Origin of the sequence: Marinobacterium sedimentorum (assembly GCF_024267675.1) — a bacterium.
Taxonomy (GTDB): Bacteria; Pseudomonadota; Gammaproteobacteria; order Pseudomonadales; family Balneatricaceae; genus Marinobacterium_A; species Marinobacterium_A sedimentorum.
In genome coordinates this window covers 1-54825 of sequence record NZ_JALDYX010000008.1, presented here as the reverse complement: position 1 = coordinate 54825, position 54825 = coordinate 1, and the positions used below count along the sequence as shown (strand labels likewise).

68 protein-coding genes, 1 tRNA gene and 2 pseudogenes (1 of these 71 only partly in view) are annotated in these 54825 nt (G+C 60.6%); 60 read left to right on the top strand and 11 right to left on the bottom strand.

What is annotated here, in order from left to right; genetic code table 11:
• The 3 genes from MRS74_RS09395 to MRS74_RS09385 form a co-directional block, all read left to right on the top strand.
• On the top strand, positions 1-669 hold the 3' portion of the coding sequence (locus tag MRS74_RS09395) for a trypsin-like peptidase domain-containing protein (RefSeq protein WP_254580025.1). It extends 198 nt beyond the left edge of the window; 669 of the gene's 867 nt are visible here — the last part of the coding sequence; the start codon falls outside the window, past its left edge; its stop codon occupies positions 667-669.
• Between the two features lie 108 nt (positions 670-777).
• Complete coding sequence (locus MRS74_RS09390) at positions 778-1359, top strand: hypothetical protein (protein ID WP_254580024.1); 582 nt, start codon at positions 778-780, stop codon at positions 1357-1359.
• Positions 1360-2205: 846 nt separating this feature from the next.
• A complete protein-coding gene (locus MRS74_RS09385; protein WP_254580023.1) occupies positions 2206-2745 on the top strand; it encodes a DUF6988 family protein in 540 nt (179 codons plus the stop codon).
• Positions 2746-2863: 118 nt separating this feature from the next.
• Here the strand turns inward: MRS74_RS09385 and MRS74_RS09380 are convergent, their stop codons facing one another.
• Complete coding sequence (locus MRS74_RS09380; RefSeq protein ID WP_254580022.1) at positions 2864-3898, bottom strand: phage portal protein; 1035 nt, start codon at positions 3896-3898, stop codon at positions 2864-2866.
• The gene (locus MRS74_RS09375) at positions 3898-5679 is read right to left on the bottom strand and encodes a terminase ATPase subunit family protein (RefSeq protein WP_254580021.1); all 1782 of its coding nucleotides are present in this window, start codon (positions 5677-5679) and stop codon (positions 3898-3900) included. Before MRS74_RS09375 ends, MRS74_RS09380 begins: the two co-directional genes overlap by 1 nt.
• A gap of 172 nt (positions 5680-5851) precedes the next feature.
• On the opposite strand from MRS74_RS09375, the gene MRS74_RS09370 reads away from it, so the two are divergent.
• The 12 genes and pseudogenes from MRS74_RS09370 to MRS74_RS09320 all read left to right on the top strand — a co-directional run bounded on the left by MRS74_RS09370 (position 5852) and on the right by MRS74_RS09320 (position 12072).
• A complete protein-coding gene (locus tag MRS74_RS09370; RefSeq protein WP_254580020.1) occupies positions 5852-6679 on the top strand; it encodes a GPO family capsid scaffolding protein in 828 nt (275 codons plus the stop codon).
• Positions 6680-6728: 49 nt separating this feature from the next.
• Positions 6729-7745: a phage major capsid protein, P2 family gene (locus tag MRS74_RS09365; protein WP_254580019.1), complete on the top strand. Its 1017-nt coding sequence runs from the start codon at positions 6729-6731 to the stop codon at positions 7743-7745.
• 54 nt (positions 7746-7799) lie between these two features.
• The gene (gene gpM / locus MRS74_RS09360) at positions 7800-8468 is read left to right on the top strand and encodes a phage terminase small subunit (RefSeq protein WP_254580018.1); all 669 of its coding nucleotides are present in this window, start codon (positions 7800-7802) and stop codon (positions 8466-8468) included.
• Between the two features lie 97 nt (positions 8469-8565).
• Entirely contained in the window at positions 8566-9030 is a 465-nt protein-coding gene (locus MRS74_RS09355) for a head completion/stabilization protein (protein WP_254580017.1), read from the top strand.
• The gene (locus MRS74_RS09350) at positions 9030-9245 is read left to right on the top strand and encodes a tail protein X (protein ID WP_254580016.1); all 216 of its coding nucleotides are present in this window, start codon (positions 9030-9032) and stop codon (positions 9243-9245) included. The genes MRS74_RS09355 and MRS74_RS09350 overlap by 1 nt, the downstream gene beginning before the upstream one ends.
• Before the next feature lie 10 nt (positions 9246-9255).
• Positions 9256-9606 carry a putative holin gene (locus MRS74_RS09345; RefSeq protein WP_254580015.1) on the top strand — a complete coding sequence of 117 codons (351 nt, stop codon included), beginning with the start codon at positions 9256-9258 and terminating at the stop codon, positions 9604-9606.
• A complete protein-coding gene (locus tag MRS74_RS09340; RefSeq protein WP_254580014.1) occupies positions 9603-9890 on the top strand; it encodes a phage holin family protein in 288 nt (95 codons plus the stop codon). The genes MRS74_RS09345 and MRS74_RS09340 overlap by 4 nt, the downstream gene beginning before the upstream one ends.
• Positions 9881-10684 (top strand): N-acetylmuramidase domain-containing protein, encoded by an 804-nt coding sequence (locus tag MRS74_RS09335; RefSeq protein ID WP_254580013.1) that lies wholly within the window; start codon positions 9881-9883, stop codon positions 10682-10684. Before MRS74_RS09340 ends, MRS74_RS09335 begins: the two co-directional genes overlap by 10 nt.
• Positions 10681-11073: pseudogene (lysB, locus tag MRS74_RS09330) on the top strand (Rz-like lysis system protein LysB); the annotation flags it as partial. The gene MRS74_RS09335 and the pseudogene lysB, both read left to right, overlap by 4 nt.
• The gene (lysC, locus tag MRS74_RS24215; RefSeq protein ID WP_368671260.1) at positions 10991-11239 is read left to right on the top strand and encodes an Rz1-like lysis system protein LysC; all 249 of its coding nucleotides are present in this window, start codon (positions 10991-10993) and stop codon (positions 11237-11239) included. The pseudogene lysB and the gene lysC, both read left to right, overlap by 83 nt.
• Positions 11199-11639: a phage tail protein gene (locus tag MRS74_RS09325; RefSeq protein ID WP_254580011.1), complete on the top strand. Its 441-nt coding sequence runs from the start codon at positions 11199-11201 to the stop codon at positions 11637-11639. Before lysC ends, MRS74_RS09325 begins: the two co-directional genes overlap by 41 nt.
• On the top strand, positions 11632-12072 hold the full coding sequence (locus MRS74_RS09320; RefSeq protein WP_254580010.1) for a phage virion morphogenesis protein: 441 nt from the start codon (positions 11632-11634) through the stop codon (positions 12070-12072). The genes MRS74_RS09325 and MRS74_RS09320 overlap by 8 nt, the downstream gene beginning before the upstream one ends.
• Before the next feature lie 11 nt (positions 12073-12083).
• Here the strand turns inward: MRS74_RS09320 and MRS74_RS09315 are convergent, their stop codons facing one another.
• Positions 12084-13106 carry a DUF2971 domain-containing protein gene (locus MRS74_RS09315; RefSeq protein ID WP_254580009.1) on the bottom strand — a complete coding sequence of 341 codons (1023 nt, stop codon included), beginning with the start codon at positions 13104-13106 and terminating at the stop codon, positions 12084-12086.
• 344 nt (positions 13107-13450) lie between these two features.
• Here MRS74_RS09315 and MRS74_RS09310 point away from each other — a divergent pair, with 344 nt between their 5' ends.
• From MRS74_RS09310 to MRS74_RS09205, 22 genes are all read left to right on the top strand, one after another.
• A complete protein-coding gene (locus tag MRS74_RS09310) occupies positions 13451-13657 on the top strand; it encodes a Com family DNA-binding transcriptional regulator (RefSeq protein WP_254580008.1) in 207 nt (68 codons plus the stop codon).
• Complete coding sequence (locus tag MRS74_RS09305; protein ID WP_254580007.1) at positions 13584-14342, top strand: DNA adenine methylase; 759 nt, start codon at positions 13584-13586, stop codon at positions 14340-14342. The genes MRS74_RS09310 and MRS74_RS09305 overlap by 74 nt, the downstream gene beginning before the upstream one ends.
• A 70-nt stretch (positions 14343-14412) precedes the next feature.
• The gene (locus MRS74_RS09300; protein WP_254580006.1) at positions 14413-14922 is read left to right on the top strand and encodes a phage baseplate assembly protein V; all 510 of its coding nucleotides are present in this window, start codon (positions 14413-14415) and stop codon (positions 14920-14922) included.
• A gap of 46 nt (positions 14923-14968) precedes the next feature.
• On the top strand, positions 14969-15394 hold the full coding sequence (locus tag MRS74_RS09295) for a GPW/gp25 family protein (RefSeq protein ID WP_254580005.1): 426 nt from the start codon (positions 14969-14971) through the stop codon (positions 15392-15394).
• Positions 15394-16014, top strand: coding sequence for a hypothetical protein (locus MRS74_RS09290; RefSeq protein ID WP_254580004.1), 621 nt, complete (start codon positions 15394-15396; stop codon positions 16012-16014). Before MRS74_RS09295 ends, MRS74_RS09290 begins: the two co-directional genes overlap by 1 nt.
• Positions 16011-16493, top strand: a complete 483-nt coding sequence (locus tag MRS74_RS09285) for a galactose-binding domain-containing protein (RefSeq protein WP_254580003.1) — start codon at positions 16011-16013, stop codon at positions 16491-16493. Before MRS74_RS09290 ends, MRS74_RS09285 begins: the two co-directional genes overlap by 4 nt.
• On the top strand, positions 16490-17002 hold the full coding sequence (locus tag MRS74_RS09280) for a DUF4376 domain-containing protein (RefSeq protein ID WP_254580002.1): 513 nt from the start codon (positions 16490-16492) through the stop codon (positions 17000-17002). The genes MRS74_RS09285 and MRS74_RS09280 overlap by 4 nt, the downstream gene beginning before the upstream one ends.
• Before the next feature lie 18 nt (positions 17003-17020).
• Positions 17021-18022 (top strand): baseplate assembly protein, encoded by a 1002-nt coding sequence (locus MRS74_RS09275; protein ID WP_254580001.1) that lies wholly within the window; start codon positions 17021-17023, stop codon positions 18020-18022.
• Positions 18015-18548: a phage tail protein I gene (locus tag MRS74_RS09270; protein ID WP_256557871.1), complete on the top strand. Its 534-nt coding sequence runs from the start codon at positions 18015-18017 to the stop codon at positions 18546-18548. Before MRS74_RS09275 ends, MRS74_RS09270 begins: the two co-directional genes overlap by 8 nt.
• Positions 18549-18572: 24 nt before the next feature.
• Positions 18573-19469 (top strand): gp53-like domain-containing protein, encoded by an 897-nt coding sequence (locus tag MRS74_RS09265; RefSeq protein WP_254580000.1) that lies wholly within the window; start codon positions 18573-18575, stop codon positions 19467-19469.
• Positions 19470-19483: 14 nt separating this feature from the next.
• Positions 19484-19876, top strand: coding sequence for a phage tail assembly chaperone (locus MRS74_RS09260; RefSeq protein ID WP_254579999.1), 393 nt, complete (start codon positions 19484-19486; stop codon positions 19874-19876).
• Positions 19877-20065: 189 nt separating this feature from the next.
• A complete protein-coding gene (locus MRS74_RS09255; protein WP_254579998.1) occupies positions 20066-21238 on the top strand; it encodes a phage tail sheath protein in 1173 nt (390 codons plus the stop codon).
• A 12-nt stretch (positions 21239-21250) separates the two neighbouring features.
• Positions 21251-21760 carry a phage major tail tube protein gene (locus MRS74_RS09250; protein ID WP_254579997.1) on the top strand — a complete coding sequence of 170 codons (510 nt, stop codon included), beginning with the start codon at positions 21251-21253 and terminating at the stop codon, positions 21758-21760.
• A 70-nt stretch (positions 21761-21830) separates the two neighbouring features.
• Positions 21831-22181, top strand: a complete 351-nt coding sequence (locus MRS74_RS09245) for a phage tail assembly protein (RefSeq protein ID WP_254579996.1) — start codon at positions 21831-21833, stop codon at positions 22179-22181.
• Positions 22182-22189: 8 nt separating this feature from the next.
• Positions 22190-22309, top strand: coding sequence for a GpE family phage tail protein (locus MRS74_RS09240; RefSeq protein WP_256557870.1), 120 nt, complete (start codon positions 22190-22192; stop codon positions 22307-22309).
• Entirely contained in the window at positions 22306-24864 is a 2559-nt protein-coding gene (locus MRS74_RS09235) for a phage tail tape measure protein (protein WP_254579994.1), read from the top strand. Before MRS74_RS09240 ends, MRS74_RS09235 begins: the two co-directional genes overlap by 4 nt.
• Positions 24865-24866: 2 nt before the next feature.
• On the top strand, positions 24867-25295 hold the full coding sequence (locus tag MRS74_RS09230; RefSeq protein ID WP_254579993.1) for a phage tail protein: 429 nt from the start codon (positions 24867-24869) through the stop codon (positions 25293-25295).
• Positions 25292-26272 (top strand): phage late control D family protein, encoded by a 981-nt coding sequence (locus tag MRS74_RS09225; RefSeq protein ID WP_254579992.1) that lies wholly within the window; start codon positions 25292-25294, stop codon positions 26270-26272. Before MRS74_RS09230 ends, MRS74_RS09225 begins: the two co-directional genes overlap by 4 nt.
• A 140-nt stretch (positions 26273-26412) precedes the next feature.
• Positions 26413-26712, top strand: coding sequence for a type I toxin-antitoxin system antitoxin YafN (gene yafN / locus MRS74_RS09220; RefSeq protein ID WP_254579991.1), 300 nt, complete (start codon positions 26413-26415; stop codon positions 26710-26712).
• Entirely contained in the window at positions 26712-27107 is a 396-nt protein-coding gene (locus MRS74_RS09215; protein ID WP_254579990.1) for a type II toxin-antitoxin system YafO family toxin, read from the top strand. The genes yafN and MRS74_RS09215 overlap by 1 nt, the downstream gene beginning before the upstream one ends.
• Before the next feature lie 655 nt (positions 27108-27762).
• A complete protein-coding gene (locus MRS74_RS09210; RefSeq protein WP_254579989.1) occupies positions 27763-28128 on the top strand; it encodes a hypothetical protein in 366 nt (121 codons plus the stop codon).
• A 93-nt stretch (positions 28129-28221) separates the two neighbouring features.
• Positions 28222-28695, top strand: coding sequence for a hypothetical protein (locus MRS74_RS09205; protein WP_254579988.1), 474 nt, complete (start codon positions 28222-28224; stop codon positions 28693-28695).
• A gap of 71 nt (positions 28696-28766) precedes the next feature.
• Here the strand turns inward: MRS74_RS09205 and MRS74_RS09200 are convergent, their stop codons facing one another.
• The 3 genes from MRS74_RS09200 to MRS74_RS09190 form a co-directional block, all read right to left on the bottom strand.
• The gene (locus MRS74_RS09200; protein ID WP_254579987.1) at positions 28767-29270 is read right to left on the bottom strand and encodes a hypothetical protein; all 504 of its coding nucleotides are present in this window, start codon (positions 29268-29270) and stop codon (positions 28767-28769) included.
• A 22-nt stretch (positions 29271-29292) separates the two neighbouring features.
• The gene (locus MRS74_RS09195) at positions 29293-29652 is read right to left on the bottom strand and encodes a hypothetical protein (protein ID WP_254579986.1); all 360 of its coding nucleotides are present in this window, start codon (positions 29650-29652) and stop codon (positions 29293-29295) included.
• Positions 29653-29717: 65 nt separating this feature from the next.
• Positions 29718-30104: a helix-turn-helix domain-containing protein gene (locus MRS74_RS09190; RefSeq protein WP_254579985.1), complete on the bottom strand. Its 387-nt coding sequence runs from the start codon at positions 30102-30104 to the stop codon at positions 29718-29720.
• Positions 30105-30195: 91 nt separating this feature from the next.
• On the opposite strand from MRS74_RS09190, the gene MRS74_RS09185 reads away from it, so the two are divergent.
• From MRS74_RS09185 to MRS74_RS09125, 13 genes are all read left to right on the top strand, one after another.
• Positions 30196-30390, top strand: a complete 195-nt coding sequence (locus MRS74_RS09185; RefSeq protein WP_254579984.1) for a hypothetical protein — start codon at positions 30196-30198, stop codon at positions 30388-30390.
• A gap of 53 nt (positions 30391-30443) precedes the next feature.
• Positions 30444-30938, top strand: coding sequence for a phage regulatory CII family protein (locus MRS74_RS09180; RefSeq protein WP_254579983.1), 495 nt, complete (start codon positions 30444-30446; stop codon positions 30936-30938).
• On the top strand, positions 30935-31234 hold the full coding sequence (locus MRS74_RS09175; protein ID WP_254579982.1) for an Ogr/Delta-like zinc finger protein: 300 nt from the start codon (positions 30935-30937) through the stop codon (positions 31232-31234). Before MRS74_RS09180 ends, MRS74_RS09175 begins: the two co-directional genes overlap by 4 nt.
• A 13-nt stretch (positions 31235-31247) precedes the next feature.
• Entirely contained in the window at positions 31248-33896 is a 2649-nt protein-coding gene (locus MRS74_RS09170) for a toprim domain-containing protein (RefSeq protein WP_254579981.1), read from the top strand.
• A gap of 79 nt (positions 33897-33975) precedes the next feature.
• A complete protein-coding gene (locus MRS74_RS09165; protein WP_254579980.1) occupies positions 33976-34155 on the top strand; it encodes a hypothetical protein in 180 nt (59 codons plus the stop codon).
• Entirely contained in the window at positions 34152-34784 is a 633-nt protein-coding gene (locus tag MRS74_RS09160) for a hypothetical protein (RefSeq protein WP_254579979.1), read from the top strand. The genes MRS74_RS09165 and MRS74_RS09160 overlap by 4 nt, the downstream gene beginning before the upstream one ends.
• Positions 34777-35202, top strand: coding sequence for a hypothetical protein (locus MRS74_RS09155; protein ID WP_254579978.1), 426 nt, complete (start codon positions 34777-34779; stop codon positions 35200-35202). The genes MRS74_RS09160 and MRS74_RS09155 overlap by 8 nt, the downstream gene beginning before the upstream one ends.
• A complete protein-coding gene (csrA, locus tag MRS74_RS09150; protein WP_254579977.1) occupies positions 35196-35387 on the top strand; it encodes a carbon storage regulator CsrA in 192 nt (63 codons plus the stop codon). Before MRS74_RS09155 ends, csrA begins: the two co-directional genes overlap by 7 nt.
• Positions 35380-35577, top strand: a complete 198-nt coding sequence (locus MRS74_RS09145; protein WP_254579976.1) for a hypothetical protein — start codon at positions 35380-35382, stop codon at positions 35575-35577. The genes csrA and MRS74_RS09145 overlap by 8 nt, the downstream gene beginning before the upstream one ends.
• A 70-nt stretch (positions 35578-35647) precedes the next feature.
• Positions 35648-36073, top strand: coding sequence for a hypothetical protein (locus MRS74_RS09140; RefSeq protein ID WP_254579975.1), 426 nt, complete (start codon positions 35648-35650; stop codon positions 36071-36073).
• The gene (locus MRS74_RS09135) at positions 36066-36353 is read left to right on the top strand and encodes a hypothetical protein (RefSeq protein ID WP_254579974.1); all 288 of its coding nucleotides are present in this window, start codon (positions 36066-36068) and stop codon (positions 36351-36353) included. The genes MRS74_RS09140 and MRS74_RS09135 overlap by 8 nt, the downstream gene beginning before the upstream one ends.
• A 24-nt stretch (positions 36354-36377) precedes the next feature.
• Positions 36378-36611: an excisionase gene (locus MRS74_RS09130; protein ID WP_254579973.1), complete on the top strand. Its 234-nt coding sequence runs from the start codon at positions 36378-36380 to the stop codon at positions 36609-36611.
• 1 nt (position 36612) lies between these two features.
• Positions 36613-37710: a phage integrase Arm DNA-binding domain-containing protein gene (locus MRS74_RS09125; protein WP_254579972.1), complete on the top strand. Its 1098-nt coding sequence runs from the start codon at positions 36613-36615 to the stop codon at positions 37708-37710.
• Between the two features lie 98 nt (positions 37711-37808).
• On the opposite strand, the gene MRS74_RS09120 is transcribed toward MRS74_RS09125, so the two are convergent.
• From MRS74_RS09120 to MRS74_RS09100, 5 genes are all read right to left on the bottom strand, one after another.
• Positions 37809-37885 (bottom strand) — tRNA-Val (locus MRS74_RS09120).
• A 783-nt stretch (positions 37886-38668) separates the two neighbouring features.
• Positions 38669-39625, bottom strand: coding sequence for an XdhC family protein (locus MRS74_RS09115; protein ID WP_254579971.1), 957 nt, complete (start codon positions 39623-39625; stop codon positions 38669-38671).
• Positions 39622-40563 carry a LysR substrate-binding domain-containing protein gene (locus tag MRS74_RS09110; RefSeq protein ID WP_254579970.1) on the bottom strand — a complete coding sequence of 314 codons (942 nt, stop codon included), beginning with the start codon at positions 40561-40563 and terminating at the stop codon, positions 39622-39624. Before MRS74_RS09110 ends, MRS74_RS09115 begins: the two co-directional genes overlap by 4 nt.
• Before the next feature lie 10 nt (positions 40564-40573).
• On the bottom strand, positions 40574-42784 hold the full coding sequence (locus MRS74_RS09105; RefSeq protein WP_254579969.1) for a xanthine dehydrogenase family protein molybdopterin-binding subunit: 2211 nt from the start codon (positions 42782-42784) through the stop codon (positions 40574-40576).
• Positions 42784-43248 (bottom strand): (2Fe-2S)-binding protein, encoded by a 465-nt coding sequence (locus MRS74_RS09100; RefSeq protein ID WP_254579968.1) that lies wholly within the window; start codon positions 43246-43248, stop codon positions 42784-42786. The genes MRS74_RS09105 and MRS74_RS09100 overlap by 1 nt, the downstream gene beginning before the upstream one ends.
• A gap of 121 nt (positions 43249-43369) precedes the next feature.
• Between MRS74_RS09100 and MRS74_RS09095 the strand changes: the two genes are divergently transcribed.
• From MRS74_RS09095 to MRS74_RS09050, 10 genes and pseudogenes are all read left to right on the top strand, one after another.
• Positions 43370-44269, top strand: coding sequence for a LysR substrate-binding domain-containing protein (locus MRS74_RS09095; RefSeq protein ID WP_254579967.1), 900 nt, complete (start codon positions 43370-43372; stop codon positions 44267-44269).
• A 456-nt stretch (positions 44270-44725) separates the two neighbouring features.
• Positions 44726-45685: an amidohydrolase family protein gene (locus MRS74_RS09090; protein WP_254579966.1), complete on the top strand. Its 960-nt coding sequence runs from the start codon at positions 44726-44728 to the stop codon at positions 45683-45685.
• Positions 45686-45704: 19 nt separating this feature from the next.
• Positions 45705-46613: an amidohydrolase family protein gene (locus MRS74_RS09085; protein WP_254579965.1), complete on the top strand. Its 909-nt coding sequence runs from the start codon at positions 45705-45707 to the stop codon at positions 46611-46613.
• 56 nt (positions 46614-46669) lie between these two features.
• Positions 46670-48061 (top strand): UbiD family decarboxylase, encoded by a 1392-nt coding sequence (locus tag MRS74_RS09080; RefSeq protein WP_254579964.1) that lies wholly within the window; start codon positions 46670-46672, stop codon positions 48059-48061.
• On the top strand, positions 48058-48705 hold the full coding sequence (locus tag MRS74_RS09075; protein WP_254579963.1) for a UbiX family flavin prenyltransferase: 648 nt from the start codon (positions 48058-48060) through the stop codon (positions 48703-48705). Before MRS74_RS09080 ends, MRS74_RS09075 begins: the two co-directional genes overlap by 4 nt.
• Positions 48702-49748, top strand: coding sequence for a CobW family GTP-binding protein (locus MRS74_RS09070; protein WP_254579962.1), 1047 nt, complete (start codon positions 48702-48704; stop codon positions 49746-49748). Before MRS74_RS09075 ends, MRS74_RS09070 begins: the two co-directional genes overlap by 4 nt.
• Before the next feature lie 103 nt (positions 49749-49851).
• Complete coding sequence (locus tag MRS74_RS09065) at positions 49852-51192, top strand: nucleobase:cation symporter-2 family protein (RefSeq protein ID WP_254579961.1); 1341 nt, start codon at positions 49852-49854, stop codon at positions 51190-51192.
• 17 nt (positions 51193-51209) lie between these two features.
• Positions 51210-52595, top strand: a complete 1386-nt coding sequence (locus MRS74_RS09060) for an amidohydrolase family protein (protein ID WP_254579960.1) — start codon at positions 51210-51212, stop codon at positions 52593-52595.
• 199 nt (positions 52596-52794) lie between these two features.
• Positions 52795-53526 (top strand): maleate cis-trans isomerase family protein, encoded by a 732-nt coding sequence (locus tag MRS74_RS09055; protein ID WP_254579959.1) that lies wholly within the window; start codon positions 52795-52797, stop codon positions 53524-53526.
• Between the two features lie 731 nt (positions 53527-54257).
• Positions 54258-54488: pseudogene (locus MRS74_RS09050) on the top strand (transposase domain-containing protein); the annotation flags it as partial.
• Between the last annotated feature and the right edge of the window lie 337 nt (positions 54489-54825).

The following is a 54825-nucleotide window of genomic DNA, read 5'->3' as shown; positions in this document are numbered from 1 at the left end:
TTCGTACTCCCCTACGCCAAGTCTCTAAATGAAGAAGAATCATCTTGGCAGCCCAAAGGCCGAGTTGATTCACCAATAGTCTTGCCGCTGAGCGGCAACGTTATTAGCCACCCAAGTGAAGAAATCGACCTTTGCGCAATTGACATTACTAAGTTCGTGGGTGTGGTACTCAACTCTGGTCATCAACTTCGATGCATGATCATTGACTCAACGTGGCTTCCGAAAGAAGAGGACATTGAACTTGTTCGTGATATAGAACAGGTTCTCGTAATTGGATATCCAACGGGGCTTTGGGATGATCACAACAACATGCCAATAGCCCGTGTTGGAACATCCGCCACTCATCCATTGGCTTTGTATAAGAATCAAGCTAATTTTCTTATCGATGTCTCCGCATTTCCCGGCTCTAGTGGTTCGCCTGTGTTTACTTACGAAGCACCTTTATTCAGGACGTCCTCCGGTGGTTCAACTCCCGGAACAAAAATTCAATTTATTGGCGTAGTGTGGGGTGTCATCGAACATGATGTAAAGGGGGAAATGAAACAAATTGAAATTCCTTCATCGCTTTCCCCTGCCGTTCCTGTAATTAAAAGCTCACTGAACTTGGCTATTGCTTTGCACGGGAAAAAAATCAGGGATTTGGACAGTCTTATTTTTGATGGCCTCTAGATTTTGTTTAAGTGCAGCGACGCAAAAAAATCGTTGCAGCGGCATTTGAGGCATCGCCTCAAATGCCTCTGAGCTCAGGTATTATGCCGTCAAGGAGACCTACATTAAGTGATTGAGGATATTCTTACCCAGATTGGATCTACCACTATAGTCATTGCTATTGCAGCGTATGTCGCAAAGACTTGGGTAAAGCATCAAATGGAAAAAATTTCTACGCAGAACTCTCATGAACTAGCGCGCCAAATAGCAAAGCTAAACGTACACGAGCCTTATCTACATAAACGGCGTGTTGAGGTCATTGAAGCGATATATGCAAAAACTCTAGATGCAGAGTTTAGTTTACAGAATTTTCTTGTCACATGGTGGGGGCATTCGAATAGGGAAGAACTTACCGCGAGAGCCTTTCCTGAAGGCAAGGTATTCTCAAATAACAGGGGTTTAGAGTTCTGTGAGGCGTTTACTGAAATTAACGCAATGCTCCACAAAAACGCTTTGTATTTTGATGATCAGTTTATTGAAGGTGTACTGAACGTCTATAAACCGTTTTTTGATGAAATTTTAAATATGGATGAAACAAATCCACCCCCTTTTCCTAACGAGTACATCGACATAATTGAAATAGGTCAGAAGCCACGCCAATCGGTTATTTCGCTATTCCGACGAGCGCTAGGTGTCGAGGGTGAAGCATAACAAATCGAGCATGGACGGATATAAAATGGCGGACCTTTGGCGGTATTCGAGTGCGGTAAGCGAAACAAGGCAAGAAAGGCTTCTCTCTGTCCATTCGTTTTCATCCGTGATTGAGCAGATACATCAAGATATGTCAATTCTCTGCTATCACATCCAACAATGCGACGATGATTCGACATATGCTAGGCCGGTTTTCAGCGTTTGCGTTTCTAAAAACACATTTGATAATTTCTTTAATTCTCCAGCTGGATATCGAGGAAGTTACTTTGTATCTCCGTTCTACGGTTTGCAGTGCAATCGTCAACTCTTTGAAGAGTTGCTCCCCGCACTGTCATCGTGGGCTATAAAAAATGCACCTGGATACAAGACGGAATTTGCGCAGGAAGCTCTGCTAGCGGTGTCAGCAAAAGCGTGGCTAGCGGAATGCTCTATGGAGTTGTGTCACGCATGCTATGGCGAGTGGAGCTGTCCGAAAAACTGCCAAGAAGAAATAATAAATGGACGATGGGAGGTCTCTGCTGGACCAAATTCACGGTTTGGCAGTATTGCGCCGCGGCATTCGAAAATAAGATTTTTCGGAGCTTTCCTTAATGCTCGTGGTGATGAGTTCATCCCCGTAAGAAAGCGCCAGCGTGCCCAACAACTTCACGATGATGGATGGTCCTGATTAATGGCTAATAAGCCTATGATCTTGACCTCAATAAGCTGAGGTTTTTTTGGAAATTTATAACGGCATTATGAGTAGGGATACCAATGACAAATAACCTTCTGATGCGTTCCGCTGAACTCGAAAGCAAACTCTTGAAGTTTCTTGCACTCGCTCCGTTCAGTGACTCGGAGAGGATCATGGCTAGCAGAGTCATGTGTAGTATCGCTTTTGAGCATGCTGAGAGTGCGAAGATGCTGATTTCAGCCGGTAACTTAACCTCTGCCACTGGACTCGTACGTCTTCAATATGAAGCTCTAGTCAGGGCTATGTGGCTTCGCTACGCGGCTTCCGACATTGCGGTATCGAAGTTAACTAGTGAGCTGACTCGGGAAACGGCCACTAGAGCTAACAACCTTCCTATGCTCAGCGAAATGCTTGAAAAAATGCAGGGTAAAGCTCCCGAAGAAGCTGTAAATATGCTGTTGGAATTTAAAGAGTATTCTTGGAAGCCACTTAGCTCTTTCATCCATGGCGGCATCCATGCAATTCATCGACACAGCAAGGGGTATCCGATTCCACTACTGGAACAGATGCTGCGGATCTCAAATGGAGTTTCCGTGATGGTTGGGATGCTGTTAGTGATACTGCATGGTGGGGGGGCGCAACGAGGAAAAATTCCAAAGATTCAAGGAGAATTTTCGGATTGCTTGCCTGAAACCAAACCGAAAATTTCCTAACGAGCCGCGTTAGGCACTGATCGTACAACGTCCGCTCCGTGCCCAATGCGACCATCGGGGTCACGCAGAGTAAGCGCAGATCCTGGAGGACGCATACCGACACAAAGCTGCGAGGAAGTCAGGCGATCGTGCCGCCGGGCTGTTCGGCGATCTGTTCAATGATGTAGGGATCGAACTTCACTACCTTCTCGCCGAGCCAGTCGTTGAGTTCTTCGAAGCGGGATTGCAGCGGGACCAGCTCGTTGCGGGCGAAAACCTTGGTGGCTTTCTCCACGTCACCGAAGCCACCGGTGTTGCTGGGCATGATGCCCATCAGCACCGGTGGCACACGGTGGGCGGCGAGCATGTCGTCGCGGGTGACGTTCTTAATGTTGAAGATATCGTCCTTCGCGGCCACCTCGCTGACCGGGATCACCTGGATGCCTTCCTTCTTGCCGTTCGGCGCGTAGACAAACAAGTTACGGAAGTTGCCCGGGCCCTTGCTGTCTTTCAACGCCTGGCGCAGGTTGTCGATGTCGTCTTCGTTCTGGGCGGTGTCGGTCATGTACAGGATAAAACCGGCGTGGGATCCGTTCTGGTAGTACTTGCGCCGGAACAGGGTCGCGCTTTCATTGAGCCAGGCGCTGTTCAGAGCAGCCAAGTATTCTGGCAGGCCGTATATTTCCTGGTTGATGTCCGGCTCCATCAGGTGGAACACGCTGCCCGCCTTGAATTCGTGCTCCTCGCCCCAGCCCCGCACGAACCAGTAGGTGTCCAAATCGATGCCACGGCGGGTATATTTTGCCAGCGATGGCTCCAGCGCCATCGATCGGCCCAGGATGTTCTTGCGCTGCTCCAGGTAGCCGTTGCCGAATACGATGAAGTCCAGCGCCCAGCGGCGAAACGCCTGACGGCTGAGCAGGCGGTGCGGGATAAACGAGCTGGTCAGGATGTTGGCCTTGAAATAGATCGGGCTGCTCTGATGAGTCGCGGCGCGGAACGACTTGGCCAGGCCATCAAACGAGATCGGTGTCTCGTACCATTTGTTGTTCATGGCGAAACACTCGATATAGTCGAGGATCTCGCGCTTATCGAGCACCGGTACCGGATCGCCAAAGGTGAACGCCTCGACGCCGGCCTGTTTGTTCGCCTGTGTGACTGCTGTATCGCTCATCAGTAAATCTCCATCATGCTGCTGCCGGTACCGGTGGTGGCGCCGTCGATATCGAGGGGGGCTTTGTCCAGGGCGTGCATCACCGCCCAGGCAAGATCCGCATGCCCGGTGGTGCCGTTGCGCCCTGCAACGAAGGTGATGTGTCGGCCGCTGGCCGTGGTGGTCTTGCGGATGGCCATAAAGGACTGGGCCATATCGATCCAGCCGGCGTCGAATTCGACGCGACCCTTGCTGATCAGGTTGTAGGCCTTCATCACCAGCTGACCCTTGATCTCGGGGTTGTACTGGTACTGGGTGACGCCCGGGTAAAACTTGCGCACCAACTGGTAGACCGAGGAGCCAATACCGGTGGTGTCGATGCCGATGTGGGTGACGTTGTAGCGCTTGGTCAGCTGGCGGATCTGCTCGGCCTGGTCTTCATAATCCAGGCCGCGAAACTGGTGCCGCTCGATGATGCGGTATTTGCCGCCGGGCTTGGCCGGCGGCAGGATCACGGCCAGGCCGGCGTTATCACCGGTCTCAGACTCACCGTTGGGGTCATAACCGATCCACACCGGCTGATTGGCCACCGGGCGCGCCGCGAACGGTTTGAAATCGTCCCATACCTCCCAACTATCGACCATGCAGCGCTGCATCAGCAGCATGCCGAACAGACTGGCGTTATCATCGACGAACTCGCACATCAGCAGGTTGCGATACTCCGGCTCGCTGTATTCCAGGCGCAGCTGGTCGAGGTCGAACAGGTCGCAGCCCTGGGTCAGGGCATCCTCAACGGTGACGATGTGGCGCCACTGACCATCCTCGCAGGCGCGGCCGTCCTTCAGTGCGGCGTGGCTGATATCGAGATCGATGTGCTCCTTCTTCGCCCTGCCCTTGTTGAACAGCTGGCCCGCCCAGAACGGGTAGGCATCGTGGCTCAGGCTCGACGGTGTGCTGATATAGGTCTGGCGCCACTTCTTGTGCATCGCCATGCCGGAGGCGACCTTGCGCAGCTCCTGGAACTTGTAGGTCCAGAAGTATTCGTCGAAATACAGATTGCCGTGATACGACTGCGCCGTGCGGGCGTTGGTACCGAGGAAATACAGGGTGGCGCCGTTAGGCAGCACGATGGGGTCACCGGTGAGCTCAATGCCGGCGGCGCCCCTGGCAAAGGCGGTGATGTACTGCTTGAACACATGGGCCTGGGCCTTGGAGGCCGACAGGAATATCTGGTTGCGGCCGGTCTCCACGGCATCCAGCAGTGCCTCGCGGGCGAAATAGTAGGTTGCACCGATCTGGCGGCTCTTGAGGATGTTGCGGATCCGGTTTTTCTCGCCGGCGCGGTACCAGTGTTTCTGGTAGCCGAACAGCTCGTCGAAGAAGGCAGCCCGCAGCTGCTCGGCCTGTTCCTCGGTGTAGTCGTTCTTGACCGGCTTGCGCTTCGGATTCGCGTTGCGGTTGGCGACCTTTGGATTCAGGTCGCCTTCATGGCCACCGGGCTCCTCATAGCGCCGCACCCGGGCCAGACGCTCGACCTGGCGGCCAAGCAAGTCTATTTCCTTGAAGTCGCGCCCATCCTTTGGGTCTTTCAAAATGAGCTGGATCAGTCTAGCCTCTAGCGTGCCCTCGACCCGCTCGATCGGCTTGGCGGCATCCCAGTCGTCGCGCGCTTTCCAGCTGTGCACCGTGGCGGCTTTCTCGCCGAGCATCTCGGCGATACGGGCCACACGAAACCCCTGCCAGTACAGATGTTTGGCAGTGCGGCGCGGATCCAGGTCGGGCGTTTCAACGTGTGCGTTCATGCCGCCAGAGTAGCGGCCCGCGGTCTCCTCTCCTTTTTATCCCTCGTGTACCTGCTGGCTATACATACAGGCCAAATTGATGCCGCGCGCGCATCAGACCACCCTACTCCCATCACAAGCGACGAGCGGCAATCAGGCCGCTGCACCTGCGCACCAGGAGAGGACAGGACCGATGGCCAAGAAAGCGCTCAAGAGCAAACATTTCCGCATTGGCGTTGAAGGCGACACCACGGACGGCCGCGAAATTCAGCCCGAGTGGCTGACGCAGATGGCCAAGAACTACAACCCCGAAAAGTACGGCGCCCGCATCAACTGCGAGCACATTCGCGGCCTGGCGCCCGACAGTTCATTCGGCGCCTTTGGCGATGTACTGGCCCTGAAAACCGAAACCATCGAGATCGACGGCAAGAAAAAGCTGGCCCTGCTGGCGGAGATTTCCCCGAACGACGACCTGATTGCGCTCAACAAAAAGCGCAAGAAGGTCTACACATCGATGGAGATCGATTTCGATTTCGCCAATACCGGCGAGGCCTACCTGCAGGGCCTGGCCATCACCGACTCCCCGGCCTCGCTGAGCACCGAAATGCTGCAGTTCTCGGCCAAGGCCGAGACCAACCCACTGGCCGCCCGCAAGCAAAAGCCGGAAAACCTGTTCAGCGCCGCCCGTGAAGTCGAGCTCGAATTCGTCGACAGCACTTCCCTGGTCGACCGCGTGAAGGAGATGTTCCGCAAGTCCGACGCCGATCGCACCGAAAAAGACAGCGACGTTGCCCAGGCGATCGAGGCTGTCGCTGAAGAGGTCGCCAGCCTGCAGGAAAAATTCAAGAACCTGCAACCCGGTGGCAGCGATAACAGCGCGCAGCTGCAGCAACTGAGCGCAGACCTGAAAACCGCCCAGGACGAACTGGCCGAACTCAAGCAGCAGCTCGAGAAAACCCCGAATTTCACAGTGCGCCCGCCGGCATCCGGGGGTAAAGGCGAGCAGGTTACCGACTGCTAAGCCGGTACCGACAACGGAACACAGCCCCTAACGAACGGAGATCCACCCCATGCGCAACGAAACACGGGAAAAATACAACGCCTACTGCGAACAGGTCGCCAAGCTGAACGGCGTACCCTCGGCCGCCGTCAAGTTCTCGGCCACCCCGAGCGTGCAGCAGACCCTGGAAACCAAGATTCAGGAAAGCAGCGAGTTCCTGCGAAAAATCAATATGTTCGGCGTGACCGAAATGAAGGGCGAGAAACTCGGCCTGGGCGTCGGTTCCACCATCGCCAGCAACACCGACACCTCCGCCGGCGATCGCCAGACACAGGATCCCACCTCCGTCGACGCCAAAGGCTACGAGTGCCGCAAGAACAACTACGACACCCACCTGCGCTACGGCACCCTGGACATGTGGGCCAAGTTCCCCGACTTCCAGACCCGCGTGCGCAACGCCATCGTGCATCGCCAGGCGCTGGACCGCATCATGATCGGCTTTAACGGCACCAGCTATGCCGCGGACTCGGACCGGGTTACCAACCCGCTGCTGCAGGACGTGAACATCGGCTGGCTGCAGAAATACCGCGCTGATGCCCCGGCCCGCGTGATGGACGAAGTGGTGGCGGCTTCCGGCGCCGTCAACGTCTTTGCCGGCGGTGACTACGAGAACCTGGACGCCCTGGTGTTCGATGCGGTCAACAACCTGATCGACGTCTGGTTCCGCGAGGATACCGCCCTGGTGGCGATCATGGGCCGGGATCTGCTGGCCGACAAATATTTCCCGCTGATCAACCAGGCTCAGCCTGCCAGCGAGATGCTGGCCACCGACGTGGTGCTGAGCCAGAAGCGTGTCGGCGGCCTGCCGGCGGCCCGGGTGCCGTTCCTGCCGGCCGGCACCATGCTGATCACCACCTTCGACAACCTGTCGCTCTACTACCAGGACGGCGCGCGCCGCCGCCACATCCTCGACAACCCCAAGCGCGATCGCATCGAGAACTACGAGTCCTCGAACGACGACTACGTGGTCGAGGACTACGGCCGCGGCTGCCTGATCGAAAACATCGTTACCGTGGATCCGGCCTAAGCCCGGCCCCGGTAGCCCATCCGTTCTGAAGAGCACCGATCAGGAGACGCTGCAATGATCTCACCCGCCAAACGCCACGTTATGCGCGTCCAGGCCGCCCAGGAGGCGGCCCGGGCCGCCGAATCCAACGTCCGGCCGGATGCACCGCAGTACGAGCTGATGATGGCGCAACTGTACGAAGACCGCCGCCGGCTCAAGGCCATCGAGTCCATCAAGGCCAAGGGCCTGCTCAAGGCCGAGCTGCTGGACAGTTACGCCCCCTATATCGCGGGCGTGCTGGAGTCCGACGCCGGCGCCCAGGATGACGTACTGATGACCGTCATGCTCTGGTCGATTGATGCGGGCTACTACGGCGGCGCGCTGGAGATCGCCGAGTATGCGCTGCGCCACGGTCTGGCGATGCCCGACAAATACCAGCGTTCAACCGCCTGCGTGATTGCCGAAGAAATTGCCGACGCGGCCAACAAAGGCACCGACCAAAGGGTGCCCGTAGCGACCCTGCTCAAGGCCGTTGAACTCACCGCCGAGCAGGACATGCCCGACCAGGTGCGGGCCAAGCTGCACAAGGCGCTGGGCATGGCCCTGGCCGACAGTGAACCCGAATGCGCGCTGCTGCAGCTGCGCGCGGCCCTTACCTACGATGAACGATCCGGCGTTAAGACCCTGATCGGCAAGCTCGAACGCGAGCTGGAAAAGAACAGTGCGGCCTCCGGGCCAGCCTAACCGAGCGTCCCACGCACCCGGGCGGCAGGTGTGCCGATGTTGGATTTATCCTCACTGACGCACCCCTCCACCGCCCGACCCAACACCGAGGCCAGCCATGTCCGGATTCGTTGCCAACAGCCCCGCCGTCGCCGAAGACGATATCGCCAACACCGATTTCTATCCGGCGATATCGCCCAGCGCCTGCCGCGAGGCCATGCGCATCGACCAGAGCATCACGCCGCAGCGGCTGAATCACGCGCTGGTCGGCGCCATCATCGACGTCAATGACAACCTGAAAAGCTGGAAGGCCGACCAGGAAGCCACCGGCCACACCACGCTCGAGGACACGCCAGGCGACACCATCGACGGCGTCAACGCCTACGTCACCCTGTACAAGCGCGCCGTTTACTGCTGGGCGAAAGCCGAGTTGGTCGAGCGCTACCGCGACTACGACTCCACCCTCAACGGCACCCAGCGCGCCGAGTCGCTTGAGGAAACCATCGAGCAGTACCGCCGCCAGGCCATCATCGCCATCCGCGCCATCAGCGGCCGGCAACGCACCACCGTGGAGCTGATCTGATGGCCCAAACGCAGGTGCGGGCCATGCAGGGCGATACCGTCGACCTGATCTGCTGGCGCCACTACGGCCGCACAGGCCGCGTCACCGAGGGCGTCTACGAAGCCAACCACGGTCTTGCCGAACTCGGCCCGATTCTTCCGCACGGCCTGCTGATCACGCTGCCGGACGCAGACGACACCCAGCCGGCCGACACCACGCTGCACCTCTGGGATTAAGGAGAGCTCCATGGCAGAGCCCAGCACCACCGCCGTCACCGTTGTCGCCACCACCGGCATCGGCCTGGCCTCGATGTTTCCGGGTATCGACGGCAATGCCCTGATCGGCGCCTTCGCCGGTGCCACGCTGTTCGTCATGTCAGCCCGGGAACTGTCGCTGGCCGTGCGTGCGATTTACCTGCTGATCAGCCTGATCATGGGCTACATCGCCGCACCGGAGCTGATCAGCCACCTGCCGATTCAGGAGACCGGCGTTGCCGGCTTTCTGGCCGGGCTGCTGTGCATCACGCTCACATCACCGCTGGTCAAGCGGCTGGAGGGCGTGGATTTGATCACCGTCATCCGGGGGAAAATCAAGTGAATGCGCTCGATCTGATCCTGTTCGCCGCCTGTGCCGCCAGTTGCGGGCGCCTGCTGTTCTATCGCCGTGCCGGCGCGGCGTTCAAGCGCTCGATATCAGCCCTGGCCTACCTGCTGATCCTGGTCACAGGCTCCGTCGCGCTCTGCCTGCTGACGGGCAAATTCAACGCTACCGACCTGCACCCGCTGCTGATCGCAGCCCTGCTGCTGCTGACCGCGCTGATCTACTACGCCCGCGGCAATGTTGCCGTGCTGCTGAGACTGAGGGAACACCGATGGAACTGATACTGACAGGCTCGAAGGGGCCGCAGGTCGAGCTGCTGCAGCAGCGCCTGACGTCCGCCGGCTACTGCGTGACCGTTAGCGGTAAATTTGGCGACGACACCGCCGCCGCCGTTATCGCCCTGCAGCGTGCCGCCAACCTGGTGGTCGACGGCGTCGTCGGGGACAAAACCCGGGCCGCCCTGCTGAAACGGGACACCAGCCATCTTTTGAGCCAGGCCGATATCGAAGCCGCGGCCCGGGTGCTGGGTGTCGACCTCGCCTGCGTGCATGCCGTAAAAGCAGTGGAGAGCCGGGGGCATGGCTTCCTGGAAGATGGCCGGCCGGTGATCCTCTACGAGCGGCACGTCATGCGCAAACGCCTGGCACAGAACGGCGTCGACGCGAACCGGATCGCGCAACTGGCCGAGCGCCACCCGGCACTGGTCAACAAGACACCGGGCGGCTACAAGGGCGGCGCCACCGAGCACTACCGTCTGCAGCTGGCCCGCGGTATTGACGACACCAGCGCGCTGGAGTCCTGCTCCTGGGGTCTGTTCCAGATCATGGGCTACCACTGGCAGGCGCTGGAGTACGCCAGTATTCACGACTTCGTCGACCGAATGCAGCGCAGCGAGGGTGAGCAGCTCGATGCCTTCGTGCGCTTCGTAGCGGCCGACGCCAAGCTACACACCGCCCTGCAGGGCCTGAACTGGACCGAGTTCGCCCGCCGCTACAACGGCCCGGCCTATCGTAAAAACAAATACGACGAACGCCTGGTACAGGCCCACGCCGGTTACCGCCCGGTGGCCGCATGACGCGTCTGGCGATCGCTGCCGTTGTCGTGCTGATTACCCTGGTCCTGGGCGCTGGCAACTACCTGCAATACCAGCAGCTGAACGCCCAGCGCGAACGCGCCGTCCTGGCGGAACAGGAGGCACAGCGCAACCTGGCCGTAATAGATGCGCTGGAACGCCAAGCCGCTGCGCAACATGAAAGCCTGCAGGCGCTCAACCGCCAGCAGGCCGCCCTGCGCACCGCCCTGGGCCAGCGGGAACTCATTCTCAAGCACCTGGAGCGCGACAATGAAAACTATCGCCAGTGGGCTGCTGCTCGCCTGCCTGATGCTGCTCGGCGGCTGCGCCAGCGCCCCGCCATCACCGGCGCCGCTGATTATCAGCAGTTCCTGTCCGCTGATGACCCCGTGCCGGCTACCGGCGACGGACCCAACGACCAACGGCAGCCTGATGGCTGACATCGAGCGCGTCGAAGCCGCCTGGGGCCAGTGCGCCGCCCGGGTCGATTCCATCATCGAGTGCCAGGAGAGAGACCGTGAAAAAGCCGCTGCAACTGCGCGACTTCCTGCTCGCTAGCGTCAAAGAACTGCAGGCCAACCCCGAGAAATTGCAGATATTCATCGACAGCGGAAACCTGCACCAACGGCTGCAGACCGATAAGCTACATTTCGAGTACGAGTACAACCTGAACCTCATCGTCACCGACTTCTCCGTGCACACCGACCTCGTCCTGGTGCCGCTGCTGGCCTGGCTCAAGGCGGCGCAGCCCGAGATCGCGCCGGACGCCATCAAGTTCGAGGCCGACGTCATCGACCACAGCCGCATCGACCTGTCCTTGACGATCCCGCTCAGCGAGCGCGTGATCGTCACCCAAGGCGAAGATGGCAACTACCAGACCGATCATCCCGCCGAGCCGGTACCGGACTACAACCTGCCGGATCCGGCGGCGCTGCAGGATCTGATCGTCAATGAATGACCTCACGCGCCTCGAAACCTGGGTCACGCCGCTGTTGCAGAAAATCGGTCCTGCCGAGCGCCGCCAGCTGGCCCGTACCCTGGCCACCGAACTGCGCCGCTCGCAGCGCCAGCGCATCGCCGAGCAGCACAACCCGGACGGCACCGCCTTCGCCCCGCGGAGCGGCGAGGAAAAGGCCGGGCGCATCAAGCGCAAGGCCATGTTCCTGAAGATGCGCCAGGCCCGCTTCCTCAAGGCCCGCTCCAACGCCAATAGCGTCAGTGTCGGCTTCTTCGGCCGTATCGCCCGCATCGCCCGCGTGCACCAGTACGGCATGCGCGATCGCGTATTCCCCGGCGGCCCCGAAGCGCAGTACCAGCAACGGGAGCTGCTGGGTTACTCAGCGCGGGATCTGGATATGATTCAGGAAATTCTTATTAATAGTATTTTTTAACGAAATCCTAGTTATCTACCTCTATAAGGCAGCCTAGATTTAGTTACAATTAGCTTTCCGTACACATCTTCCAATGATGCAACGAATCGTTTCGTGAGATGTTCATTATGTAGAGGCCCGCACACGATCTTCCTAATCGGAAGCTTATGGTCATGGTAACTCTTACCGGACAACTTATATACTTCAGTCACAGCGTTCCTTTTTGACAAATATTGCATATCTTCCTGCACAAAATCAGCTCCATTTCTCAATCTAACCCTCCATTCATCTTCGTTTTTATAAGCCTTATGCTTAATACTATATCTAATGTCGCTTATAAAATTTAAAAATTGACTTTTAATGAAATTAAGAGCCTCAAAACATGCAGGTGACTTATCATTACTGCAAAACACATCGGTCTTGCCAATAAAATCTGAATACATATCATAGATACGCTGTACAATTTTATTTCTATCAATCGTTTTGTATCTTATTTTGTGAAGGTGTAATTTATTTCTATCACAAAGCCTTTCGATCAATGCTTTACCTTCGAAGCCTATACATACACCGCGGGCATCATCACCATACAAACGCCACTGATCGAGCGAGGTACTAGTCGCCGAAAAAGACGCAAGGTAGCAATTATGAATACCTGATGTAGTTCTATCACCAATTGTCTTTCCCAATGATAATAATATTCTATTATCAACATATGACTTTACTAGTTTAGAAAAAGATTTATTCTTTAAATTCTCACCGATAGCTAGCAAATCCTCACATAGCTTCAATCCTTCATTAGGGTCGTTCAAATAGTCAGAGTCACTTAGAAAAATGGAGTTTGTCTTTAGAATTTCGAAAAAAGAATCTGTCGTCGTGTAATGCCACAACGTTGTTGGGACATACGAAAAGTCTTCTTCACGTAACTCATTACGAAATGATAAAAAAGCGGATCTAACCTCATTTTCAAAATCCACTAACTTTTTCGGCCGACGCTCGTCGCCAATAAAAGGATCAAAGTTAGCGTTATAATCTTCCAGAGTAAAACGATTTTCCATAATCCCACCAAATTAAAATCCAAATAAAAACAATCAATCCAGAATTAAGTATTAAAAAATTAATAATATTCGAATAAATCGACCCTCAAAAAAGCCTTCGGTTCAATCCTGTATCCGTAACCCCTTCACAATTATAGAAGTAATTGACCTGTATACACTTAAGGCAATTGGTCATCGGAATCAGAATAATTAGTATAGGCTGCAAGAGAGAGGAAGCGGCCTGCCGATTGCGTCAACAATCAACAGACCCCAATCCACAGTGATGTAGCACTGTGAACCAGCCAAGGCTTCCCCACCGCGTCGACACGGTAACGGGAGCCTATCAGAAGTGTCTGAAGGTTCACATGCAAAAGTTAGTAAGATGTAGTAACTGCAACAAACTGTTAGCTAAAGGTATTTTCGAAGAACTCGAAATCAAGTGTCCGCGCTGCAAGCGCATTCAGAGGGCCCGGAGCTCCATCACAAACGGAGCAAAGGATGTCCAAACCCCTGGTACCCTGGATCGGTGGCAAGCGCAAACTGGCCAAGCACCTGATCCCGCTATTCCCTGATCACAACTGCTACTGCGAGCCGTTCGCCGGCGCCGCAGCGCTGTTCTTCATGAAGCCGCCCGCCAGGTCGGAGGTGCTCAACGATCTGAACGGCGACATCATCAACCTGTACCGGGTGGTGCAGCACCACCCGGACGAGCTGTACCGCCAGTTCCGCTGGACACTGAGCAGCCGCCAGCACTGGCAGCAGCTCAGTGCCACCCCGGTGGCGGTGCTCACCGATGTGCAGCGCGCGGCCCGCTTCATCTACCTGCAAAAGCAGGCCTTTGGCGGCAAGGTCACCGGCCAGTCATTCGGCGTTGATGTAACACGCGGGCCCCGTTTCAACGCCTTCAACATCGAACAGAGCCTGTCAGATGCGCACTTCCGGCTGGCGAGCACCACCATCGAACACCTCGACTGGCTCAAGTGCATGCACAAGTACGACCGCCCGGGCACCCTGTTCTACTGCGACCCGCCCTACTGGCAGACCGAGGGCTACGGCATCGACTTCCCGTTTGGCGAATACGAAAAGCTGGCCGCGTTCGCCCGCAACAGCAAAGGCCGCGTGATCATCAGCCTGAACGACCACCCGGACATTCGTGGTGTGATGCAGGGGCTGGAGATCCACCGCGTCGACTACGCCTACACCCTGGCGGCCAAGGCCACGAAAAAGGCCGGCGAGCTGATCATCCGGAATTTCTGATCGCTGTATAAGCCAATGCTACACACCCACCCGCTCTACTCGCGCGCGCGCAGCCTGCAGTATCGGGGTCATGAATACCGCCGACCTGAACCGCCGCATCGAAAGTCTGATCCGCCTGGGCACCATCGCCCAGGTGGATCATGACGCCCGCACATTGCGGGTACAGAGCGGCGGTCTGCTGACCGGCTGGCTGCCCTGGCCGGCGGAGATCGGGCGTAACTACCGGCGCTGGCGACCGCTGCGCACCGGCACCCAGGTGATCATCGCCTGCCCCAGCGGCGACCCGGCGCAGGCCCTGGTGATAGGCACGCTCTACACCGACGCCATCGCCAGCCCCGGCAGCGATCCGGATATCGACCTGATCCAGTTCGATGACGGCAGCTACATCGAACACAACGCGGCTGCCAATACGCTGAATATCCATTGCGCCGGCGCGATGACCCTGTCCGCCACGCACCTGCATATCCAGGCCCCCGTCACCCAGACCGGCGGCGACATGACCTCGGACGGCATCTCGGCCCAGCACCACACCCACGGCGGTGTGGCGAGCGGGCCCAGTTCGACGGATGAGCCCTCATGATGTGCAGGACACACGAAATTGGCGGGAGCCAGGGAGGGCGGGAGCGATGATCGGTCTCAACAAATCCAGCGGCCTGGTGATCAACGACATCCAGGACCATGTGCGCCAGTCCATCGCGGACATCCTGACCACGCCGATCGGCTCGCGAGTCATGCGCCGCGACTACGGCAGCCTGATTCCGGACCTGATCGACGCGCCGCTGAACCAGGCCACGGTGCTGCGCCTCTACGCCGCCACCGCCGGCGCGATCATGCGCTGGGAACCGCGCTTTCGCATCTCCAGCATCGCCCTGTACTACCAGGCACCGGCGGGCGCGGTGATCGATATCGTCGGCAGCGTTAAAGACGAGTTCCTGCAGACCTCCGTAGTGATCCAGAACCGCGTCGCCAGCGGCGCCTTCTGGGAGGACAACCTCTGGGGCGGCCCGGACGGCGACGCGATTTACTATTTCTCTAAGTGGGGACAGAGCTGATGCCCATCCAGAAGATCTCGCCCGGCGTCACCAACGCCGAGACTGCAGCCAACTCCATCAACCAGGCGATCGACCTGGCCGAGCAGAACGCCGCGGAAAAGGTCGACAAGGCCGCCGGCAAGGGCCTGTCGACCAACGACTACAGCACCGCCGAGCAGGCCAAGCTGGCCGCTATCGCTGCCGGCGCCACCGCCAACGCCAGCGATGCCCAGCTGCGTGACCGCGCCAGCCACACCGGCGAGCAGCCCGTCAGCAGCGTGACCGGCCTGCAGGCAGGACTGGATGCCAAGCTGGCCAAGGCCGGCGACACGGTCACCACAGTTTCGGAAGTCACGGACAGCAGTGCCAGCGCCACCCTGGACTGGGCGGTGGCGATGGTGTTCGTGCGGACCATCACGGCCGATACCGAGTTCGACTTCACCAACGTGCCGACGGTTGGCTCGACCAAGCGGGAACTGCACCTGCTGGGCGCTGGGGCCTGGCTCATGACCTGGCCGGCCAGCGACTTTGTCTGGGTCGGTGGAGAAGCGCCGACACTAGGCACGGTTGACCGCGTCATCCTCAACCAATACGAAGGCGATAGCACCGTTTATGCCGAGCACAGGAGCGTAACGGCATGATGCTGGCGCGGAAAAGCCTGGGTGGGCTGCCAACGCCGCCTGCAATTAGCGGTCGATACTTTCGATTGAAATGTACCGACGGCCGAACTGGTTATTACGCTATTGCAGAGCTGCGTTTTATTGATGCCACCGAATCTAATGTGGCACAGGGAAAACCCGTCACCACCACAGCCTGGCGGCTTTCTGCGTCCTATGACATACCCAAGATAGTCGATGGCGTGACTGCCGACAGCCATACAAATACGTACATCTCAGCTAGCGGGCAAACAAACCCAATTATTACTGTCGATTTTGGCGGCGCGAAAAACATCGTCAGATACCAGTTAGTCGCACCCCATCCTGCCGCCTCAATACCCGGAAACATGACGCGCAGTTGGGACATTCAGAAGTCCGACGACCAGGTGCTGTGGGAAACCGTGCATACCGTCACTAATGATCCTGCCTGGACCTCACTGGAAGAGCGCGAGTACGTCTTATGACCATGGAAATCGTAAACACCGAGACACTTACAGTCACCACCCTGGCCAAGCTGCGCAAGCAGATCACGACCAACGTCCCGGATAACCCGGCACCGGAACAGCTGGCCAAGCTGGACCATGCGCCGCTGGAAGTCGAGCCAGCACCGACAGGCGATAAGGTCACCCGATTGGGCAAGGCCGAACTGCGGGACGGCAAGTATTACCCGACGTTCCAGGTCGAAGCGTTCTCGCCCGATGAGCTTCTGGAACAGGCCAAGCGGGATCGGATTGAGGATGTAGCTGCGATCACGGTCACGACGGCATCAGGCCTGACGTTTGACGGTGATGAAGACTCCCAGACCCGCATGGCGCGTGCTCTGCTCGGCATGACAGACGCCGACACTATCGACTGGGTGCTGGCTGACAACAGTATAACCACCGTCGGTAAGGCAGAACTTGCTGAAGCGCTGCGCCTGGCCGGTCTGGAACAGGCCAGGCTCTGGGTGCTGCCGTACACCACCCAGCCGTAACCGACAGGACAGATAAGCATGAGCGGATTCACAGCGATAGACCTCAGCAAGCTGCCGGTACCGGACGTGATCGAGGAGCTGGACTATGAGTCTATCCTGATCGCGATGATCAACGACCTGGTCAGCCGGGCGCCGGCGCTGGAATCGGCGCTCGAGCTCGAATCGGAGCCGGTGCGCAAGATCCTGGAGGTCTGCGCGTTGCGCGAGCTAATCCTGCGCCAGCGTATCAACGAGGCCGCCAAGGGCGTGATGCTGGCCTATGCCAGCGGCGCGGATCTGGACAACCTGGGCGCCTTCTTCGAAGTCACCCGGCTGCTGCTGGACCCGGGCGACACCGAGGCCGTGCCGCCGGTCGCGCCGTTGTACGAGGCCGACAACGATTTCCGCCGCCGTATCCAGCTGGCCGTCGAGGGCTACAGCACCGCCGGGCCCGAGGGCGCCTACATCTACCACGCGCTCTCCGCCCATGGCGACGTGCTGGATGCAAAGCCCGTGTCACCGACGTTCAGCCAGGCCACCGTGAGCCAGGCCATTCTCGACCAGCTACCGCCCAATTCCATCGTGCTGCAGGTCGACGACGATGCCGGCCTGGCGGACCCAATGCCGGGCGATGTTGCCGTCAGTGTGCTGTCCCGCAACGGCGCCGGCACTGCCCCGCAAACGCTGCTAGACCAGGTCGAGGCGGCGCTCTCGGCGGACGAGGTGCGGCCGTTAACCGACTTCGTCATCGTGCGTAGTGCCCAAATCGTCAACTACAGCATCGACGCCACCATTTACTTCCTTAACGGCCCGGACAGCGAGGTGGTGCTGGCAGCCGCCCAGACCGCCATCGAGCAGTACGTCGAATCCCGCCATCTGCTGGGGCAGGACGTAACGCTGTCCGGTGTCTATGCCGCCCTACACCAACCCGGCGTGCAACGCGTGGAGCTCGCCAGCCCGGCGGCGGATATCGTCATCGACAACCGCAGCGCCAGCTACTGCACCGGCATCACGCTGACCCACGGGGGATACGATGAGTAGCCTGCTGCCTCCTAACGCGACAGCGATGGAGAAATCCATCGAGGACGTTACCGCCCGCGCCTCAGACCACCCGGTCGAGATCCGACCCGTGTGGAATGCTGACACCTGCCCGGCCGAGTTGCTGCCCTGGCTGGCCTGGGCGCTGTCGATCGATACCTGGCGGCCGTACTGGAGCGAGGCCACCAAACGCCAGCGCATCCGCGACGCGATCGCCATCCAGCGCCGCAAGGGCACTGCCCGCGCCGTGCTGGATGCCGTCGCCGCGCTGGACCCGAACGTGACCATCCGCGAATGGTGGCAGGCAGAACCCCGCGGCGTGCCGCATTCGTTCGAGGTTATCCTGCCCGAGACTCAGCAGGCCGATACCGAAACCTACACCCGGGACATTTTTAGCGAAGTCTCGCGCACCAAGCCGGTACGGTCACAGTTCGCCGTCACCACCGAGCGTTCGGTAACCGGTGCACTTGGCATTCTGGGCGCCGTGCGGGTAGTCACATTTCGCCGTCTCGGTTGCATCGAGGCATAGCTGGCGGCACTAAAGGAGCACACCATGCCATTGGAAATCACCATTACCGATGCGGGCCGGGCGGCCATCATCAACGCCGAGAACACCGGCACCGATCCGGTCACAATCACCGAGATCGGGGTCGGCAGCGGCCGCTACAATCCCACCGCCAGCCAGACCACGCTACAGACCGAAATAAAGCGCCTCAACACCATTGCAGGCGCAGCCGTCGACGACGATGTGATTCATATAACCATGTCGGATAACAGCAGCGACAGCTACAGCGTTGGCGAGATCGGCCTCTTCACCGATGCCGGCGTGCTGCTGGCCCTGTACTCGCAGCCGTCTGGTTCTGGCTGGATCGTCGAGAAAGCGACGCAGGCACAGCTGCTGCTGGCGATCGACATCACCCTGACCAGCATCAACGCCGCGTCTATCACCTTCGGCGACACCGATTTCAGCAACTCGCCGGCAACACAGTCAGTCGTGGGCGTTGTACGGCTGGCTGATGATCAGGAAACAATCGACGGCGCCCAGGGCGATATCGCCGTCACGCCCCTGGGGCTGGCAGCGGTGGTGGCGCTGATCAACCAGGCGATCGGGAACAACACTACCCTGATCAACAACAACACCACCGCAATCACCGCGCTGGAGGACTCGGCCGGCGACCTGTTCGACGTTCGGGCCTGGGGCGCCAGCGACTACATTCGCATCCCGGATGTAGCCGACGGCTTTATTATTCAGTGGGGCGCCAACGAAGAAGGTACCTACAGCTTCCCGACGGCGTTTCCGAACGCATACCTGGCGGGTGTCACCGGCGATGTCGATTCAGCGAACCAGGACTTTATATCCTTTAGCGGGCTCAGCCTGTCACAGTTCCAGATACAAAGTGACCTGGCCGCTGCAAACTCACTGACGTCCTGGATAGCAATCGGCTACTGAGCGAGGGAACCCACATGAGCATTTACTACAGCGCCGCCACGCAGGGCTTCTACGATGCCAGGATCCACGGCAAGCGGATCCCCGAAGATGGGGTCGAGATCACCCGCGAACAGCACCAAGCCCTGCTGAAGGGGCAGTCGCGGGGCACCCGCATCACGGCCCGAGCGGATGGCCACCCGGTACTGGCCGAGCGCCCGGCGCCACCGGTCGAGGAACAGGCAGAACAAGCCCGCCGCAAACGCGACCGCCTGCTGGCCACCGAGATCGACACTCTCAATCCGCTGCGCATCAGCGACATGACCGGTGCCGAGTTCGAGGCCTGGCAAACCTACCGCCAGGCGCTGCTCGAAGTACCGCAGCAGCCCGGCTTCCCCCAGTCGATCGACTGGCCCGTAAAGCCGGATTAAGCACCTGCAATAGCCACCCATCGCCCCCCGTTTTATGATCGGCCAGACCTCCGGGCCCATGCGGCCCGGCCTACCCTCCCCGTGTAACACTCCCCGCTACACCACCCACCGCTGCCTTCTGCGCGCGCGTGACTGCACACTGGCCCCAGTGCCAGAAAACGTGCAAACGCCAACAGCAGGAGAGCGACGATGCCCGAGCAATATCACCACGGTGTCCGCGTCATCGAGATCAACAGCGGTACCCGCCCGATCCGTACCGTTTCCACTGCGGTGATCGGCCTGGTGGCCACGGCGTCCGATGCAGACGCCGCCTATTTCCCCGAAGACAAGCCCGTGCTGGTCACCAACGTGCTGGAAGCCATCGGCAAGGCTGGCACGCTCGGCACCCTGTCGGCCTCGCTCGATGCCATCGCCGACCAGACACGCGCCATCATCGTCGTGGTGCGCGTGCCGGAAGGCGCCGACGCCGCCGAAACCGCCACCAACCTGATCGGCACCGTCACCGCCGGCGGCCAGTACACCGGCATGAAGGCGCTGCTGGCCGCCGAGGCACAGCTGGGTGTTAAACCCCGCATCCTCGGCGTGCCGGGCCTCGATGACCTGGCCGTTGCCACGGAGCTGGTCAGCATCGCCCAGCAGCTGCGCGCCTTCGCCTATATCAGCGCCTTTGCTGCCGCCACCAAGGAAGAGGCGGTCACCTACCGCGAGAACTTCGCCGCCCGGGAAGCCATGGTGATCTGGCCGGACTTTATCGGCTGGGATACCGTCGCCAGCGCCGAGGCCACCTTCCATGCCACCGCACGCGCCCTGGGCCTGCGCGCCAAGATCGACAAGGAGGTGGGCTGGCACAAGACGCTGTCCAACGTCGCCGTCAACGGCGTGACCGGCATCAGCGCCGATATCTACTGGGATCTGCAGAACCCGGCCACCGATGCCGGCTACCTCAACGAAAACGAAGTGACGACGCTCGTGCGCCGCGATGGTTTCCGCTTCTGGGGCAGCCGCACCTGTTCGGACGATCCGCTGTTCGCGTTCGAGAACTACACCCGCACCGCCCAGGTACTGGCCGACACCATCGCCGAGGCGCACATGTGGGCCGTCGACAAGCCCATGCACGCCAGCCTGGTGCGCGACATCATCGAGGGCGTGAACGCCAAGTTCCGCCAGCTGAAAGCCCTGGGCTACATCATCGACGGCTCAGCGTGGTACGACGACACCGTGAACACAACCGAAAGCCTGGCGGCCGGCCAGCTGTATATCGACTACGACTACACGCCGGTGCCGCCGCTCGAGAACCTGATGTTCCAGCAGCGCATCACCGACCGCTACCTGGCCGACTTCGCTAACCAGATCATCGCTTAACAGGAGACTGACATGGCGCTCCCACGCAAACTGAAGAACATGAACCTGTTCAACGATGGCATCAGCTACGCCGGGCAGATCGAGGAGGTCACCCCTCCCAACCTCAGCAGAATCATGGAGGACTGGCGGGGCGGCGGCATGAATGCCCCGATCAAGGCGGATCAGGGCATGGAAGCCCTGTCCATGGAATGGACCTGCGGCGGCTTCATGCAGGAGCCGCTGCACCAATTCGGCATCACCACGCACGATGGCGTGCTGCTGCGCTTCGCCGGCGCCTACCAGGCAGACGACACCGGCAGCGTGGATGCGGTCGAGATCACCGTGCGCGGCCGCCATAGCACCATCGAACAGGGCAACGCCAAGCCCGGTGAAGCCAGCCCGTTCAAGGTCACCACCGAGTGCAGCTACTACAAGCTCACCATCAACGGCGAAGAGGTCATCGAAATCGACATCATCAACATGATCGAGAAGGTCAACGGCGTCGACCGCCTGGCCGATCAGCGCAAGGCCATCGGCCTCTAAGCACCTTGCCGGCCCCGCCAGTACTCGGCGGGGCCGGCCTTTTTTCCACTGATGCAATGGGATGCACACCATGACCGACACACCGAACACCCAGCCCGCCGATGACGTTGTTATCGTAGAAAACGAACTGCCGCCCAACAGCCACGAGCTCGATGAGCCCCTGCCCCGCGGCAAGGACAGCATCACCCTGATCACCCTGCGCAAGCCCAAGTCCGGCGAGCTGCGCGGCCTGAGCCTGCAGGACGTGCTCAACCTTGACTACAACAGCCTGGAGGCACTGCTGCCGCGCATCAGCTCCCCGACGCTCACCAAGCAGGACGTCGCCAACCTGGATCCGGCCGACCTCACCGGGCTGGGGACCATCGTCGTGGGTTTTTTCGTAGCGAAGGAGAAGAAGGCCGAGGCCTACCTGCCAGCGTAGATGATGCGATGGCGGACATTGCCATGGTGTTTCACTGGACACCCCGCGACATGGACGGCATGGAGTTGAGCGAACTGGCAGGCTGGCGTGAAAAGGCGCGCGAGCGCTGGGAAGGAGACAAACCTTGAGCAACAAACGCCTGACGCTCGACCTGATCCTCAGCACCATCGACAAGGCCTCTGCCCCCCTGAAGAAAGTGAGGGGGGGCAGTACACAAACGGCCAAGGCGCTGAAAGAGGCCAAGGCACAACTGGCCGGCCTGCAGCGCCAGCAGAAGGATCTGAGCTCCTTCCAGCAGCTGCAGCGTGCCACCAAAGACACCCGCAACGAGTTGGCACAGGCCGCCGAGCGCACCAAGCAGCTCAAGCGCCAGATCGAGGCAACCGAGAACCCCAGCAAGCGGCTCACCAGCCAATTCGAGCGTGCCGGCCGCCAGGTCAGCGCGCTGCGCGAAAAGCACATCCGCCACCTGCGCACACTGAAAGAGAGCAAGCAGAAGCTCTCCGAAGCCGGTGTCGATGTGCGCCAGCTGTCGCAGCACAACCTGCGGCTATCCCGGGACATCGACACCGCCACCGCGGCAATGAAGCGCCAGCAGCGCGAACTGGATCGCCTCACCCGGCGGCAGGAGCGTATGCGTGCCGCACAGGAGAGCTTCGCCGCCACCCAGGACACCGCCGGCCGTATCGCCGGTGCAGGCGCCGGCGCGGCCGCCATGGGCGGCTCCATCGCCTACAGCGCCATGCGGGTGCTGCAGCCGGGCATGGAGTTCGGCCAGGCCATGAGCCAGGTGCAGGCACTCACACGCCTGGCCAAGGAATCAGAAGACCTGCGCCTGCTGCGCGAACAGGCCCGAACTCTGGGCGCCACCACATCTTTCACCGCCACCGATGCCGCCGGCGGCCAGGGCTTCCTGGCGATGGCAGGCTTCACGCCCCAGGCTATCCGCGATGCCATGCCGGGCATGTTGTCCCTGGCCAAGGCCGCCGGCCAGGATCTCGCCACCACCGCCGATATCGGCTCCAACATCCTCACCGGATTCAACCTCAAGGCCGACCAGATGGGCCGCGCCGGCGACATCCTGGTCGGGGCCTTTACGCGTTCCAACACCGACCTGCAGATGCTGGGCGAGACGATGAAATACGTCGGCCCCGTGGCGTCTGGCCTGGGCAGCAGCCTGGAGGAAGCCGCCGCCATGGCGGGCAAGCTGGGCGATGCCGGTATTCAGGGCGGCATGGCCGGTACAGCCCTGCGCGCCATCTTCAGCCGCATGGCAGCACCGCCGAAGATGGCCGCCGACGCCCTGGACGAACTGGGGCTGAAAACCAAGGACGCCATGGGCAACCTGCGCCCGATGACAGAACTGCTGACGGAACTGCACGAGCGCACCAAAGACCTCGGCGCTGCTCAGCGGGCGGAAATATTCAAGAAGATCGCCGGCGAAGAAGCCTTCTCCGGCCTCGCCGTACTGGTTGGCCAGGCAGGCAATGGCGAGCTGCAAAAACTCATTGCAACCCTGCGCGAGGCCTCCGGCGAAGCCCAGCGCACCGCGGCCGTGATGGCAGACAACGCAAGCGGCGACCTGCAGGCGCTGATGAGCGCGGCGCAGGACGTAGCGATCGAGATCACCGAACTGAACGATGGCCCCCTGCGCGACGTGATCCAGACCGTCACCGGCATCACCCGTAGCGTTGGTAACTGGATGCGTGAGAACCCGGAGCTTGCGGCAACCATCGCTAAGGTGGTGGTTATCACCGGCGCCCTGCTGCTGGGCTTCGGCGCGGTGGCTCTAGCGGTTTCCGCCCTGCTGGGCCCGTTCGCCATATTGCGCTTTATGCTCACGGCCAGCGGCATTTATGCCGGTGGTTTGGGCGCCATGCTACTTAACCTGGGCAAGAGAGTACTGCCGATCGTTGGCAATGCCCTGCTCTGGCTCGGCCGCCTGGCGATGGCCAACCCGATCGGGCTGGCGATCACGGGCATCGCCACGGCGGGCCTGCTGATTTACCAGTACTGGGAACCCATCAAGGCATTCTTTACCACCTGGTGGCAAAGCGTGGGCGGCACCTTCACCGGTGCGCTGGGCGATATCACCGCCAAACTCGTCAACTGGTCGCCGTTCGGCATTCTGTACAGCGTGATCCATCAGGCTCTGTCTGCACTGGGTATCGATCTGCCGGCCAAGTTCAGCGAGTTCGGCAGCAACCTGATCAGCGGCCTGATCAGCGGTATTACCGGCAAACTGGGCGCACTCAAGGATGCCGTGGTGGGTACCGCCAGCGCTGCCAGTGACTGGTTCAAGGAAAAGCTCGGCATCCACTCGCCGTCCCGCGTGTTCGCCAGCCACGGCAGTGACGTGATGGCCGGCCTGCAGCAGGGCCTGGCAGACAACAAGAAAGTACTCAGGCCGGTGACTGATATAAGCAAGCGCATCACCCAGGTGGGCGCGGGGATCGCCCTCTCCGGCATGGCATTGGGTGCGGCTGCGCTAGACACCCGGGCGCCCCTGCAGGCAGGCGGTTCCGCTGCCGGCGGCAACAGCGTGCAGGTCGGCGAGATCCACGTTCATGCCGCCCCGGGCATGGATGAACAGGCCCTGGCCCGGCTGGTCGCCCGCGAGATTCAACGCCTGCAGGCAGGCCAAGCCGCCGCCGGGCGCTCCCGACTCACAGACGAGGACTGATTATGCTGATGTGTCTCGGCCAATTCGTATTCGGAATTAACACGCTCAGCTACCAGCAGCTGCAACGCCAAACCAACTGGCGCTGGGCATCCAGTAACCGCGTCGGCCAGCGCCCCGCCAGGCAGTACGCCGGGCCGGGCGACGACACCCTGACCCTGAGCGGCTGGATCGCGCCGGAGCTCGCCGGCGATCGCACCTCGCTGGATCGCCTGCGGGTGATGGGCGCCGCCGGTGAACCCTATGTGCTGGTCGATATGACCGGCACCGTGTTCGGACTCTGGGTGATCGAGGGGATCTCGGAGACCGGTACCCTGTTTCGCATCGATGGCAAGGCCCGGCGTATCGAGTTCAGCATTACGCTGAACCGCGTGGACGATGATCAGATCGATCAGGTGGGCCTGATCAACAGCGTGCAGGAACTGCTGGCATGAAGCCCGACTACCGCCTGGTGGTGAACGGCCAGAACATCACTCCCAAGGTCAATGGCCGGCTGATCAGCCTGACCCTGACGGACGAGCGCGGCGAGAAGTCGGACCAGCTTGATATCACTCTATCGGATCACGACGGCACCTTGGCGATACCGCCACGCAACGCCAGCATCGGCGTCTGGATTGGCTACCAGGGCGCGCTCACTTACAAGGGCAGCTATACCCTGGACGAAGTGGTGCACGCGGGCACACCCGATACCCTGACGCTGCGGGCACGCAGCGCAGACTTTAAGGGGCCGCTCAAGCACAAGCGCCAGCAGAGCTGGCACGGCGTGACCCTGGGGGACATCCTCAACACTATCGCTGGGCGCAGCGAACTTACGCCGGTGATCAACCAGGCACTGGCCGCCACGGCCATTACCCATATCGACCAGACCAACGAATCGGACCTCAACCTGCTCACGCGCCTGGGCCAGCAGTACGGCGCCCTGGCCACCATCAAGGACGGCCGCCTGCTGTTCGCCCCCGCCGGTACCGGCAGCACCGCCAGCGGTACCGCTATCCCGGCCGTGACCATCACGCGCCAGGACGGCGACAGCCACAGCTACCAGCTCACCGATCGCGACCACGACTACACCGGCGTGCAGTGCCACTGGCACAACACCGCCACCGGTACCCAGGAGACCGTCACCGCCGGCGATGCCAGCAACCCCAAGGTACTGCGGCACAGTTACCCCAACCACGATGACGCCGCAGCAGCCGCCTCGGCGCATTGGCGCACACTGAACCGCGCCGGCGCCAAGCTATCACTGACGCTGGCCGAAGGCCGGCCGGACCTGTATCCGGAAACACCGGTGCAGACGCTGGGGTTCAAGGCCGAGATTGATGAGACACAATGGGTGCTGGAGCGCGTGGTACATGAGCTGGGCGATAGCGGCTATACCACGCGGCTCGAGATGGAGGTTAAGCGGCCCACCTAACTAATGAGGGCTGTAGACTACTGCAGGGCACTGCAGACTGCTGTAGGGCGTTGTAGACTGCTGTGAGCAACAACACTATAATGCTTAAAAATGTACATAAATTCGTACATAGAAATGCACACAGGAAAGGAGTTATTAGGATGACTACGCAAACGATTCTGACCGAGAAAACGGTCAGCATCACAGAAATGCGCAAAAACCCTACACAATACTTCACAGACGAGCCTGTGGCTGTCCTTGCACACAACCGCCCGGCCGGCTACATGGTGAGCACACAACTGTTCGAAACGTTTGTCAAAGCGCTAGAGCGCGAACAAGCCATCAAAGGATTCCAGGCGAACTTCCGCCCAAGCGCTGCGCGTCTGGACGGAATCGCCCGTACCGGCAATGAATTGATCCAAGCTGCTACTGATGAAGATCTGGGGGACTTCACTAAGTAATGCACATCTACAAAGGAAAGGTCTTCCGAGAACAGCTGACAGAAGATGAACAGCAGGCCTTAGTAGAGGACTTCAGACGTTACAAAACAACAGGCGAGCTGCCAGACACTTTCGGACGGGACGTGGCTTACGACCACCCACACACACCACGTCTCGTACTAGCCGAGGAGGTAAAGCACATCCACTTAGCAACTGGTGAGGCACCATGGTCCGTTCGTGCCATCCAGTATCACCGTAAGAGTGATACACATTTAGTCTACTGCCAAGGTGCGTTGAACGATGATCATTACCTACTGATTGCGGTCCTCACACCTGACGCGCATGCACAAGCCAAAAATATGAACGTGATGACCAAGCTAGGCCAAGCGGCAGAGAAGTTCCGGCAGCAATACTAAGTGTTACGCCCTCACCTACTCCCTCACTTCGGACCTTAGTACTTCGAGCTCGATTTGGTATCAATGCTAGCGATCGAACGTTTGGTGTTCTGTATGAGCAACAGCGGCTATACGACGCGGCTGGAGTTAGAAGTGAAAGAGGCCTACGCTTCACGGGTCAAGGAATCACAACAGACAGCGCACAGGAGGTGCATCATGTCCCCCGAGAAGATCCTCGAAGTAGCAGAGCGCGCGGAGGCACTCATCTATCCCGAATTCCACCGGACTACCAATCCGAAACGCTGGATCTATCTGAAAGATAGGCTAGGTCATGCCGCATTTTTGCGGTGCTGTAGCTGGCTCAAGGCCCACGGGTTAGAACTACCGAGGATAACAAGGCGGTAGAATATGCGTTTATCGTCAGCACGAAAGCGCCGGGCTCTAGTCGGTTGGTAACACTACAAGCTTGGCTTCGGAAACACCCTACGGCAAGTGGCATATTTTTCAGATATGCGCCATTATCACTCGATGTCTTACGATGATCGCACTGCACCTTTTTTGGTATGCTCTCATATCTGGCACAGGAAGATAGCAGCGGAAGCATTAGACATCGCGGGATGTATTATAAACGAACACATTCCGCACATTGTAACGCCGAAGGAACGGAGAGTACGTCATGGGAAGACGCTACAGAAGGAAAAACTCAGCGGCCTCAATAGTCTCTGATACTGTCTATATTGGATCAAGGCTTCCTTGGTGGGGTGCACTTTTACTTGGTGGCATCACATTCTTAACGTTCTATTTTCTTCTTCCTCATTGGCTAGGGGCTAAGCTTTCCAGTCAATCTGGAAGCAGAATGTATCCATTTCTTGAAGTTATCTTTGGCCGTCGAATTCATTGGCTGGAGTGGATCGGAATCGCCTGTGGCCTCATTGGCTTATTTTTTGGTGTGCGTAACTACTACTGGTCTAGTCAAGCGGGCTATCGAGAACGTGGAATTATTGCATTTTTGGCCAAAATTTTTGGGAGGGACTTAGATTAATTAATCTAATGACCCACTTCAAAAAACGGAAAAAATAATGTTAGCTGATATTAATTGACTTCAACAAAGTTTTAAAACAAAAGAGGAAGTAACATGTCAACAGAAGAAAATGTCTATGACGTCTATTGGGAAGGTCCTTTCAACTATGATGACCTACGTGAGACAGAAAGCCATGAAGATTTAGTTCTTTATGCAATTTATGGTACACATCCACTCTATGGTCGCAATGTTCTTCTATATATCGGAATAACTGAAAACCTTGTTACAACTAGGTTGTCACAGCATTCATGGTGGATCGATGGTGAACCTGACCCGTGTGGTGTTTATATGGCCAGCATTGGTAAATTCGAATCGTGGGCGAAGTCACAGGAGTTCGAACGATATCCAAAAATGGATCCAGCAACCACTAGAATCATCGAATCGCTACTGATTTACTCACATCAGCCAATATACAACCAACGGAACAAAAACTCTGCGTCCTTGGCGAAAAATTACCGAGCGTTTAATACTGGTCGTCGCGGAATGTTACTTGGAGAGGTCAGTGGCCTTTACTACCTAGGCGACTAATCTGAAAAATATAGTCCTAAAAATACTCACGACTTTGTGAATATTTACTTCACCTGTTCTACTTAATTGCTTTAAAGTACGCCTGTCTCGATGAAACTAAAGAGCTCATCTTTTGATATAATTGAGACAGCGTTATTTTTAGCCGCCTCTTTTTCTGTTAGTTGAACATATGGTCCTGCGACTAAATAGTCTATATCTGCGTCGATATCCGCATCACCAATGACTCTAAAGTCATGCTGCTCTGCGACCGCTTTCAGATAGAGGCGTTCAGCAGATTCAAATCCCGAAAATCGAAGAATTAACCTGGCTCCCGCACCAGTACGCTGCCGTATAGCGCCTGGTACAAACGGCACACTTATACCAGCTGCTGAAGCCACCCAAGCGTCACGATCCAACGGGTTTCCATCCTTATCGAAGACAGCGCTTAGTCTTTCGTATCTCAGGGTACGTGGTGCCTTGCATATATGGCACCAGGCTTCGAAACGATCAGAATCTAACTGCAAGGCTTCGACAAGGCGTAAGAACTTTTTACCATCCGCATCTATATATTCAATAATAACTGTTTGATTCAGCATAGAATTTTCCGGGTTCCCTTGTCTAATCCAGCAGTCCCACATACTGCGGATATTGCATCAGCATGTAGTCGAGTATCTGTACTTCCATATCCGGATTGTGGTGAGCAGTAGCAAAGGCGCCGGCGCCTGGCGTCATGCCCGGCAGGTAAAACACGACGAAGGAACGCTGGTGTATCGGCTCCTCATCCACCAGGTGTTCGGAGATCGCTCCGATCTCCTGTTCATTGGGCAGCCGGCCATCGACCAGTGGTACCTCTACCGTCAGGCTCAGTTTGATGCTGCCAAGCTCAGAGCGTTCGAGTACCTGGTACGGGATCAAGTCGCCGCTGGCCAAGGATGGCAGCGGCAACAGAGACAGCAAAAGTGCGGCAAATCTGTACATCAGAAGATCCTTTTCTTGATGTTACTCAGGGTTAGTAATCGATTATAGGTATGCAGATCCGTAAGTCACCCCTTACTTATTTTCCGAACCCCCAAAATACCGTCGCTATCATCACCATCCGGATGCACTTTGCCGAGGTCTGCGAACGCCTTACCTGCCGCGAGCAGGTGCTGGCGCCCCCCGCTGGTGCAGCCGCGGTAATATTCCAGCAGCGACACCTCCTCCGTAGACATAGCCTTTGCCGATGCACCCGATCGGGTGCCTGTGATGATGTACTGCACATCCGCCCCTGCAGCGGATATCAGCTCAAGATATAGCGCATCGGGGCTTCTCTGGTCCTTCTCATAGCGCCCCTGAGCGTTTCGAGCCACGCCTCCGAGCGTCCCGAACTCCTCCTGGTTCTTCCCTAAACGATCCCTCTCCTCTTTAAGCCTGTCGCCTATTGAACCCATTCGGTAGCATTTCCCGTTGACTTGCACCCGAATGGGTGCAATCATTTCTTTAGTAACTCACAGTAACTTTTACTAACACGGATTCTAGGCGATGGCTAAACCCAGCACCATAAAAGGCAGAAAACGTGCCACAAAAGCCAAGGAACGCCTGCAAGTGATGCTAAATCGCGACACCAAGCAGGATCTCGTCCAGCTGGCGGCGTCCGAATCCCGGTCCGAGTCCGCGATGGGCGAAATCCTCATCATGGAAGCGATCGAGGCCCGCGGCCTGCCGCAACGCCATTAAGTAAAGACCATACAGCCCCCGCCCCTCTACGGCGGTTTCAAGGGAATACGGACATGAGCAGACGGACACGCCAAAGCCACGGCGGCATCCACACCCCGCAAGCGGCCCTCTACCACGCGGTGCACGATTACATCGACGGCCTGGTGGGCATAGCGAAGCAGTTAAATAAAAACCCCGAGACCCTGCGCAAAAAACTCGACCCTGCACAGGCCAGCCACAAGCTGCTGCTCGAGGAGGCACTTCAGATCCTGAGCATCACCCGTGACAGCCGCATCCTGGACGCCTTTGGCGCCATCGGTGGCGCCGTCTGGTTCCGCCCGGATGAGGTACCTCAGTTTCCCGCCGATCTGGACGTACTCAAAAGCAGCACCACGTTGATGGAGCGCGCCGTGGCGGTGATCAGCGAACTGGAACAGTCCCTCGCCGATGGCGACATAAGTGCAGATGAGCGGGCCCGTCTGGATTCCAGGCTGATGCGGCTTAGCCAGTCGGCGCACCACATTTCGGAAACAGCCCGTAAATTCGAAACGGACAAGGAGTTGTCATGAGCGGAAGTGCCTACAAGCTCAAGTGCCCCCATTGCCGACACGGCATCCGGGTACGCAACAGCGTTTCCCAGCACCCGCTACTGCGAGCGGCCTATCTGCAATGCACCAACGTCAACTGCGGCGCTACATACCGCGGGCAGTTCGAAATCACCCATCTGATGAGCCCGTCTGCCTGCCCGAATCCGGAGATCGACCTGCCGTTCGCCGACACCGCCATCAGGCAGGCGGCGGTTGAGCGCGAAAACACCAAGCAGATCGACATAGACGACATTCTGAATCCGCCGCTCACGCAGTAGGACACATACATTTATGAACCCCGAACTCAGACAGGACATTCTTGAGCGGCTTCAGCGTGACCATAAGGCGGTCGCCAGCTCGAACTACCTGAACAAGATCGAGTGCCCCAGCTGCAACAAGCGCGAAGCCTTCACCGAGCTGGAGAAACCCTGGGTGGTGAAGTGCGGCCGCGAAAACAAATGCGGCGACACCCATCACGCAAAAGAACTGTTCCCGGAGCTGTTCGAGACCTGGACGGAGCGTTACACCCCCAAGGAACCTGTCGAGCGCCAGAAGAACCCGACCGCGGTGGCCGATGGCTACCTGCGTGACGGCCGCGGCTTTGATCTGGAGCGGATTCGCGGCTGGTATACCCAGGAGTACTTCCACGACCACCGCATCAACGCCGGTACCACCACGGTGCGCTTCCCGCTGCCGAACGGCCACTGGGAGCGCCTGCTCGATAAACCCCAGCGCTTTGGCAAACAGAAAGCGAATTTCGTGGGCAACTACAAGGGGCTGGCCTGGGTACCGCCGGTACTCGGCATGGCTGAGCTGATAGAGGCCAAAGAAATCTGGGTGACCGAGGGCATCTTCAACTCAATCGCCCTGCTGCACGTTGGCATCTTCAGCATCAGCAATATGAGCTCGGCCAATTATATCGACGGTTTCCTGGCACAGCTGGCCGCCGCCTGCAAAGCCGCGGACAAAAAGCGTCCGGTCATCATCTGGGCGCTGGATAACGACCGCGCCGGCCAGAAATACACCCTCAGGCACAGCGCTGCCGCCGAGGCTGCCGGCTGGCAATGCGGGGCCGCCCAGGCACCCGGCAAGAGTGACTGGAACGATCTGCTGCAGCTCGACCGGCTCGGCAGCAAGAACATCGATTATTACCTGTACCTGGGCGATCTGCTGCTGGCGAAAACGCCTGGCGAAAAAGCGCTGCTGATGTACCAACGCCGCGAGCGCCGGGAGTTCTGGTTCGACTACGACGCCAAGCTCTGGTGGTGGAAGCTGGACATGGACGCCTACGACCGCGAACTGCGCGCCCTGGATTGCGACAACGCCGGAATGCTGAGCTCCGACCAGCGCGAGCGCCTGCTCAAGTCCGCTGGCGTTGTGACCTGCGTCTGCTCCGCCCTGCCCCGGCCGCTGTACTTCATGGCCAACCGGATCACGGACGAAGCCTGGTATTACTTCCGCATCGAAATGCCGGACGGCTCCGTGCAAAAGCACCCGTTCACGCCCAAGCAGATGACCAGCTCCACGGAATTCAAGAGCCGCATGCTGGCGATCAAGAATGCCTGGTGGATCGGTACCGGCAAGCAGCTCGACCGCATCATGCAGGACATGATGAACCAGCTGAAAACGGTCGAGACCATCGACTTCGTCGGCTACAGCAAGGAACACCGCGCCTACGTGTTCAACGATGTGGCCATCCGCGAGGGCAAGGTCGCCCCCATCAACGACGAGGACTACTTCATGTTCGGAAAGCTGTCACTGAAAACCCTGGCCAGCGCGCCGGAACTGCACATCAACACCGATCTGAACCAGTACAACTCGGAGTGGCCGCACTATATTTCCCGAGCCTTCGGCTCCGCCGGCGTGGTTGCCACCGCCTTCTGGCTCGGCAGCCTGTTCGCCGAGCAGATCCGGGGCCGCCACAAGAGCTACCCGTTTTTCGAGCTGGTCGGCAAGGCCGGGGCCGGCAAGTCGACGCTGCTGGAGTTCCTCTGGAAAACCTGCGGCCGGGCAGACTACGAAGGCTTCGACCCCAGCAAGGCCACCCTGCCGGCCCGCTCGCGCAGCTTCGCCCAGGTATCGAACCTGCCGGTCGCCCTGATCGAGTCGGACCGCGAGCAGGACAGCAAGCAGCGCCAGTTCGACTGGGACGAACTCAAAACCGCATTCAACGGACGCGCCATCCGCTCACGCGGCGTCAAGAACAACGGCAACGACACCTATGAGCCGCCCTTCCGGGGCGCCATCGTGATCAGCCAGAACGCGCCGGTCGAGGCCAGCGAGGCGATCCTCTCCCGCATCGTGCATATCACCCTGACCCCGGAACACCAGAGCGCCCAAACCAAAACCGCCGCCGAGTGGCTGGAACGGGTGCCGATGGAGCAGGTCAGCGGTTTTCTGCTCACCGCCACCCGGGCCGAAAAGCCGCTGATGGAGCTGTTCGACCTGCAGGCAGAGCACTACGAGCGCCTGCTGCTGGACATGGACGAAATCCGCATGATCCGTATCGCCAAATGCCACGCCCAGCTGCTGGCCCTGATCGAGTGCCTGAGCGAGCGTGGCCTGGGCCTGCTGCCCGAGCCCATCATCGCCGAGGCACGCCAGTTTGTGGTGGACATGGCCAAGGCGCGCCAGGCGGCGCTCAACTCCGACCACCCCATGATTTCCGAGTTCTGGGACGCATTCGATTACATCGAGGGCGCCGGCGCCGATCTGCGCCTTAACCACTACGGGCCGGACGCGCGCCAGATTGCCGTGAACCTGAAGGAATTCGAACGCTGGTGTGGCGAGTACAAGCTGCGCCCGCTGGATATGCGCCAGATCAAGCAGCTGCTGCGCAGCAGCAAGGCTCGTAAGTTCATCGACGCCAACCGCAGCGTGCACAGCAAGATAACCGCCAAAACCGCGAAGTGCTGGATTTTCGAAAACCCGAAAGGGTGAGGAAGGGCCGAAAGGCCTGAAAGGCGGGCCCCGAAACCGCCAAGTAAGCGGGGCCCATGTAACGCAAAAGGAGCAAGTAATGACACCTGCAAACGCTACAGAGATCGATTCTAGGGCACTGGGCCGCGTAATCGCAATCGCCCTGCTCAATAACCTGCCACCCCACGCCAAGGCCAAGCTGCAGCGCAGCATCCGCGAACGCCAGGCAGCGGCTGCCCACGCGGCCGCCCTCAATGCAAAAACGGGAGCCCAAGCATGAACGCAACCCTCTGCATGAATAACCCTGTAACCGCCCAGGCTACAGCGGAGCCTTCCATGGCCCAGATGGCCAAGCGCCTCGAGATATCGCTGCTGCAGGAGAAGCTGGCAGAACTGAATCAACAACTGGCGCGCCTGACCGCCCAGGCCGACGCCCGGGAGCGGGTAATCAAGACCGCCCTGGACAAGCAGCAGGCTCTGGATACCGAGGTTAAGCGCCTGCGCGAGCTGGATCCGGATCGCACCAAGAAACGCGCCGATCGGCTCAAGAAGGACAAGGTCGAGCTGCAGGATGCCGTCGCCCAGCTGCGTGTCACTAACAAGGCGCTGCTTATCAAGAACCGCCAGCTGGATACCGCGCTCAACAAGGCCATCAAGGATATCAACGACAACAACGCGATCCCGCCGGTGCTCACTGTGGAGCTGCCGCGCACCGGGCGCTGGGCGATCTACAGCTGCGAACGCAACGGCCACTACAACATCCTGGACATCACCCAGGACGTAAGCCAGACGGTGCAGGTGATCGATGGCGCCGTGGTAACGCCAAAGCTGCGCCCACTGCCCAAGGATCTGCACGCCACCATTTTGCAGACACATCAGCAATTTCATGGAGAGAACGCGAATGGCTAACGCACTTGCACAGCGGGCATTCGACCACAACCTGCGCGCCGAAACGATCATCCACATCGGCGCCATGTGTACCAGCGTCCCGATGGCCGATATCGCCACCGAGGCCTTCCAGGAGGACTGGGACGAGCTCTGGAACGCTCTGGGTGTGACACGGACACCACATGACGTGGATGACGAATCGATCTGCAGCGCGCTGATGCACGCCGGCCGACGCGGCTTCCTGATCCAGATCGGCACACCGGTACCGCAGGGCTTTACCGAGGATGGCAGCTATGTCTGGTCCTGGGGCCACTACCAGCTGAAATGGTTTTACGGCGACAGCGTCGAAGGCGCCTTCGAAGCCGCCGCCCAGTGGCAGGAAAAGTACATCGAAGCTAAACACGCAAAAGAGCAGAGCAAGGAGGCGACATCATGCTGATCCTGACACGCAATAAAGGCCAGATGCTAACGATCGGCGACGACATCACCGTGCGAGTACTCGAGGTCACCGGCAACCAGGTACGAATCGGTATCGAGGCACCCAAGGATGTGGCTGTGCACCGCGAGGAAATTTACCTGCGCATCCAGAATCAGCAGGACGCACCGGAGGTGAGCCATGGCTGATGTACTGGATCAGGTCGACGAAAGAGAGACCCGCATCAACGAAATGAGGATCCAGGCGATCCGCAACGCCGGCCGCGAACTGCACCCCATCGGCGAATGCCACTGGTGCAACGAGCCGTTCGACGCCGGCAGCCCGAAACTGTTCTGCGATGCCACTTGCTCAACCGACTGGGGACGGAGGAAGCGCTAATCCGCCCGGCGGCGAGGCCCACACCTCGCCGCCCAGAAAACCGAATTATCAGAATACGCAGGACGCAATCATGACAATCGCAACACTCACAGAACCGCAAACCACCACGCTCTATGCCCGGATCCGCCCCGGCAGCCGCTATGCCAATCAGGACCGGGGCACGCCGTTTCCCGTGCGCCTGAAGCACTGCCCCACCGATGGCTACCTGTGGCAGGGCGGCATCGGTGGGCAATACCGCCACAGCGACCTGCAGCTGCTGCAAGCCTGGGATGAAAACAGCGAGCTGCAGCCCATCCCCATGTTCGCCGCCGGCGAAAGCACCGAAGTCGTGGAGCTGGTCATGCTCGAGCTGCGCGCCCAGGCAGACCAGGGCCGCATGGATGCCGGCTGGATCACCCGCTGGGCCGAAACAATCAAGGCACAGCTGGACACCATTTTAATCTCTGCTGAAACGAACAATAGCGATGAGGACGAAACTGGAGGTCGCGATGACTGACAAAGGCGGCCCACTTGCCCGCAGGGCAGCCCTGCTGTGCAATGACGTCCAATTCAGGCTTTACCTTGACCGCCGCCGGCGCGCCAAATTTCAGATGGATATTCCAGACGGCACTCACAACGCGCAGGATGCCCGGGATTTCATCCTGGGCGCCTGCGGCATCACCAGCCGGGCAGAGCTCGATCACAACCCCGATGCCGCCCGCCGCTTCGGCGATATCCTGACCTACTACCACCGATATCGCCGCCGCCTGAATCAATCACGGATGGCGACGCTGTAGCGCCGCCATCTGCAGGAGAACAACATGCCAGACAACAAGGCACGCGGCCAAAGGGGCCGCCTCGAGCAATTGATGCCATTACATGAGTGGCGGCAGAGCCGATTCACCACGCCGCCATCCGCCGCCACGGTGCGGCGTTGGTGTTACCAGGGCCATATCCCTGCGAAACTCATCGGCGGGAAATGGTATGTGAAGGTAAACCAGGAACTTGCTTCCACCGGTGATGAACTTGTCGACCAAGTACTGAAGGCAACTTGAGATGGCCGCACGACGACGTAGCAACAAAAACAGAGACCTGGAGCCGAACCTGCACGAGTATGGCGGTTACTACAAGTACCGCCACCCGCAGACAGGCAAATATCACGGCATGGGCAAGGACAAGCGGGCGGCCAATGCGGCCGCCCGCAAGCTCAACTCGATTTTGCTCGAGCACACCGACTACACCCGACGGATCCTGACCGCGGACGCGGTTCGATTTGCCGACGTGATCAAACGGTATCGCAACGAGTACCTGCCGACGAAGAAGCTGAAGCCCCGGACGCTCGAAGAGACCAACTATCGGCTGAACCGCCTGGAGGCGGATCTGGGTGATGACCTGGCTTGCGACATGTCCGTGAAACGACTGGCCGACTATCTGGACGGGCACTATAAGAACAACGCCTATGTGAAACACCGCGGCCTGCTGGTCGAAATTTTCCGGTTTGCCCTGACTAAAGGTCTGGCTGAAAGCAATCCCGCCGAGGATACCCTCGCGAAGACGGCCGCCGAAAAGCAGCGGCGTCCCCTCAGCAAGGCATGGTTCGACTCGATCCACGCACTGGCGCCGGAGTGGCTCCAGATCGCGATGGACTTCGCACTCGTCAGCCTGCAACGGCGCAGCGATCTCTGCGCCGCCAAGTTCGGCGACATCCAGGACGAGCACCTCTACCTGGTGCAACGGAAAACGGAGAAGTACGGGCATCGCGCGCACTTGCGGATCAGCATCGGGCCATCGCTCGACGCCGTCTTCAAGCGCAGCCGCCGCACCGGTGTGCCGAGCCCGTTCATCATCCACCGCCGGCCGGAGAAGATCCGGCGCAGCAAGGAGACGGAGCACTGGACCCAAGTACGACCGCAGACGCTGTCCAAGGCATTCGCCGAAGTGCGCGACCAGGTGAAGGAGATAGCCCGCCTCCCGGCGGAACAACGCCCCACCTTACACGAGATCCGAGCTCTAGGCGGTCACCTGTATCTGGAGGCAGGTTTCAGTGAGGAGTACGTACAGACACTGATGGGACACAGTAGTGCAAAGATGACCGCCCACTACACCGACCGTCACATCGAATGGACGGTCTGCGAAGCGGCTCTGCCACTCTAATCAACTACTGTATATCTCCAGAATTTCTCCAAAATTTCTCCAAAACAAAAACAGCCACTGGACTATACGTCGCAAGTGGCTGTTTTTGTTACCAAATTTGGTAGGACTAAGCGGACTCGAACCGCTGACCCCCACCATGTCAAGGTGGTGCTCTAACCAACTGAGCTATAGTCCTGAAGAGATGGTGCGTATTATAGTGACGCCGACTTTGAACGCAAGCCTTTTTTTCTATTTATTCCCGATTGCTTTCAGCAACTTAGCGGGCTGTTTCGAAACACCAATCCGGCCACCTGGGCCGCACTGCCGTGGGCGCAAAAGCAGCCCTGGCCAGAGCTAACAAACGCCCTGAAAGACTCCACTCAACCCTGCTTTGAGTTTGGCCTTTTCGATACGCAGCCATGGCGCGCGGCTTAGCCTCATATGGCTGCCGCGGCCTCAGCCAGGTAAGGGCTGATATTATTTATCGCCCGCAATACATCGTCTTCTTTCTCTCCCACAGGCGCCACGTTTTGCAGGGCGGATTAGGCCGCTTCAATGCCTTACAGACGTGCAATTATCCAGGCGGCAAGCTATTGAGACGCAAGACAATCCCCCGCAGTGGCGGTATTTCCTTTGGCAAAAAAGCCTGGTTGAGCACCTCTATGCCGGCATCCTGCACCCAGGGTATTGTCATCAGGTCAGTGCTGGCCGTAACACCCGCAAGCAACCCAAGCCTTGCCAATAACAACGTGCCGGAACATTGCGCGCCGAGCAGTTGGGCGCTCTCACCCGCACAGACGACCCGCTTATTATTGAGAAATTGAGAACGTCGCCTATGCCTTCCTGGCAGAGCAAGCACCGCCTCCGCTGGCGGTGCTTGCCCCGCAGATAACCGTCTATATCTCTGGTCTTGCCAAGAGCGTTCGCCCCTATCTGTCAACGCCAGGATCACGGGATAGCCCCGTGCTTGCGCACGACATCAGCCGATACCGGACCGCACGCTGATGATATCCGCCATTACGGACAGTGCGATTTCTGCCGGCGTCTTGCTGCCAATCGGCAGCCCCACCGGCATACGGATACGTGCGACCTCGACGTCGCTCAGCCCCCCGGTGGACAGCAAGCGCCTGGTCCTTTTGGCCGATGTTGCTGTAGAGCCCATCACGCCAATGTAGAAGGCGTCTGTACGCACCGCCTCCATCATCGCCAGGTCGTCTATCTTTGGATCATGGGTCAGGGCGACCACGGCGGTGTTGGAATGACAGCCGTTTCGCGCGATATGAAGCGACGGCAGCAGTGGCAGCACCTGGGCTCCCGGCACATCGAAGCGCTGCCGCGCATCGTCACGCGGATCGCACACCAGCACCTCGAAGCCCAATGCCAACGCGAACTGCGCGCAATACTCGGCAACCGGCGAGATTCCGGCCAGCAGTAGCGTCGTCACCGGCCCAACGCGCACGCGGATTTCCCGCCCGTCGAACTCGACCGCAGCTCCCTGCCCCCGGTCCGGCTCCAGGGCTCTGCCGCCGTCGAGGCCGACGCGCCGAATCAGTCGCTGCTGCGCTGCCAGCGACAGCTGCAGCGCCTGAAGATGCGCCAAGGTCCCCTGCGTCGGAGCCAGACGCTCGACCAGTACCTTGAGCACCCCGCCGCAGGGCAGGCCCAGGCGGCGGCTGTCCTCGCCGCCGTCACCGTAGGCGATGACAGCGACCTCGGAGGCGAAACAGCCTCTTTCCAGTTGCTCGAGAAAGGCTTCCTCGACGCAGCCACCGGACAGCGAACCTGTGTGTTGCAGCGCGTCGATCGCCGCGAACACGGAGCCCGGCGGCCGCGGCGAGGAGCCGAAGGTCGACAGCACGGTACATAGCCAAACCTGGTGCCCCGCCTCGCTCCAGCGCAGAGCGGACGCAAATACGTCCTTATCGATACTGTTCATCTTTTCGTCCCGTCTCGTTGTCCCGGGAAATCGGGCACAGATCGCCTGTTCTGCTCATCTTCCACCACCAGCTCGTGCAGTGTATCGAGAAACAGCTTCAGCACCGGCGAAGCGTCGTCCGCGCGGCTGGTCGCATAGAGCGGAACCTCCGGCAGTGCCGGTTCGAGGCTGCGAAAGACAACCCCATCCGGTGCCAGCTGCTTGATGGACGCGGGTACCACGGCAACCCCGATCTGCGCCCGTACCAGGCTAAGCAACGTCTGTACCTCGATCACCTGCTGGCGGATCAGCGGCGTAAAGCCGGCCTGGATGCAGCTCTGAAACAGCAGGCTCGCAAAGTGGGACTGCTTGAGTTCGAGCGCTACGAAGCGCTCGCCGGCCAGGTCCTTCGGCGCCAGCACCGCCTTGGCCGCCAGCGGGTGGCCGGCGGGCAGCACCGCCTGTATCGGCTCCCACATCAGCAGCTCGTTGCGCAGTTCCGGGTCCTCGTAGCGGCCGCGAAAGATGCAGACGTCGACACGCCGCTCCTTAAGCGCCACGAGCTGCGCCGCCGGCGTCATCTCGTGTAACTGCCACTCAACCTCGTGATAGCGTTCGCGGAACAGGTTCAGCGCGCGCGGCAGAACGCCGACCATGACCGAGCTGATCATGCCGATCGCCAGCTCCCCGACCTGCCCGCGTCCGGCCTGCCGCGTCAGATCCAGCGCCCGATCGAGCTGCCTGAAGACCAGCGGCGCCTGTCGTTGCAGGACGCGACCAGCCGCCGTCAGCTCGACGCGATGGTGGCTACGCTCAAACAGAGTGGTGCCGAGCTCTTCCTCCAGTAGCCGGATCTGCTGACTGAGCGGCGGCTGCGAGATATGCAGCCGGGCCGCCGCACGGCCGAAGTGCAGCTCCTCTGCCAGCACCTCGAAATAGCGCAACCAACGCAGGTTCATTTCGCCTCCTTCAGGCTTTCAGCCCCAGGTCCAGCGGCGTCTCCCGCAGGCGCTGCCCGGTCAGCCGCTGGATAGCGTTGGCGATCGCCGGTGCAACCGGCGGGCTGGTTAGCTCGCCGACACCGCCAGGCTTGTCAGGATCCCCCTCCAGTATCCGGATCTCGATCTCGGGCATGTCGGACATGCGCGCGACCCGGTAGTCGTGGAAGTTGCTCTGCACCACCGCGCCCTGCCGGATATCGATCCGGTCGAAGAGCGCGTGACCAAGCCCCCACATCAGGCCACCGTAAATTTGCTCCTCGACGCCGCCGGGCGAAACCGCCAAGCCGCAGTCAACGACGCAGCTAAGGCGCTCGACCCGCAGCCCGCCCGGCTGCCGGGACAGTCGCGCCACCACCGCGACGTAGCTCCCGTAGCCCTGATGCGTTGCCAGTCCCAGCGCGGTGCCCTGCGGCAGCGGGCGTCCCCAGCCGGCCAGTTCCGCGGCTTCCTGCAGTACCCGCACATGGCGCGGACGCTCCTGCATATGTGCCAGGCGGAAATCCAGCGGGTCCCGCCCGGCGGCCTGCGCCAACTCGTCCATGAAACTCTCGACCGCGAAAACGTTCGGTATGAAGCTGACCGAACGGTACCAGCCTGTCGGCACGCCGGTTTCGTACCGCACCCAGCCAAGATCCAGGTGCGGCGTGTGATAAGCGAAATCCCAGGCCGAAATCGCCTCGGTGGTGCTGTAGTCCATCTGGTCGGGACGGTCGTCGTAACCCGGCTCCCACTGCTCGCCCGACGCCGGCGACAGCGCCCGCAGACGGAGCGCGCTAAGCCCGCCGTCCGCGTCCAGCGCGCCCTTGAGGCGATGCAGGGTGGCGGCGTGCCCGAACAGCGCGCGCACCTCGTCCTCGCGGCTGTTCATCAGCTTGACCGGTTTTCCGGCCTGCTGCGCCAGGTAGGCGGCTTCCATTAGCCAGTACTTGGCCTCGCGGGCGCCGAAGCTGCCACCGGAGATCAGCTCGTGGATCACGACCTGCTCCTCGCCGAGACCGCAGATTGTCCGTGCCGCCTCGCGCGCGAACGACGGTACCTGGACGCCGCCCCAGAAGCTGAGGCGCCCGTCGGCAAGTTCGGCGGTAACGCAGACGGGCTCGAGCGGGTTCTGCGCCTTGTAGGGCATGCCGTAGTCCGCCTCCAGCAGGCGCGCGGCCAGCGGCCAGGCGCCGTCGACATCGCCCGCCTCGTGGCTCCTGACAAGTGGCCGCGCCGGGTCCTCAATAGCTGCGGCGAAAAGCCCCGGCAGCGCATCGCTGTCGAATTCGGCGAAGGCGCTCTGGCTCCAGCGCAGCTGCAGCACCTCCCTGCCCTGCTGCGCTGACCAGTAGTCGTCGGCAAGCACCGCGACGCCCTCCTGGTTGCCCCCGAGCACGTCCGGCCGCGCCGGCACCCGTATGACCTGGCGCACGCCCGGCACCTGCAGCGCCGCAGTCGTATCCAGCCCCTCCACCCGGGCGTCGATGACCGGCGCGCGCAGCACCACTGCGACGAGCATGCCGGGCAGCTCCACGTCGATGCTGTACCGCAGGCGCCCGCTGACCTTCTCCAGCGCGTCCCGCTTGTGGCGCAGCTTGCCGATATAGCGAAACTCCGACGGCGCCTTGAGCCGCACCGCCTCGGGTGCCGGCAGCTTCGCTGCCGCCTCCGTCAGTTCGCCGTAGCCGGCGGTGCGGCCGCTGACGTCGTGGTGCACCCGGCCGTCGCGAGCGCGGCAGTCGGCCGGCGCCAGGCCCCAGCGCGCCGCGGCCGCGGCGACGAGCATCTCCCGTGCCATGGCGCCGGCCTGACGCAGGCGGTCGTATTCGAGCGAGATACTGGTGCTGCCGCCGGTCGAAAAGACGTGCCAGAGCGGATGCATGTAAGCCTCGAAGAAGGGATTTTCCGGCGTGATCACCTCGACCGCCATCGGGTCGACCTCCAGCTCCTCGGCGACGCAGGCCGCAAGTGCCGTGCGGGTGCCGGTACCGGAGTCGTGCTTGTGTACCACCAGTTTCACCGTGCCGTCGGGCAGTACCCGCACCCAGGCATTGGGTTCGAAGTCGTCCTGCGGCGCGGTCGCCGCGACCGCCGCCGACGACCAGTGGAAGCCGACCGCGAGACCCGACGTCAACAGCGCGCCCTGCTTGAGGAAGCGACGGCGCGGCAGCTGGATATTCTGCGCATTGCGAGCTTTCATCAGGCGAGCCCTCCCTCAGCAGCGGCACGCTTGATCGCGCGGTTGATCCTACCGTAGGTGCCGCAGCGGCAGATATTGCCGGACATGGCGTTACGGATGGCGTCGTCGTTGAGCGGCTTGCCCGACGCCAGCAACGCGGCCGCCGACATCAGCTGGCCCGACTGGCAGTAACCGCACTGGGGCACGTCTTCAGCAACCCAGGCGCGCTGCAACGGATGATCGCCGTCCGCCGAGAGCCCCTCGATCGTCCTTATCTCGCCGCCGGCCGCCGCCGAAACCGGCAATTGGCAGGCACGCGCCGGACGGCCATTAAAATGCACCGTACAGGCGCCGCATAAACCTTTTCCGCAACCGAACTTGGTACCCTTTAATTTAAGTTTATCGCGCAGCACCCATAATAAGGGCATTGAGGCCAGCTCCTGACCCAATTCGTGATTTTCACCGTTTACCTGGATTCTTATCATTATCGCTCTCCTCCATCCGGCGCGCCTTGGCGCTCCTCTGTGTTGATGCGATTATAGAGATCAGCTTTTACGGACAGCCAGCGATGTTTTGTGACCGACCATGTAAGTAGGACTAACAACTATGCACAAGCGCTACCCATCGATGCAGTCCATGACTGCCTTCCTGCAGGCGGTGCGAACCGGCAGTTTCACCCGGGCCGCACGGCAGCTGAACCTGACGCACAGCGCCATCAGCCAGCAGATCCGAACCCTCGAGGAGTTCATCGGCCAGCCGCTGTTCCTGCGCGAGGGCGGCGGTATAGAGCTGACCGACGCCGGCCGGCTGTTTGCGCAGATCCTGCCCGACGGTCTGGCCCAGGTCGATCGCGCCCTGTCGTCGGTGAAACACCGCAAGGTCGTGCTGAAACTCACCCTCGACGTCGACGGCGAGCTGGCACCGCGCTGGTTCAACGCCCGGCTGCCGCAGCTGTTGCGCGTCCTGCCGCACCACGAAGTGACGCTGCTCGCGAGCCTCCACTCGGACCGCATCTCGCTGGAGCGCGTCGACCTGTCGCTACGTTACGGCTACGGTGACTGGAACGACTGCGAAATGGCGCTGCTCTGCAGCGACCGGGTGTCACCCGTGGCCGCCCCTTCGCTACTCGCAGCGCTGGGGCTGGAACCGCCGCTGACACCGGCGCAGCTGCTGCAAATGCCGTTGCTGGGCTATAGCCGCCGCGCCTGGATTCCCTGGCTGGAGGCGGCGGGGCTAGAGGCCCGCGAGCCCGACACGCCGCTGGTTTTCGACAGCGCGGCAAACCTGCTGGACGCCGCCGAGGCGGGGCTCGGCGCGGCGCTGGTACGGGGCCTGCTCTGCCGCGATGCGCTGGAGGCGGGCCGCCTGGTTCCCCTCACGGGTATAGCGATCACGGCGCACTACAACCTCTACGCGGTCTGGCCCCAGGGCCATGGCGAAAAGGTCGCGCCGCTCGTGAACGCCATCCGGCAGCTCGCCGACGAGAGTCCGCTGACACCCTTGTGAACCCGACACGAATATCACGGAACAAGATCAGCGCCGTCTTATCCAGGCGCGCCTGATCGAGTCATGACAAAAGCTGAACTAACAGTGCTTACCCCTCTATAAAAATCCGTACTTACGAAGAAATGATTATTTTTCTGGCTAGAAATGCATTTCTCATTAACGCCGGAATTACCTACCGACATAACGTCACGGCCCATTATTTATCGCCTTGGCCTACCGCCGTATTTTCACCTATCCATGCGCGACCTTGTAAATAAAGGTAGCCGGTACAGCGGCCTGCATGCGATATCGAATACCTATCGAAGGTAGCACTAAATAATATTGTACGGCGCTCTTCAGCTTGCCAATACTGGGTCCCAAGCAGCTGCATGGGGTCCTTATGATCGATGCAGTCGGGCGGGGGAAGACGCAGCAATGCGTCTAGCAAGGGCTGACTTCAGCGGGGGCACCGCGGCTGTGACACGGAAGCTTCCCTTCCCCGAACAATCAGGAGATGAATCCATGATCATCGATATCAGTTGCTACCCCACCGACCTGGTGGACCTTGCCTGGCGACACGACGGTGACCCCTTCACCGGCGAACGCCTGCTGGAGATGATGGACGGCCCCTACATGATCAACGGCAAGCCGCGCCGCATCGACAAGGCCTTCATCCAGCCCCCCCAGGGCAACACCATCTACACCTGGAGCGACGGCGAGCTGTCGGGCCGCGAGTCAATCGACGCCTACATGGCCTATACGCTGAAAATGGTGCAGACCTACCCGGACCGCTTCATCGGCTGCTTCGTCTACAACCCCCGTTGCGGCGTCCAGAACGGTGTCGAGGCCATCGAGCGCTACGTCAAGGAACACGGCTTCGGGATGGTTCAGATGCAGGCCAACATGCACGCCTACCGCCCCGACCGAGCGCTGGACTGGGTTCGCCCCGCGTTCGAAAAATGCGCCGAACTCGGCATACCGGTCAAGCTCCACACCGGCGACGGTCCCTACAGTATCCCCACCGAGTGGGTACCGATGATCAAGGAATTCCCGCAGGTCGACTTCATCATGGCGCACTTCGGCGTCCAGACCGGCGGCGTCTACGTCTTCGAACCCATGCAATGGGCAATGGAACTGCCCAACGTTTACTGCGAGTCGGGCTGGTGCCTGCAGTCGCGTATCGTCGAGTTCGCCAAGGTGCTGCCCAAGCACAAGATCCTGTTCGGCACCGACACCCCGCCGAACGAGCCCGGCATGTGGTTGCGACTGCTCGAGGTGCTGTGCCATGAGCCACCCCAGGGACTGAACCTGGATGAGGACACCCTGGAAGACTACCTCGGCAACAACACCGCCCGGATGATCGGCCTGGAGCCGACCGCACCGCCGAAAACGGTGGAGCAAGCCGAGGCGCTGCTGGCGCACCCGGTCACCGCCTGAGCAACCCGGAGACAGACAGATGATTATCGATACCCACCTGCACCCCACCAACCTGGTCGACGAGGCCTGGCGCCATACCGGCGAGCCCTTCAACGGCGAGCGCATGCTCAAGCTGATGGACGGGCCCTACATGATCAACGGCAAGCCGCGCCGCATTGACATGGGCTTCATCCAGCCGCCGCCGGGCAACACCGGCTACCGCGACGGCAACCGCCGCGGCCGCGAGGGCATCCGCGATTACATGTCCTACATCTCGGAACTGTGCGTGAAGTACCCCGATCGCTTCATCGGCAACTTCACCTTCAACCCGCGCTGGGGGCCGGAAAACGGCGCCAGGGAGCTGGAGTTCCACATCAAGGAATACGGCTTCAAGATGCTCAAGCTGCACGCCAACATGCACGGCTACCGTCCCGACCGCGCGCTGGACTGGCTGCGCCCGGCGATGAAGGTCTGCGCCAAGTACAACATAGTGGTGCTGATCCACACCGGCGACGGTCCCTACACAATCCCGACGATGTTCTACCCGATCATCCGCGAATTCCCGATGGTCAACTTCATCATCGGTCACTTCGGCATCCAGACCGGCGGCAACTACTCGTTCGAGGCGTTCTGGATGGCGATGGACACGCCGAACGTCTACTGCGAGTCCGGCTGGTGCTTCCAGTCGCGCATCGTCGAGTTCGCCAAGCAGTTGCCGCGCGACAAGATCGTCTTCGGCACCGACTCGCCGCCCAACGAACCGGGCATGTGGCTGCGCGAACTGGAGGTGCTCTGCTCCGACCCGCCGCACGGCCTGGGCATCGACGAGGATCACCTGGAGGACTACCTGGGCAACAACATCGCCCGGCTGGTCGGCATCGAGCCAACCAAACCGCCGAAGGACCTCGCCGAAGCGGACAAGCGCCTCACCGCGACCTACGTGAAGTGATCAAGGGCGCGCAGGCGGGCACCGCCCGCGCGCCTGCCGACTACGGAGCAGCCACCATGGCCAACACTCTTTATGGCGCAAGCCAGGATTTCCACGATTTTGCCGCCGAGTACCGGCGCCAGCACCCGGACGACGTGCTGACGATCGATACAGCGCTGTCCGCCGACCAGGACGTCACCGCACTGATCGACCGCCTCGCTGCCAACGGTCGCCAGCCAATGCTCATCTGCAATAGCGTCGGCGACCTCGGCGTGCCGGTGGCGTCTAACGTCTTTGCCTCTCGCGAACGCCTCGCCCGGCTGTTCGGCACAACGTCCGCCGGCCTGCATGACGCCTTCCAGGCCCGCGCCAACGCGCCGATTGAGCCCCGCTACGTCGACAGCGGCGCGATCCTTGATGAGGTCTACGAGGGCGAAGCGCTGGATTTGGCACGGTTGCCGATGCTCAAGCATTTCGCCAGCGATCGCGGTCCTTACGTCACCAACGCGGTCATTATCGCCGACGACCCGGTCACCGGTGTCGCCAACCTCAGCTACCACCGCTCGATGCGCCACGCCCGCCAGGCGCTGGCCACCAGCCTGCACTCGCGTGGCCATCTCTGGCGCATGCTGCAGACCGCCCGTGAACGCGGCCAGGCGCTGCCGGTGGCGATGGTCATCGGTGCCCATCCACTGTTCATGCTGGCGGCGGCGGCACGACTGCCCTACGGCAGCGACGAGCGCGCCCTCGCCGGCGGCCTGTTCGGTGCGCCGCTGGAACTGGTGCGCACGCCGCGCCACGGCATCGGCGTGCCAGCGTGCGCCGAGTTCGTGCTCGAAGGCAGCATCGACGCCAATGACCATGCCGAGGAGGGCCCGTTCGGCGAGTTCAGCGGCTATTCGTCGGACCGTTCCACCAACAACCTGCTGCGCCTCGACACCCTGATGCGCCGCCGCGACCCCTGGCTGGTCGACATCGTCGGCGGCAACTATGCCGAACACCTGACGTTGGCGCGGCTGCCGCGCGAGGCGGAGATGAGCGAGAAACTCAAAGCGCGCTTCCCGGCCGTGACCGCGGTGCACTACCCCAACTCCGGCACCCATTTCCACTGCTATGTGGCACTGAACCAGAGCCGCGACGGCGAAGCCCGGCAGATCATGCTGGCGCTGCTGGGCTGGGACCCCTACCTGAAGACTGTAATCGCGGTCGACAGCGACGTCGATGTCGTCGACGACAGCCAGGTGCTCTGGGCGCTGGCGACCCATTTTCAGCCGCACCGCGACCAGTTCGTCATCGACGGCCTGCCCGGCAGCCCGCTCGACCCCTCATCCTCGATCGACGGCACCACCTCGCGGATGGCGCTGGACGCGACCCGCGGGGCCGGCTTCGACGGCATCCGCGCCCGTATTGACGACAGCGCCCTGGCCCGTGCCTGCGAGCTGCTGGTAAAGCAGGGGAGGCAGCCATGAACGCCTTTCATCAAGCCTCCAATGCCTCCGGCGGCCGAGCGCGTATGGTGGTTGCCATCAGCGGCGCCTCCGGCTTTGTCTACGGCAAGCGGCTGCTGGAGCTGCTGGCGACGCTCGACGTCGAAACCCACCTGGTGATAAGCCGCGCCGCCCAGCTGACCATGGCACTGGAGACCGACTGCAAGCTCTCGGAGGTGCAGGCGCTTGCCAGCCACTGCCACCGCAGCGACGACGTCGCCGCTGGTATCGCCAGCGGCTCCTTCCGGGCGCTGGGCATGGTGGTCGCACCCTGCTCGATGCGTACCCTGGCGGAGATCGCCACCGGCGTCTCGTCGAGCCTGATCAGCCGCGCCGCCGACGTCACCCTCAAGGAGCGCCGCCCGCTGGTCCTGATGACCCGTGAAACGCCGCTGACGCTGGCGCACCTGCGCAACATGACCGCCGTGACCGAAATGGGCGGCATCATCGCACCGCCGGTACCGGCCTTCTACGCCCGTCCCGACACCCTCGATCAGATGATCGACCACAGCCTGGGTCGCGTGCTCGACCTCTTCGGCTTCGACGCCGGCACCGCGCTGCGCTGGCGCGAGCCGACGGTCAGCGAGCAGCCCGGCTACCCAACCTGCACCCAGGAGACACCATGAACACACCCTTCGACGCTCCGCGTCCCAACAACAAGATCCCGGTCACCGTGCTCACCGGCTTTCTCGGTGCCGGCAAGACCACCTTGCTCAACTACATCCTGCGGGAGAACCACGGCCGCAAGATCGCCGTGATCGAAAACGAGTTCGGCGAGATCGGCATCGACGGCGATCTAGTGCTCAAGTCCGACACGGAGGAGATCTACGAAATGGTCAACGGCTGCGTCTGCTGCACCGCCGAAGTTCGCGAGGACCTGGTACGGGTGGTACGCGAGCTGGTCGCGCGGCCAGAGCGGCTCGACCACATCCTGGTCGAAACCAGCGGCATGGCCGATCCCTACCCGGTGGCCCAGACCTTCTTCATCGACGACCCCATCGCCCGGGAAGTCGAGCTCGACGCCATCGTAACAATGGTCGACGCCAAGCACATTGGCCAGCACCTGGAAGACCTTGAGCTCGATGGCGCCGACAACCAGGCGGTCGATCAGATCGTCTGCGCCGACCGCATCGTCATCAATAAGATCGATCTGGTGGACGATGCTGCCGTCGCGGCGCTGCGCGAACGCATCCGCAGCCTCAACGCCACCGCGGAGCTTGTGACCTCCAGCTACGCCGAGATCGACCTCTGCGGCATCCTCGGCCTCGGCGCCTTCGAGGCGACACAGAAGCTGCTGGAGATCGGCGCCGAGAACGAGCATCGCGGCCATGCCCACCACGACCACGACCACGACTACAGCCACGAGCACGACGCCAGCGTGACCTCGGTCGGCATCGCGGTGGACGCCGACATCGACATCGACGCCTTCAGCCGCTGGATCGAGGAGCTGCGCGTCGAGCAGGCGGACAAGCTGTTCCGCATGAAAGGAGTGCTGGCGGCCCAGGGTCGCGACCAGCGCTACATACTCCAGGGGGTACACAGCCTGATCGACTTCCACGCAGCCCAGCCCTGGGGCCGGGAGCCGCGTTCGAGCAAGGTGGTCTTCATCGGCCGCGATCTCGACCGGGCCCTACTCAACGAACGTTTCCAAGCCTGCCTCGCCGGTTGACGTCGGCCGGGGGCCGCCGCCCACCCAAAACCAGCGGCGGTGCCCGGCAATCCGAACGGGGAAGCCTCTTTTAAGAAAAACAAGATACAGAGGAGAAATGACCATGACCACAAGCATCCACCCGGTCGATGCGAAACTGCCGCTGCGGCAAATGCTGACCCTCGGCCTGCAACATATGGCGGTGTCCTATATCGGCGCCATTGCCGTACCGCTGATCATCGCCTCGGCGCTACAGATGTCCAGAGCTGACACGGTGGTGCTGATCAGTACCACCCTGTTCTGCTCCGGCATCGCCACCCTGCTGCAGACCGTCGGCTTCTGGAAGTTTGGCGTCCGGCTGCCGATCCTGCAGGGCGTGGCCTTCAGCAGTGTAGGCCCGGTGATCGCCATCGGCAGTAACCCGGAGGTCGGCTTCGCCGGCGTCTGCGGCGCCGTGATCGGCGCCGGCATCTTCACCATGCTGGCGGCGCCCTTTGTGGGCCGTTTGCGGCGTTTCTTCCCACCGGTCGTTACCGGCTGCATCGTCACGGTGATCGGGCTGCAGCTGTTCCCGGTGGCCTACACCTGGGTTGGAGGCGGCCACGACGCCGACAACTTCGGCGCCCCGGCCTTCCTCTTCGTCTCGATCTCGGTGCTGGCGACCATTCTGCTGGTGAACCGTTACGGCAGCCCGCTGGTGCGCAACCTGGCGGTGCTGATCGGCATGCTAGTCGGCGCGGTACTGGCCTGGGCGCTGGGTATGGGCAGTTTCGAGCAGGTCGGCGAGGCGCCCTGGGTCACGGTACCGCTACCGTTCCACTTCGGCCTGCCAACCTTCGCCATCATCCCGATCGCCACCATGATCGTCGTGATGATCGTACAGATGGTCGAGTCGATGGGGCTGTTCCTGGCAATCGGCGACATCGTTGGCAAGCAGGTCGAGGAGAAAGAGGTCATCAACGGCCTGCGCGCCAACGGTCTGGCCAGCACCATCGCCGGCGGCTTCGCGGCTTTCCCGTTCATCGCCTTCATGGAGAACGTCGGCCTGGTGATCCTGACCGGCGTTCGCAGCCGCTGGGTGGTTGCCGTCAGCGGCCTGATGATGTGCGCAGTGGCGCTGACGCCCAAGGCCGGCGCCGTCATCGCCTCGGTTCCGAGCGCGGCGCTCGGAGGCGCTGGCATCGCCATGTTCGGCGTGGTCGCGGTCGCCGGCATTCAGACCCTGGCCAAGGTCGACTACGAACACAACCGCTACAACGTACTGATCGTCGGCTTCACGCTGGCAGCGGCGTTGGTGCCAGTACTGTCCCCGGCGCTGTTCGAGCAGTTGCCCGAATGGAGCCAGCCATTCTTGCACAGCAGCGTCGTCATCGCCTGTCTGCTGTCGGTCCTGCTCAATGCCCTGCTCAACGGTATCGAGGCGCCCGAATCCAAGTCGCGTGAAGCGCTCTCCCACAATCTTTGATCCATCGAGTTAAAACCATGAAGCGACAACAGAATCTTCTAATCAAGAACCCGGTCGCGGTGATGACCGGCCTGCGCGGCGAGCGAGCCCGCGCTGGCCGCGTCGACCTGCGCATCCGCGACGGCCGTATCGCCGAAATGGCCGCGAACCTCGCGCCGCAGCCGGACGAACGCGTCATCGACGCCTCACGCCAGGTGGTCTATCCCGGCGGCGTCAACAGTCACCACCATCTGTTCCAGAACCTGCTCAAGGCCGTGCCCGAGGGCATGAACCAGGACCTGCAGGGCTGGCTGGCCTCGGTGCCCTACCCGCGGCTGGAGCTGTTCACGCCTAAGCTGGTACGCATCGCCGCGCGGCTCGGCATGGCGGAACTGCTGCTGTCCGGCGCCACCGCTTGCGCCGACCACCACTACCTCTACTTCGGCGGCGGCACTACCGAGACCGGCGATGCGTTGTTCGAGATCGCCGACGAGTTCGGCATGCGCTTCGCCCTCTGCCGCGGCGGAGCGCTGGAGTCGGCCAACGCCCACCCGGGGTTCAGCAAAACCGCACTGGCACCGGAATCCCTGGACGCCATGGTCGGGGATATCGAACGGCTCAAAGCGCGCTACCACCAGGGCAAGCCGGACGCCATGCGCCGGGTCGTGGTGGCGCCGACCACGCCGACCTTCTCGCTGCCGCCGACGCTGCTGCGCGAACTGGCCGCGGCGGCGCGGGGCCTGGGTCTGCGACTGCACAGCCACCTGTCGGAGACGCAGAACTACGTCAACTTCTGCCGCGAGAAGTACAACCTGCTGCCAGTGGAGTTCGTCGCCGAGCACGACTGGCTAGGGCCGGACGTCTGGTTTGCCCATATGGTGCATGTGCAGCCGTCCGAGATCCGTCTGCTGGCCCAGACCGGCACCGGCATATCCCACTGCCCGGTGAGCAATGCGCGCCTGGGCAGCGGCATCGCACCGGTGCCGCAGATGGACGCCGCCGGCGTGCCGATCTCTATCGGCGTCGACGGCGTCGCTTCGAACGAATCCGGCAGCATGACCGGTGAACTCAACAGTGCCTGGCTGATCCACCGCGCCACCGGCGGCGCCGCGGCAACCCGGGCCGAGGACATCATCCACTGGGGCTCGGCCGGCGGCGCCCGGATGCTGGGGCTCGACGACGTCGGCACCCTTGAGGTCGGCAAGGCCGCGGACCTGGTGCTCTACGATCTCGACCACCCGCGTTTCTTCGGCTTCCACGACCCGGGACTGGCGCCGGTCACCGCCGGCGAGCCGGCCCGCGTCAGCCACAGCATCGTCGGCGGCTGCCTGGTGGTCGAAGACGGCCGCATCCCGGGCCTGGACCTGGAACGCTTGCGTCGCGAAGCGGCCCAGGGCGTGCAGCGGTTAATGCACCGGTCCTGAGCCCGAGTACCCGGCGGTGGCGCGATGCCCGCGCCGCCGCGCTGCAGATTATGGTGGTGCATGGATGCATCACCATTGGCCTAGGCCAATGCGAACCCTTGAAAACCAGGGGTTTTCGTAAAGTCGCGCCCGATTTCCAAGGGCAACCGTTCAACAGGGAGGGACGCCTTTTGAATGGTTAAGTTGAGAGGAGTCAATAATGAATCCACGTACCCTGCTGGGCGTGCTCACGCCCTCGTCAAATACCGTGCTCGAGCCGCTGACAGCGCGCATGTTGCACGACCTGCCGGACGTCAGCGCCCATTTCGGCCGACTCCGGGTCACCGAAATCTCGCTTGAGCAACGGGCGCTCGGCCAGTTCGACCGCGGCCCCTTCCTTGAGTCTGCACGGCTGCTCGCCGACGCCCAGGTGCAATCGATCATCTGGAGCGGCACTTCGTCCGGCTGGTGCGGCTTCGAGAACGACGTCACGCTGTGCGAGGCGATCCACGACGAAACCGGCATTGCAGCGTCCAGCTCAGTACTGGCGCTGAACGAAATCTTCGGGAAGACCGGCGTCAAGACGTTCGGCCTGGTGACACCCTACCTTGAGGAGGTTCAGGCGAAGATCCTCGAGAACTACCGCGAGGCGGGCTTTCGCTGCACCGCCGAGCGGCACCTCGGCGACCGTGGCAACTTCTCGTTCTCCGAGTACGACGAGGACTGCATCGCCGGGATGGTGCGCGCGGTAGCCGCAGAGCGGAAGGTCGACGCCATCGCCATCTTCTGCACCAACTTGCGCGGAACCCGCATCGCGGCCGAGCTGGAACGAGAACTGAAGATCCCGATCTACGACAGTATCGCCACCGGCGTCTGGAAAGGCATGCAGCTCGCAGGCACCGACCCGTCCCGGCTTCGCGGCTGGGGGTCGCTGTTCGAACAGGTGCGGTAAGCTCGCCCGCACCTTCGGCTGCACCCGAGCCTCAGCGGGTGCAGTCGTCTTGAGTCCCCTGGGCCCTCTAGTCGCATATGCGCCAGCCAACGCCTGCGGGACTCCTTTTTTCGGCTCTCTGACCTTGACCAGGTGTTCCTGTATCGCCCACAGGATACTCCCGCAATCGACCGTGCAGCCGGGTTCGATATCTGGAACTACCGACATTATCCGGATAGTTGCTTGAACCATACCGCCGGCTCGAATTTCCCTTGCCTGGACGAGTTCAGCCACCCATGACCTGTTGCGGCAACCATCTGATCCCCGGAAGGCGCAGATCACGACTCAGCGGCGCACAACAGCAGAATGTACGAAAAGGCAGACTGAGCCCAACGGGCAATGCGTTCTCCGCCAGGCCTGCCGCCTGAAAAGGTTGAATCCGACGGAAGAGGCCTGACCCGGCTCAAGCATGATCAACCCGTAAAATGTCGACGCAACGCGACCGAAACCTGCCTGCAGGATAATTGACTGTGTAACAGGTCTCATTCCGCACCATATCTTGCGCCAATTCAGCCATGACACATCTTTCAATGCCGGCGCCTGCAATCCCCTGGGCAGCTGGCCGATCGCCTCGGCCAGGGCCGTGCGCCGGCGCAGACCAAGGCGAAATCGCGGGGATCATAGTCAGGCTCGATCTAGATTTGCCGAATGCAGCTGACCATGCTCAGGTTGATAATCGACAAGAACCGGGTGAAAAACGGATCTGGCCCTGGGCGCTCGGGCGCTGCAACTGGCTGTTGCGGGCTTATTACGCAGCGTGCAGCTGCCGATCATGAACCTGATCCAGTCGGCGAAACTTGAACGGGCACCAGCTCTACGCTTATCTGAAAGATGTGCTGGCCCGGTTATCGACCCAAAAAACGGGTGCGATCGGCAAGCTGCTGCCGCATAAATGGAAACCGACTATGCCTGAGAAGGTGTGATCGTTGTTTGTTTACAAAATATCGCCGTTTCTACCGCTAAGCCTTTCGCAGCAACCGATCACGTCCTCCATACGGTACGCCTGGCGTCGGGATCGGTGAAGATGCAGGTACTTGATGTGGCACAAAAAACCGTGAGGTGCGTTATCGACGCATTAATCCTGCTAGGTCTAGCGGGGTAAAACGAGAGTTATGGTGATTCCCGATGTACGGGAAATATAGAAAAGATGGCGTATCCTGTTGATTGGGCTCGCCAGATCAGCCACAAAGAGTAGCTAATACCGACTAGGGAACCTATGAATAAGTCCCAATGAGTCTCTGGCTTTCAGCGCGATCCGGA

Bases quoted from the DNA above. Each gene is read 5' to 3' on its own strand.
- MRS74_RS09070 (WP_254579962.1), top strand. From the start codon at position 48,702: ATGAACACACCCTTCGACGCTCCGCGTCCCAACAACAAGATCCCGGTC.
- MRS74_RS09200 (WP_254579987.1), bottom strand. From the start codon at position 29,270: ATGCTGAATCAAACAGTTATTATTGAATATATAGATGCGGATGGTAAA.
- MRS74_RS09370 (WP_254580020.1), top strand. From the start codon at position 5,852: ATGGCCAAGAAAGCGCTCAAGAGCAAACATTTCCGCATTGGCGTTGAA.
- MRS74_RS09305 (WP_254580007.1), top strand. From the start codon at position 13,584: ATGTCCAAACCCCTGGTACCCTGGATCGGTGGCAAGCGCAAACTGGCC.
- MRS74_RS09265 (WP_254580000.1), top strand. From the start codon at position 18,573: ATGCCATTGGAAATCACCATTACCGATGCGGGCCGGGCGGCCATCATC.
- MRS74_RS09085 (WP_254579965.1), top strand. From the start codon at position 45,705: ATGATTATCGATACCCACCTGCACCCCACCAACCTGGTCGACGAGGCC.
- MRS74_RS09075 (WP_254579963.1), top strand. From the start codon at position 48,058: ATGAACGCCTTTCATCAAGCCTCCAATGCCTCCGGCGGCCGAGCGCGT.
- MRS74_RS09065 (WP_254579961.1), top strand. From the start codon at position 49,852: ATGACCACAAGCATCCACCCGGTCGATGCGAAACTGCCGCTGCGGCAA.
- MRS74_RS09230 (WP_254579993.1), top strand. From the start codon at position 24,867: ATGCTGATGTGTCTCGGCCAATTCGTATTCGGAATTAACACGCTCAGC.
- MRS74_RS09350 (WP_254580016.1), top strand. From the start codon at position 9,030: ATGGCCCAAACGCAGGTGCGGGCCATGCAGGGCGATACCGTCGACCTG.
- MRS74_RS09300 (WP_254580006.1), top strand. From the start codon at position 14,413: ATGAATACCGCCGACCTGAACCGCCGCATCGAAAGTCTGATCCGCCTG.
- MRS74_RS09060 (WP_254579960.1), top strand. From the start codon at position 51,210: ATGAAGCGACAACAGAATCTTCTAATCAAGAACCCGGTCGCGGTGATG.
- MRS74_RS09175 (WP_254579982.1), top strand. From the start codon at position 30,935: ATGAGCGGAAGTGCCTACAAGCTCAAGTGCCCCCATTGCCGACACGGC.
- MRS74_RS09185 (WP_254579984.1), top strand. From the start codon at position 30,196: ATGGCTAAACCCAGCACCATAAAAGGCAGAAAACGTGCCACAAAAGCC.
- MRS74_RS09180 (WP_254579983.1), top strand. From the start codon at position 30,444: ATGAGCAGACGGACACGCCAAAGCCACGGCGGCATCCACACCCCGCAA.
- MRS74_RS09250 (WP_254579997.1), top strand. From the start codon at position 21,251: ATGGCGCTCCCACGCAAACTGAAGAACATGAACCTGTTCAACGATGGC.
- MRS74_RS09110 (WP_254579970.1), bottom strand. From the start codon at position 40,563: ATGAACCTGCGTTGGTTGCGCTATTTCGAGGTGCTGGCAGAGGAGCTG.
- MRS74_RS09375 (WP_254580021.1), bottom strand. From the start codon at position 5,679: ATGAACGCACACGTTGAAACGCCCGACCTGGATCCGCGCCGCACTGCC.
- MRS74_RS09145 (WP_254579976.1), top strand. From the start codon at position 35,380: ATGGCTGATGTACTGGATCAGGTCGACGAAAGAGAGACCCGCATCAAC.
- MRS74_RS09240 (WP_256557870.1), top strand. From the start codon at position 22,190: ATGGCGGACATTGCCATGGTGTTTCACTGGACACCCCGCGACATGGAC.
- MRS74_RS09105 (WP_254579969.1), bottom strand. From the start codon at position 42,784: ATGAAAGCTCGCAATGCGCAGAATATCCAGCTGCCGCGCCGTCGCTTC.
- MRS74_RS09255 (WP_254579998.1), top strand. From the start codon at position 20,066: ATGCCCGAGCAATATCACCACGGTGTCCGCGTCATCGAGATCAACAGC.
- MRS74_RS09210 (WP_254579989.1), top strand. From the start codon at position 27,763: ATGGGAAGACGCTACAGAAGGAAAAACTCAGCGGCCTCAATAGTCTCT.
- MRS74_RS09315 (WP_254580009.1), bottom strand. From the start codon at position 13,106: ATGGAAAATCGTTTTACTCTGGAAGATTATAACGCTAACTTTGATCCT.
- MRS74_RS09380 (WP_254580022.1), bottom strand. From the start codon at position 3,898: ATGAGCGATACAGCAGTCACACAGGCGAACAAACAGGCCGGCGTCGAG.
- MRS74_RS09130 (WP_254579973.1), top strand. From the start codon at position 36,378: ATGCCAGACAACAAGGCACGCGGCCAAAGGGGCCGCCTCGAGCAATTG.
- MRS74_RS09335 (WP_254580013.1), top strand. From the start codon at position 9,881: ATGGAACTGATACTGACAGGCTCGAAGGGGCCGCAGGTCGAGCTGCTG.
- gpM (WP_254580018.1), top strand. From the start codon at position 7,800: ATGATCTCACCCGCCAAACGCCACGTTATGCGCGTCCAGGCCGCCCAG.
- MRS74_RS09205 (WP_254579988.1), top strand. From the start codon at position 28,222: ATGTCAACAGAAGAAAATGTCTATGACGTCTATTGGGAAGGTCCTTTC.
- MRS74_RS09155 (WP_254579978.1), top strand. From the start codon at position 34,777: ATGGCTAACGCACTTGCACAGCGGGCATTCGACCACAACCTGCGCGCC.
- MRS74_RS09190 (WP_254579985.1), bottom strand. From the start codon at position 30,104: ATGGGTTCAATAGGCGACAGGCTTAAAGAGGAGAGGGATCGTTTAGGG.
- MRS74_RS09080 (WP_254579964.1), top strand. From the start codon at position 46,670: ATGGCCAACACTCTTTATGGCGCAAGCCAGGATTTCCACGATTTTGCC.
- MRS74_RS09295 (WP_254580005.1), top strand. From the start codon at position 14,969: ATGATCGGTCTCAACAAATCCAGCGGCCTGGTGATCAACGACATCCAG.
- MRS74_RS09260 (WP_254579999.1), top strand. From the start codon at position 19,484: ATGAGCATTTACTACAGCGCCGCCACGCAGGGCTTCTACGATGCCAGG.
- MRS74_RS09310 (WP_254580008.1), top strand. From the start codon at position 13,451: ATGCAAAAGTTAGTAAGATGTAGTAACTGCAACAAACTGTTAGCTAAA.
- MRS74_RS09355 (WP_254580017.1), top strand. From the start codon at position 8,566: ATGTCCGGATTCGTTGCCAACAGCCCCGCCGTCGCCGAAGACGATATC.
- MRS74_RS09095 (WP_254579967.1), top strand. From the start codon at position 43,370: ATGCACAAGCGCTACCCATCGATGCAGTCCATGACTGCCTTCCTGCAG.
- MRS74_RS09170 (WP_254579981.1), top strand. From the start codon at position 31,248: ATGAACCCCGAACTCAGACAGGACATTCTTGAGCGGCTTCAGCGTGAC.
- MRS74_RS09285 (WP_254580003.1), top strand. From the start codon at position 16,011: ATGATGCTGGCGCGGAAAAGCCTGGGTGGGCTGCCAACGCCGCCTGCA.
- MRS74_RS09140 (WP_254579975.1), top strand. From the start codon at position 35,648: ATGACAATCGCAACACTCACAGAACCGCAAACCACCACGCTCTATGCC.
- MRS74_RS09115 (WP_254579971.1), bottom strand. From the start codon at position 39,625: ATGAACAGTATCGATAAGGACGTATTTGCGTCCGCTCTGCGCTGGAGC.
- MRS74_RS09320 (WP_254580010.1), top strand. From the start codon at position 11,632: ATGAATGACCTCACGCGCCTCGAAACCTGGGTCACGCCGCTGTTGCAG.
- lysC (WP_368671260.1), top strand. From the start codon at position 10,991: ATGCTGCTCGGCGGCTGCGCCAGCGCCCCGCCATCACCGGCGCCGCTG.
- MRS74_RS09125 (WP_254579972.1), top strand. From the start codon at position 36,613: ATGGCCGCACGACGACGTAGCAACAAAAACAGAGACCTGGAGCCGAAC.
- yafN (WP_254579991.1), top strand. From the start codon at position 26,413: ATGACTACGCAAACGATTCTGACCGAGAAAACGGTCAGCATCACAGAA.
- MRS74_RS09365 (WP_254580019.1), top strand. From the start codon at position 6,729: ATGCGCAACGAAACACGGGAAAAATACAACGCCTACTGCGAACAGGTC.
- MRS74_RS09160 (WP_254579979.1), top strand. From the start codon at position 34,152: ATGAACGCAACCCTCTGCATGAATAACCCTGTAACCGCCCAGGCTACA.
- MRS74_RS09275 (WP_254580001.1), top strand. From the start codon at position 17,021: ATGAGCGGATTCACAGCGATAGACCTCAGCAAGCTGCCGGTACCGGAC.
- MRS74_RS09245 (WP_254579996.1), top strand. From the start codon at position 21,831: ATGACCGACACACCGAACACCCAGCCCGCCGATGACGTTGTTATCGTA.
- MRS74_RS09225 (WP_254579992.1), top strand. From the start codon at position 25,292: ATGAAGCCCGACTACCGCCTGGTGGTGAACGGCCAGAACATCACTCCC.
- MRS74_RS09195 (WP_254579986.1), bottom strand. From the start codon at position 29,652: ATGTACAGATTTGCCGCACTTTTGCTGTCTCTGTTGCCGCTGCCATCC.
- MRS74_RS09215 (WP_254579990.1), top strand. From the start codon at position 26,712: ATGCACATCTACAAAGGAAAGGTCTTCCGAGAACAGCTGACAGAAGAT.
- MRS74_RS09270 (WP_256557871.1), top strand. From the start codon at position 18,015: ATGAGTAGCCTGCTGCCTCCTAACGCGACAGCGATGGAGAAATCCATC.
- MRS74_RS09055 (WP_254579959.1), top strand. From the start codon at position 52,795: ATGAATCCACGTACCCTGCTGGGCGTGCTCACGCCCTCGTCAAATACC.
- MRS74_RS09100 (WP_254579968.1), bottom strand. From the start codon at position 43,248: ATGATAAGAATCCAGGTAAACGGTGAAAATCACGAATTGGGTCAGGAG.
- MRS74_RS09280 (WP_254580002.1), top strand. From the start codon at position 16,490: ATGACCATGGAAATCGTAAACACCGAGACACTTACAGTCACCACCCTG.
- csrA (WP_254579977.1), top strand. From the start codon at position 35,196: ATGCTGATCCTGACACGCAATAAAGGCCAGATGCTAACGATCGGCGAC.
- MRS74_RS09165 (WP_254579980.1), top strand. From the start codon at position 33,976: ATGACACCTGCAAACGCTACAGAGATCGATTCTAGGGCACTGGGCCGC.
- MRS74_RS09135 (WP_254579974.1), top strand. From the start codon at position 36,066: ATGACTGACAAAGGCGGCCCACTTGCCCGCAGGGCAGCCCTGCTGTGC.
- MRS74_RS09345 (WP_254580015.1), top strand. From the start codon at position 9,256: ATGGCAGAGCCCAGCACCACCGCCGTCACCGTTGTCGCCACCACCGGC.
- MRS74_RS09290 (WP_254580004.1), top strand. From the start codon at position 15,394: ATGCCCATCCAGAAGATCTCGCCCGGCGTCACCAACGCCGAGACTGCA.
- MRS74_RS09385 (WP_254580023.1), top strand. From the start codon at position 2,206: ATGGCTAGCAGAGTCATGTGTAGTATCGCTTTTGAGCATGCTGAGAGT.